This is a genomic window from Paraferrimonas sedimenticola (genome assembly GCF_002282855.1).
Classification (GTDB): domain Bacteria; phylum Pseudomonadota; class Gammaproteobacteria; order Enterobacterales; family Shewanellaceae; genus Paraferrimonas; species Paraferrimonas sedimenticola.
Genome location: NZ_NRIR01000001.1, coordinates 115344 through 173014, shown reverse-complemented (window position 1 = coordinate 173014; position 57671 = coordinate 115344). Strand labels below are relative to the sequence as shown.

The following is a 57671-nucleotide window of genomic DNA, read 5'->3' as shown; positions in this document are numbered from 1 at the left end:
CCGAAATCGACGAGCTTAATATTCTACACGCCACCATGCTGGCCATGCAGCGCGCGGTAGCTGGCTTGAGCCACACGCCTGAGTTAGTGCTCATTGACGGTAACCGAGTACCAGATTTACCCATGCCAGCCCAAGCCATCGTCGGTGGTGATGGCGCCGAAGAGTGCATCAGTGCTGCCTCAATTTTGGCCAAAGTGGCTCGCGATCAAGATATGGTCGAGCTACATCAAGCCTTTCCGCTGTACGGCTTTGATAAACACAAGGGTTACCCCACCAAGGTGCACTTGCAAGCCTTGGCAGAACATGGTGCTATTGAGCATCATCGTCGCAGTTTTGCACCGGTTAAGCGCGCACTAGGATTGAAATAACACATGAGCCAACCCCAGTTTATTCACTTACGCGTCCACTCGGATTTCTCCATGGTGGATGGGCTGTCCAAGGTAAAGCCTTTGGTCGGCGCAGTGAAAGAGTTAGGTATGCCAGCAATGGCACTAACCGACCAGACCAACTTGTGTGGTTTGGTAAAGTTTTACGAGGGGTGTCATGGCGCGGGCATTAAGCCCATTCTAGGAGCCGATTTTTATCTGCTGCATCCAGAGTTTGAAGGCGAGTTTTGTCGCGTCACCGTATTGGCGATGGACAACGCCGGCTATCAAAACCTGACGCTACTTATCAGCGAAGCCTATTTGCGCGGTCACGTAGGTGGCAAGCCCTGTATCGACCAAGCATGGCTGGCGGATAAAGCCGAGGGCCTGATTTTGCTCTCGGGCGCCAAAGACGGCGATTTGGGTAAGGCGTTACTCAAGGGCAACCTGGAGTTGGCCAACGAGATTGCCTCGTTTTATCAAACTCACTTTCCCGACCGTTATTACGTCGAGCTAGTGCGTACCGGTCGCGCCGAAGAAGAAAAGTATTTACACGCCGCAGTGGCCTTTGCCGAGCAGCAACAACTGCCCGTGGTGGCCACCAATGAAGTGGTGTTCCTAAAGCCCGAGCAATTTGAAGCTCACGAAATTCGCGTGGCCATTCACGATGGCTACACCCTGGCCGACCCGCGTCGTCCAAAGCGCTACTCAGAGCAGCAATACCTTCGCACCGAAGAAGAAATGCTGGAGCTGTTTAGCGACATTCCGGAAGCACTGCAAAACTCGGTAGAAATTGCCAAGCGCTGTAACGCCACCGTGCGTTTGCACGAGTACTTTTTGCCCAACTTTCCCACCGGTGATTTGTCCACCGAAGACTTCTTAGTCAAGGTCTCTGAAGAGGGTTTAGAAGAGCGTTTAGAGTTCTTGTTCCCCGACGAGGCCGAGCGCGCCGAGAAGCGCCCTGAGTACGACGAGCGTCTTAAAGTCGAGCTCGAAGTTATTAACCAAATGGGCTTCCCAGGCTACTTCCTGATCGTTATGGAGTTTATCCAGTGGGGTAAAGACAACAATATTCCAGTAGGCCCAGGCCGTGGTTCTGGTGCGGGCTCGCTAGTGGCCTATGCCCTTAAGATTACCGACCTAGATCCGCTGGAATTTGACTTGCTGTTCGAGCGATTCTTGAACCCAGAGCGTGTATCCATGCCCGACTTCGACGTCGACTTTTGCATGGACCGCCGCGATGAGGTAATTGATCATACCGCCGACCTGTATGGCCGCGATGCGGTATCTCAGATCATTACCTTCGGTACCATGGCGGCTAAAGCGGTAATTCGCGACGTAGGCCGTGTACTTGGCCACCCTTATGGTTTTGTTGACCGCATTTCTAAGCTAATTCCGCCAGACCCTGGCATGACGTTGGCTAAGGCTTTTGAAGTCGAGCCGGCGCTGCCAGAAATGTACGACGGCGATGAAGAGGTGAAAGACCTCATCGACATGTGTCGCACCCTAGAAGGTGTGACCCGCAACGCCGGTAAGCACGCTGGGGGCGTGGTTATCGCACCGACGACCATTACTGACTTTGCGCCCTTGTACTGTGATGACGAGGGTAAGAACCCGGTGACTCAGTTCGATAAGAACGACGTGGAAACCGCCGGTCTGGTTAAGTTTGACTTCCTGGGGCTAAGAACCCTGACCATTATTCAGTGGGCGCTGGATATGCTCAACCCTGTGCTTGAGAAGCAGGGTAAAGAGCCTATTGCGATTGAGTCGATCCCACTGGACGACAAGCCGTCATTTGACCTGCTAAAGCGCTACGAAACCACCGCGGTATTCCAGCTCGAATCCCGTGGTATGAAGGACCTGATTAAACGTCTGCAACCGGATTGTTTTGAAGACATCATCGCACTGGTAGCGCTATTCCGCCCCGGTCCGCTGCAATCGGGCATGGTAGATAACTTTATCGACCGTAAGCACGGTCGCGAAGAAGTGTCGTACCCAGATGCCGAATACCAGCACGAGTGCCTGCAAACCATCCTAGAGCCCACCTACGGCATTATTCTGTACCAAGAGCAGGTAATGCAGATCGCGCAGGAAATGTCTGGCTATACCCTAGGTGGCGCGGACATGCTGCGTCGAGCCATGGGTAAGAAAAAGCCCGAAGAGATGGAAAAGCAGCGCGGCACCTTTAAAGAGGGCGCGATCAAAAACGGCATCGACGGCGACTTGGCGATGAAGATTTTTGACCTGGTGGAGAAATTCGCCGGTTACGGCTTTAACAAATCTCACTCGGCCGCCTATGCACTGGTGTCTTATCAGACCCTGTGGCTGAAAACCCATTACCCGGCCTATTTCATGGCGGCGGTAATGTCGGCGGATATGGACAACACCGACAAGATTGTGACCCTAGTGGACGAGTGCGACCGCATGGGGATTAAGATCATTCCGCCAGACGTCAACAAGGGCATGTACCAGTTTACCGTCGACGATGAGCAAAACATTGTCTACGGCATCGGCGCTATTAAGGGCGTGGGTGAGGGCCCGGTGGAAAACATCATTGAAGCCCGTGGCGATAAGCCGTTTAGAGATTTGTTCGACTTTTGCGCTCGAGTTGATTTAAAGAAAATCAACAAGCGGGTAATTGAAAAGCTGGTACTCGGTGGCGCGCTTGATCAAATGGGGGCACACCGTGCCTCGCTAATGGCCACCTTGCCCGATGCGATTGCTGCGGCCAGTCAGCACGCCAAGGCTCAGGCCTCAGGCCAAAACGATTTGTTTGGCCTGCTTAACGACACCCCTGATGATTCCAAGCAGCAGTTCGTGCAATGCCCCATGTGGCCGGATAAAGTCTGGTTGGACGGCGAGCGCGAGAGTTTGGGCTTGTACCTCACCGGACACCCAATTAATCAATACTTGGCGGAGCTTAAGCACTATACTAGCGGTCGCTTAAAGGACATCCATCCCACTGAGCGTGGCAAAACCGTCAAGGCCTCGGGCTTAGTAGTGGCCACACGAGTCATGCTGACCAAACGCGGTTCTAAGATGGGGTTGGTGACTTTAGATGATAAGTCAGGCCGGCTAGAGGTCATGTTATTCACTGAAGCTTTTGACAAGTTTGAGGAATTGCTGCAAAAAGATAAGGTTTTGGTGGTCGAAGGAGAGGTCAGCTTTGATGATTTCTCTGGGGGTAATAGAATGACCGCCAGAAATATCGTAGACATAGGTCAGGCGCGTTGCGAATTTGCACAAGCGGTGGAAATCGACTTTGATGCACGCACGTTAGACGCGACCTTACTCGACAATTTTAGCCAGGCGCTCAGCGACCACAAAAACGGGCCGATCCCCGTGTTGGTGAACTATCGCAGTGAGCAGGCCAGTGGCCAATACCGCCTGGGACAGGACTGGACAGTGGACCCCACCGACGAATGCTTGTTAGCGCTCGAGCAGTTGGTGGGTTCTGAGCACGTAAGAATAAGATATTAAGGGCAGAGGCCCTCTACAATAGGCATTACAATGAGCTTAGATTTTCTAGAATTCGAACAACCAATTGCCGATTTGGTCGCCAAAATTAACGAACTAAAACAAGTGGCTGCCGCGAATCCCGATGTGGATCTGCAAGGCGAAATCGACAAAATGGAAGAAAAGCGTCAGTCGCTGACCAAAAAGATTTTCGACGACCTGCAATCTTGGCAGGTGTCTCAGTTGGCGCGTCACCCGCAGCGTCCGTACACCACTGACTACCTAAAACTGATGTTTGAAGAGTTCGACGAGATGTGCGGTGATCGCGCTTACGCCGACGATTACGCCATTATTGGTGGCACTGCGCGTCTGAACGGCCGCCCTGTAATGGTGATTGGCCACCAGAAAGGTCGCGACACCAAAGAGAAGATTAAGCGTAACTTCGGTATGCCGCGTCCAGAAGGTTATCGCAAAGCCCTGCGTCTGATGAAGATGGCCGAGCGCTTTAACATGCCTATCATCACTTTCATCGACACTCCGGGTGCCTACCCAGGCGTTGGCGCGGAAGAGCGTGGTCAAAGTGAAGCGATTGCCACCAACCTAAAAGAAATGGCCGGCCTTAAGGTACCTGTGATTTGTACCGTAGTGGGCGAGGGCGGTTCTGGTGGTGCACTGGCAATTGGTGTGGGCGATAGCGTCAACATGTTGCAGTACTCTACTTATTCGGTAATTTCACCTGAAGGTTGCGCCTCGATTTTGTGGAAGAGCGCTGACAAGGCCTCACAAGCGGCCGAAGCCATGGGCATTACAGCAGACCGTATTCTTGAGCTTGGCCTAATCGATAAAATTATCGAAGAGCCGTTTGGCGGAGCTCATCGGGACATGGAACAAATGGCCAAGTCGCTCAAGCAAACTCTGCTGGAGCAGTTGCAGCATCTAGACACCCTAGACAAAGATGCCTTACTTGAGCGTCGCTATGAGCGCTTGATGGGGTACGGTTACTGCTAAATGAGCAGCCCTAGCCTAGGCTACACAGCATTTGAAACGGCGTTGCAGCGAGAGCTGCAGCGCCGTTTTGGCGTTAACTGGCCTGAGCAATCTTTGAAACTGGTGTTGGGCTACTCGGGTGGGCTGGATTCCGAAGTGCTGGCGCACTTGCTGAGTCGCTTTGCGGTTAGTTGGCCGTCGTTAACTGTGTCCTTGGTGCATGTGCATCATGGATTGAGTGAAAACGCCGATGAGTGGGCGCAGCATTGTCAGACTCGAGCGGCCGAGTACGGTTTACCTATTGAAGTGCATAGGGTCAGTTTGCAAAAGCCCTCACGCACCAGCTTGGAAGCCATCGCGAGGGAAGCTCGTTATCAGGTGTTCTATGAGTGTTTAGCTGCTCCTGGTTTGTTGCTCACCGCCCATCACCTTGATGATCAGACCGAAACTCAGTTGTTGGCGCTGAAACGCGGGGGTCTTAAAGGCCTGTCTGGCGTCGCTCGCTCTCGAGAATTTGGCGATGACAGGTTTGTGTTTAGGCCCTTGTTGGATTGGACCCGCGAGCAAATTAGCGAATGTGCCAAGCGACATGGCTTGGTGAACATCGAAGATGAGAGCAATCAGGACACCCGCTTTGACCGAAACTTTCTGCGACAACGCGTATTGCCCGAGCTCAATCAACGCTGGCCGTCGTTTCGCGCCTCAGCGGCCCGCAGCGGCCAGTTGTTGGCCGAGCAGACTGAGGCCCTGAAAGTGCTGTTAGCAAGCGTGTGGCCGGACTATCAGGCGGATAATGGCGCCTTGGCTTTGAGTAAGTGGCGCGAGCAACCCGTCGTTTTGCGAAGCCAACTGCTGCGCTATTGGTTGGAGTTGCAGGGCAAAGCCATGCCAAGCGCGGCGCAAACGCAGCAGCTGCTTAGCCAGTTGGCTGAGGCCAAGGCGGATGCCAAGGTGATTGTTGAGCTGGATGGCTACAGCGTGCGTCGATTCGGCGATTGTGCGCATGTGGTTGAGCCGCCGATTATGCGGCCTATGGGCGCGATGCCAATCGAGTCTGATGGCTGGATTTTGAACGATGGACGCTTGCAATTGCGGCTGGTTTCACAAGGGGCTAGGTTACGTCGCGATATCGACATAACCAAGTTGGAGTTGGTGTTTGGCGCGCCTTCTAGCACTCGCTGCCACCCGCATTTTCGCGACCGTTCACGCAGTCTGAAAAAGCTCTGGCAAGAGCTGTCTGTGCCACCTTGGCAGCGCGACCAAGTGCCCTTGCTGTTTCTCGATGGCCAGCTGGTTTTGGCCATGGGCTACTGGGTCGATAAGTCCTGTTTAGCGCTCGATGAGCAAGCGGGTTGGCAACTTAGTTGGGCGGATTAGCCGCTTCTTTTCCTATACTTTCAGTTAATTCTGTGACGATTTAAATGGCCAACATCGATGGATTTGGGTTTGGTCGATGTCTTTGGCTGCGTTATCATATTGTTGCATTTTGACTGCCGACGCTTTCGTCATCTTTATTATTCCCGTCATCCTCAGTTTGACGTTTAACCGTCATCCCCAGCTTGACTGGGGATCCATCTGGTTGCGAGCTAGCCATTGGCTAGATTCCCGTTTCCACGGGAATGACAGCGGTTTTCCACGGGAATGACAGCGGTGTTCACGGCAATGACGCGAAGAGATGGCGGGAATGTCAGCGGTCGAAACTAAACCCAATAAATAACCCATAAGGCGCTATATGGAACATGGCTTTTTGATTCAGTTGCTCTTGATGTTGGTGGTGGCCATTGTGGCGATCGCCGTGTTTAAGCGACTGGGTCTGCCACCGATTCTTGCTTATCTGGCCACCGGGGTTATTGCCGGCCCAATGGGATTTCACTGGTTCACTCAACAACAAATGCACTCGGTAGCCGAGTTGGGCATAGTGCTTTTGATGTTCAGTCTAGGGCTGGAATTCTCCTGGCCCAGGCTATGGGCGATGCGCAAAACCGTATTTGGCGTGGGTTCGTTTCAGGTGGCGATAACTGCCGGTATTGCCAGTGCGCTGAGCTTATTCCTTGGCTTTGATGGCCCAGCGTCGGTGGTGATTGGCGGTGCGATTGCCCTGTCATCTACCGCAATTGTGCTGCAAATGCTCAACGACCAGGGTTGGCTCAACAAGCGTCACGGCGAGATGTCGGTGTCGATTCTGTTGTTCCAAGACATTGCGGTGGTGCCGCTACTGATTCTTATCCCACTACTTAGCCCCAACGCCGGTGACTTTGCGTTTGGACCTGCGATGGTTTCGGTGCTTCAAGGCAGCGCGGCGATGGTGATCATTCTGTTGGTGGGCAAGAAACTCTTGCCACTGCTGTTTGACGAAGTGGCCCGCGCTCGCACCAACGAACTGTTTGTTCTGTCAACCTTAGTGGTAGCAATTCTTACCGGCGTACTTACTCATTGGCTGGGTCTATCCATGGCACTCGGTGCCTTTGTAGCGGGTATGCTACTCGGTGAATCGCAGTACAAGGCGCAACTGGAAGCGGACATTCGACCGTTTCGCGACTTGCTGATGGGCTTGTTCTTTATGAGCATCGGTATGTTGCTCGACCTCTCGATTGTTTGGCAAAACCTAGGTTACATTTTGCTGGCTTTGGTTTTGGTGTTGCTGCTAAAAGCCCTGATTGTGCTGGCGCTGTTTAAGTTGGCCGGTGAGAGTTGGCAAGACTCCTTGAGCGCGGCTTTTTGTTTGGCGCAAGTGGGTGAGTTTAGCTTTGTGGTTATCGCATTAGCGGTTAAGGACGACCTGCTTAGCGATGAATTTAGTACCGCCTTGGTGGCGATTGCGGTGTTGTCGATGGCGCTGAGTCCCTGGTTGGTTCGAAACTCGGTTTGGTTGGCCAAGCAGATTCTGGGGAAAACTAACCGAAAGTACGACACCCACGACGATTTCGACCACGTGGCCTTGATGAACAAGCACGTGGTGATTTGTGGTTATGGCCGCGTAGGGCAGGTTATCGCCCGTTTCTTGCGCACCGAAGCGGTGGATTATGTAGCACTGGATCTCGACCCGATTCGAGTGCGAGAAACTCGTGCCGGTGGCGAGAAGGTCATTTACGGTGATGCCACCAAACGCGCCATGTTAAAGCGTGCCGGTATTCAACAAGCGCGAATGATGGTGGTGACCTTTACCGATAGCAAGGGCGTTGAAGACTTAATGGGACTGGCCCGCTCAATAGCGCCTGATCTGCACATCATGGTTCGCACTCGCGATGATGAGAATATGGACCTACTCAACGAGCGCGGTGCCGATCAGGTGGTACCGGAAACTCTAGAGGGCAGCCTGATGCTGGTGTCGCAAGTGCTGCATCAATGCGGCGTGCCCATTACGCGAATCCTCAAGCGCCTCGAGCGCGAGCGCCGCGCTCATTACCGTCATTTGCACGGTTTCTTCTCAGGGGATGCGATGGATTTGACCCTAGACCACATGCACGCGATTGCGATTACCTCAGGCTCAGAGGCGGTGGGTAAAACCCTGGCCGAACTCGAGCTAGAACGCTTTCGAGTGGAAGTGCGTGGCGTGCGTCGCGGCCGGCAAGAGCACGAAGACGTGGATAAAGAGTGGCAGTGCCAGATAGGCGACATTCTGCTTCTGGTGGGCAAGCCGCGCCGAGTGGAACGGGCGGAGAAGTTTGTTCACCTGGGTTAATTTGAAAGGCTAACCGATACGAACAGGCCGCTTAAGGGCGTTGGAAAAACGCTTTTAAGCGGCTTTTTTGTGCCAGCGCGTCGGCTTGGCCCAACTCAATCAGTTCCTGACAAAACTCAGCTTCAAACAGCATGTAGGAAATCAAACTCGAATTAGAGTCCTTACTGATCCCAAGCAGGCGCATTAACAACCTGACGCCCCACGGTAGTCGGTGAAAGTGCTTCAACGCCAACTCACCTAAATCCACACTCGGCTTAATGACTAGCGTATCAATCGGGCGCAACCCCTGAGTGGATAAGCCTTGGGGCAGTTGGTTGATGGTGTGATTGATGCGGTGCAATCGCTCTAAGTCGGAGTTGAGCGTGTCAGAGAAGATGGTATCCAACAGGTGACCGAGGATGTCGCCCATTCTCGGTGCACCATCGAATTTTGGTTTGTCCTTAGCGGCCTGACTGTCCAAGTTCACCACGATAATCTTACTGGCACCAAGGTGGATAGGGGCGCTTAGCGGCGAGACTTGGTGAATCGAACCATCGCCATGGTAGTGATCGCCAATCTTAATCGCAGGGAAAATCATGGGGATCGCGGTGCTGGCCATCAAATGGGCGTAGCGAAATTTGATGGCTTGGCCGTTGCGTCGCGCGCGCGTCCAATCTTTTGGCTCCCGTGCTTGATAGAAACTGTAAGCGTGGGAGTCGTTGTAGTTGGAGGTGTCGACGCACAAGGCTCGCAACGAGCCCCGTTCTAGGTTGTTTTCAACCCGGTTAAAGTCGATGACTTTTTCAAGTAATTCACGCAGTGGTTGATTATCGAACAGGCTTGACGGTGTGTGTTTTAGCGACTCGCTTTGGAACTTGCGCAACCACATTCGAAATAGGTGTTTGGCCAATCCAGACGCGCTGCAACGATAGATTTGGTGGGTGCGCATATTGCGCCAAATGTACTCAAGCTTGCGCACTCCCAAATGAAAACAGCTGGCATAACAGGCCAGTGACGAGGCGTTAATTGCGCCGGCCGAGGTACCGACCAGTACTTGAAAAGGCAGACCGTGATTGCGCGGGTACATTTGCGCCATGGCTTTCAGAACGCCGATTTGATACGCCGCTCGCGCACCGCCACCGCCCATCATCAAGGCTGTATTGGCCGAGGCCGGATTAATTTGTAAACGCGCTTTGTGATGCACCTTGTGCTGTTTGGCTGCTTCCATTGGCTTTCCTTAGCAGGCTTCTTTCACTCATGCCTTACTATCAACGGCTTTTTAACCATTGTGTCGCGGCTAAAGTAGCAAAATCAAGGGGCAAATATTGAACATAATGTGAACAGGAATGTGTTTAAAACAGTCTTTTTTTGTAGGATTTGTTGGTTGACGCAATATCGGCTTTGCTTCCAGTATGCGCTTGGAAGGTGGGTGATGCGCAGACGGCGGGATTTCCTCGAAGCAAAGCTAATTATGCTTGTGGTTTAGGGACTCAAATGGGTTTACACAGGAGAAGCGAATAAATGGGCAAGTCCGTGATTTAATTTGAGCCACCGGTAACCATCGGTATAGCTAGGTCTTGGATTCCTTATGAAACGATTGTCTCATTTGTTCTATGCGCTCTTTCCTAGCTTCTCTAGCCTGTTCTGGAGTATAGGGGGGCTTTGCAAGTCGTTTGTTTATTAGATCAATACGAAAGGCTTTCAGCACTCGATGCAACGCGCCTGTTTTGAATGCATTTACCAACCCTGACGGTCCGCTCGAAGCTCTCTCATCAAAAACGGAATAACTAGCTGTGTAAGTTTCTTCTCCGTCGTTGCTGTAAATTGATATTTCCAGTTGGTGGCGCTCGGTATCTGTGGAGGTAGTTGTACTGTGGTCGTTACAGATAACCCCGTTACCGTATTTGTTACACATTGTGGGACCACTGTTGTGCTGGTAGGAAGTGGTTTTCGAGCCGTTGGCACCAAGAATAATGACAGATACGGCTTCTTCCCCAAATTTAGCTCTTACGGCATTTTCTAGGATAGCACTATCGTCCTTACTAAAGGCTATTTGGGCAGGATAACTAACGTCATGGACTTTGTATCTTTCAAACACGTTGGTAAATTCTTCAATAACTTTCTTCGAAGCGTGCCTATCGTTTTGGTTGCCAGTGACAATCAAAGCTATGTTCTTCTCCAATGGCTCTTGCTTATGGACAAACGAGTCACCTGATATGTGTGTCGTGGTACAGCCAGACAATGCCAGCATTGCTACCAATGTGGTGATTAAGCGTTTCATACTACACCTTTGTAAATGTTGGTAAACAGATTTTAATGTGAGCATTTACGAGTGCTCAAGATTAACCTTGGTTATCGTGATTGCGCTCAATAATCCATTGTTTATGCTAGGAAAGTCAGAGAAGATTCAACCTTAGAGATACACTTTGTAAAGGAATAGTTATTCACCCCTCAATCTATGTATGGATACACGCTGCCGATTGTTGCGGTCGCTGGACAGCAAGAGATACAGAGCGCTGGCCTAGGGTCTATTGTTGACTACTTATAGCTAGCAAACAATAAAGCCATCCACGATGGATGGCTTCAGTCTGAGATTCTGGCGCTAATCTTTAATGCTACATTCAGCTTTCATGTTGCGAAAAAAATTTCTGCGTTGTAAGTCATAGTGTCAGCAGGTTTTTCTTCGAACATTACCACTACAATATTCGCAGTCTCGGTAATTATTCTGCTTACACTACCACCACTGTATGCAGTGTGGGAGATTGCATGTGCGTGGTTACCATACCCGTGGATATGGGGAGAGGTACTGGAAGATTGTGGTGTCGTTATAGTTTTCGTATCCACATCAGTTCCTTTTTCGGAAACCGCGAAATATTCGAATCCTTGCTCCAAAGTCAAATCTGCGCTTCGGAGCAAGGAAAGATCTTCTACTCGTTGTTTCAAGGTTATGAAGTTACCGGAATAACTAATACGCCATACATTGCTATCACGCTGAACTTCTTCAAAGCCTCCCCCAAATAAGCCCTTCTCACTTTAGGCAGTTGCACATTCTGTGAGGCCTGCGTTAGCCATGATCACCAACAACGTTAAAACTAAGTTTTTAATGTTGTTAGAGCTCTTGTTTATTGCTTTGTAACGCCGGAACGAATTGAGGCGCCTTCAAAATCCGTGTTGATAGTCGAAACAGAAGCTTGAGTCGCGCCTTGTAAAGCCCAAATATGAGTGGCAAAAACCGTTGAATCAGTACTGATGGTTTGTGAGGCAAAGAAAGTGCCATCTTTTGTAGTTTCGAAACCGCCTAAACCAGAGAATTTTTTGCTTAGCGAACCACAGCCCGAAGCGATGTATTCAATCTTGAACATGTTAATTTCGTCATACGGTTCAATGTTACCGGTGAAGGTGCAGCCGTTAGTATCAACGCCTGAGATAGTCGCATCTTCAAGCAACTCTACAAACGAATGGCTCTCGCTGTAGGTTCCCGCTCGACTCTTTAGATCAATCGTGGTGTCTGCGTTCGGTGAGCGAATGCCCATTAGATCGTAAGAGAGTGAAGAGTCTGGGAAAGTTTGCTTAGCTGTAAACTCGTTCGATGAGAATGTACCGCTTACCGAAGAAGAGTTCCACTCTCCGCATTCGCCTGCGTCACAGCTTATAACTCGTCCAGAAACCGATATCTGATTGGCCCCATTGTTGCTTCCGCTAAAGTCTCCCCAAAAGAGGCTTGCACCGTCAGTAGATGTGGTAAGAACACGTCCATCAGGAGCAACCATGATGCCTAAGGCGACGGTATAGCTACCCATCTTAGCCTCGCCTGCGTAGATACCACTTTGCGCGTTAGAAAAATTCTGAGTTGATTCTGGCTTGTAATCAGGCACATTCGTAGAGTTTTCTTTGTCGCTTCCACAAGCTGTTAAAAATAGAGCCAATGCCGATACACTCAGCAACACTTTTGTTTGTTTTAGCATAATCCTTCCTCTTAATGGTGAACTCATCCGTAACTCTACATTTGCAGCAATTTTTTAGTTACTGAATAGGAGTGGTGACATATTTTTTGTGAGACGCCGCAACTAAAGACTGTCTTAACCAGAATAAATCGATTGGGTTTTTACAAGCTGATGTCAAAAAGTGATGCTAATTACAACTTTTGTGACACTTTTATTACAGAGCGCGGTGTTTTTAGCTACTAAAGGGTGCGATTCACTCAGCTTTGCTTTCCAACGAGTGATTAATCCCCCTTGGAAGAGTTAAGTGCGACCTCAACCAGAGAGAAATAAATGGATAATGAGGCAACCGCTGGGATAAGCGCCATTGGATAACTTTGTATTTTGACGGTTCTATTCCAACTGGCGAAGTCGAGCGTTTGATTGACGATTCGTATTTGCTGGTTGTGGCCAAACTCAACAAAGTGCAGCGCCAAGCGGTGCTAGCTTTGTTGCCCGAAGCAAACCAAACACCTAGCGGCGGGTAATCCGTTGCAATTTGTCACAATTGATTGCCGCCAAATTCGCTGTTTAGCTTGGTTGGTATGATGAATATGCTAGGTTAAGAGTTTGATCATTTAATCAAGCGCTAAACTGCATGAGCCATCGTTTACAAGACTTGCTCACCCTCTGGACTGAGCTAAAAGACCAACATCAGTGGGTGCTGGCCAGCGTCATTGAGACCCAAGGTTCCTCCTACCGCAAACCCGGCGCCATGATGTTAATTAACGACATGGGACAGTACTTCGGGCTGGTTAGTGGCGGCTGTTTAGAGTCGGATGTAATGCGTCAGGCTCGACGTTGTTGGCAAGACGGTCAGGCTCGCGAAGTGGTGTACGACATGCGCGAGGAAGGCGATTTCGCTTGGGAGCTGGGCATTGGCTGTGGCGGTATGGTGCGCTTGTGGTTGCAGCCTATCAGTGCCAGCAACAACTACCTTGAGCTTGAGGAATTGTTGAAGGTGCTAAATCGTGGTGAGCCTCAGGGCTATCGAATCAAGCTAATTTCGCACCCCGTGTCCAATCAGTTACTCGCGACTTCAACTATTGCTTCAAAACGCTTAAGCGATGACGCTTTTGAGCAGGTGTTACAACCGCGTCCGCGGCTATGGATTTTAGGCGCTGGGGTGGATGCTATTCCGGTTATCCAAATGGCAGCTAATTTGGGATGGCAGGTGTTTATTAACGACCCTCGCGTCAGTCATGGCAGAGCTTCGGGCTTTGAGCAGGCCCATTGGCGTGGACAGTGCGCCATTGAAGCGCTAGCACAGGACTTTGAGTTTAATCGCGCGGATGCTGTGGTAGTGATGCATCACAATCTGCAAATGGACGCACAAGCCCTTGGGCTCTTGGTCAATCACAACGCCAAATTCGTTGGCCAATTGGGCCCCAAACACAGAACTCAGGAGCTGTTAGAACTGGCCGATATTCGCCTGAGCGACTTTACACAAGGTCTGTCTAACCCGATAGGATTGGACCTTGGCGGCGATCTTCCCGAAGCCATCGCGCTATCGATTGTGGCTGAGATTCAGGCCGTGTTGGAAGGCAAAATCGCGATTGAGCCTGCCAAACGTAGGCCGGAGTTAAGCCGTGCGGTGTGAGTGTTTTGTTCTCGCGGCAGGTAAAAGCTCGCGCTTTGGGGATGTGAAGTCCTTGGCACTGACCGCCAAGGGCGATGCCTTATTGGCTGAGGTGGCCACTACCCTCTCGAACTCACCCTTTGGTAAGCCGACTTTGGTATTGGCTCAGCCCCACATTAGTCACATCTCCAAAGCTCTTAGTGATGCTTTTACCACGCTGGATATTAGTGAGGGACTTTCGCCGGAAGCTGGGCTTGGTGACTCTATTGCGGCGACGGTTGCCTCGGTGAGAACCGACACCACTCACGCGCTCTTGGTACTTGGCGATCAAATAGGGCTCACTAACGATGACTACCGTGGATTGTGGCACGCGTTTAACGCCTCACCGGAAAAGATTCATTGCGCCATAAGCGATGCTGGCTTATCGCCGCCGGTGATATTTCCCAGAGCCTATTTTGACCAGCTTAGGCAGCTTAGTGGCGAACGTGGCGCCAAAGCGCTACTCAACCAACTCCCCGAAGCTGTACAGCCATTTGCAATGGCCAGTGCAGCTATTGATATCGACACGCCAGCTCAGCTAGCTCGCTGGAATCAACAACATTCTGTTAGTCAAAAGGAAGGCGTTAGCCATGATCAGCTTAATCATTAACCAAAAGCAGGTGACTTTGGAGGCGTCAGAAGACACTCCATTGCTGTATGCCTTACGCGACGAACTCAAACTTACGGGTACCAAGTTCGGCTGTGGCGCCGGTCAGTGCGGTGCCTGCACGGTTCATGTGGACGGCCAGCCGGTGCGCTCTTGCGTGACGCCACTAGCGTTTGCCAAAGACAAAGCCATCACCACCATTGAGGGGATCAGCGCCAACGCCGACCATGCGGTGCAAATCGCTTGGCGCGAATACAAGGTGCCTCAGTGTGGTTACTGCCAGTCGGGACAAATGATGAGCGCGGTGGCTTTACTGGCTGACAATCCCAACCCAAGCGACGAGCAAATAAACAAAGCCATGAAGGGCAATATTTGTCGCTGTGGTACCTATCATCGCATCAAGCAGGCGATTGCCCGTGCCGGTGAGCTAATCAGGGAGGAGAAAGCATGAGCTTATATCCCAACACAGCAACTAAAGTTGCTAGCGTGATTGCTCAAGTGAGCCGTCGCAGTTTTCTAAAAGGCATGGGGCTTGGTGGTAGTGCGCTGGTTCTCGGCGGCTACCTGCCAGGCTTTGCCTCACTGAGTGCCAACGCCAAAGACAATGCACTGCGTCAGCTGAATGTATTTGTCAGTATCGCCCCCTCAGGTCAAACCCAAATTGTGTGTCATCGTGCCGAAATGGGGCAGGGCATTCACACCTCAGTGCCACAAATTATTGCCGATGAACTCGAAGCCGATTGGTCGCAAGTGGTGATGTTGCAAGGCAAAGCGGACAAGAGCTATGGCAGTCAGGGCACAACCGGCTCAAGCTCGATTCGTCGTCACTTTGAAGAGTTGCGTCGTCTAGGCGCCGCCGCCAAACACATGCTGATGCAAGCCGCGTCCGAGCGTCTGGGCGTGCCGATGATCGAGTTACGCGCTAACAACCATAAAGTCATCGCCAAAGATGGGCGTGAGTTGGGCTATGGCGAGCTGGCGGTGGCGGCCTCTGAATTGGAGGCGCCCAAGGCAGAGACCTTAACGCTCAAAGCACAAAAGGACTTCAGTCTGATAGGTAAAGAGGTCAAGTTATTCGATTTGGATGACATCGTTGCTGGTAGTGCGGTCTACGCGCAAGACATCATGTTGGACAACATGCTGGTGGCCAGTATTGTTCGTCCACCTGTGGTGGGTGGTAAGCCTAAATCCGTTGATGACAGCGAGGCTATGAAAGTGGCTGGTGTCAAAGCCGTGGTGACCCTTAAATCCCGAGGGTATCCGGTTTCTACTCGTCCGCTTGGCGGTGTGGCCGTGCTGGCGACCAACACCTGGGCCGCGCTGAAAGGGCGTCAGGCGCTCAAAGTAGAGTGGGACGATGGTGATAACGCGGTTCACAACACGCAAAGCTACATGGACGAACTCAAGTCTAAGGTGAATCAAAAGGGCATCGAAATTCGCGCCAAGGGTGATGTCTACCAGCACAGTTATGATAAGGCGCGCACGGTTGAGGCTACCTATTCTGTGCCTTATCTGAACCACACCCCGATGGAGACCCCAGCAGCCACCGCTTGGGTACAGGGTGAAGGTGCTGATAAGCGTGTGCAGGTTTGGGCTGGGACTCAAAACCCTCAATGGGCCCAGAGTCAGGTGATGGCCGAGCTGGGTATCGATAAAGAAAGTCCCGAGCGTGCAGAGATTAATTTAACTCTGATGGGTGGTGCCTTTGGGCGAAAATCCAAGGCCGACTTTATTCTTGAAGCGGTGGAGTTGTCAGACAAGGTCAAACAGCCGGTCAAAGTGGTTTGGAGCCGCGAAGATGACATTCAACACGGTTTTTATCACTCGATTTCTGCAAATTACCTCAAGGCCGAATTGACCGAGAAGGGCACTGCCGATCACTGGATTCAACGAGTGGCGTACCCACCGATTGGTTGGATTTTCGATACCAAGCGTGACATGCCCAATCACGGTGATTTGTCGGTGGGCTTTGGCGACACTCCGTTTGCGCTGAACAATTTGAGCTTTGAAACGCAAAAAGTATCAAGCCACATGCGTACCGGGTGGGTGCGTTCGGTGGCCTGTATTAACAACGGTTTTGCGCTGGGCAGCTTTGTGGATGAAATGGCAGTTAAAGCTGGTATCTCTACCCGTCAAATGTGGCTGAACTTGTTGGGGCCCGATCGTTTGGTCGATCCTCGCCCAGAGGGCTTTGAATACAGCAACTACGGTATGTCATGGGAAACCAATCCAATTGATATTAAGCGCATGAAGGACTTGATTAACTGGATTGCGGATTTAGCCAAAATCGAGGAAGAGCTACCGGACAATCAGGGCTGGGGCTTGAGCTTCTTGCGCAGCTTTGGTTCCTACGTGGCGGCGGCTACCAAGGTGGAAGTCATAGACAACAAGGTCAAGGTGCTTGAAATGCACACTGCGGTAGACATTGGCGTGGCGGTGACGCCGGATCGAGTGAAGTCGCAGATGGAAGGTGCCATGGTGTTTGGTTTGTCGATAGCGCTAATGGGTGAAATTAGTGTGGTCGGTGGCAAAGTCGAGCAGTCGAATTTCCACGATGCACCGGTGACTCGCATGGACCAGGTACCGCCAATGTACGTTCACATCATGGAGTCCAATGAGGCCCCCGGTGGTGTGGGCGAGCCTGGGGTACCGCCGATTATTCCAAGTATCACTAACGCGATTTATCACGCCAGTGGGGTGCGCGTTAGGGACTTGCCGGTGAATAAAGTGATGAAGGTCTAATTCGTGAGCTCGTCATTCCCGTGGAAACGGGAATCTAGCCAGTTGCTGATTAGCGGTTGGGTGGATTCCCAATCGAGTTGGGAATGACAAGCACGCACAAAAAAGCCCGCATCAAGCGGGCTTGTTCAATTTAGCCAAAAGCTTAGCTCAGCTTAGCAATTACCTCGTCCAAGCTCATCTCAACTTTCTCGCCGTCGCGACGTGACTTGTACTCAACCACGCCTTTGTCCAGGCTGCGCTCACCGATAACGATAGTGTGCGGAATACCAATCAACTCGGCATCGTTAAACATCACACCAGGGCGCTCTTTACGGTCGTCAAACAAGACTTCAACACCAGCGTCAGTCAGCTTTTGATAAAGCTCGTTAGCGGTCTCTTGAACGCGATGCGACTTGTGCATGTTCATAGGAACGATAACCACTTTGAACGGGGCAATGGCTTCTGGCCAAATGATGCCGCGGTCGTCGTGGTTTTGCTCGATAGCGGCAGCAACGATGCGCGATACACCCACACCGTAGCAGCCCATAATAAGCGTTTGCGACTTACCGTTTTCGTCCAGCACGTTGGCGTTCATGGCTTCTGAGTACTTGGTACCCAATTGGAAGATGTGGCCAACTTCGATACCGCGTGCAAGCGCAATCTTGCCATTGCCATCTGGCGAGATTTCGCCTTCTAGGATGTTGCGCAAATCCATGGTTTCTGGAGTAGCAACATCGCGCTCCCAGTTGATGCCAAAGTAGTGTTTGCCGTCGATATTCGCACCAGCGCCAAAATCAGACATGACCGCTACAGCGTGATCGGCAATCACAGGAATCGACAGGTTCACAGGACCTAGCGAGCCTGCACCAGCGCCTATGGTGTCTTTGATTTGCTCGTCAGTGGCGAACTCTAGCGGAGCCGCAACTAGTGGGTGCTTTTCCGCTTTCACTTCGTTGAGCTCGTGGTCACCGCGAACTAGCAGGGCAACGAACTCAGCGCCAGCGTCGTCGGCCGCTTTAACGATAAGAGTCTTAACGGTTTGCTCAATACCCAACTCAAACTGCTCAACCAACTGCTCGATGGTTTTCGCATTTGGGGTATCAACCAACTCCATTTCACGAGTTGCTGCAGCGCGCTCAGAAGTAGGCATCGGTGCTTCGGCGCGCTCGATGTTCGCGGCGTACTCGCCACCGTCGGCGTAAGCAATCAAGTCTTCGCCGCTTTGTGCCAACACGTGGAACTCGTGAGACAAGCTACCGCCAATTGAGCCACTGTCGGCCAATACTGGGCGGAATTCCAAGTCCATGCGCTTGAAGATGTTGCAATAAGCATCAAACATCAGCTGGTAGGTGTCGTTCATACAGTCTTGGCTGATGTGGAACGAGTAGGCGTCCTTCATTAGGAATTCGCGGGCGCGCATCACACCAAAGCGAGGACGAACTTCGTCGCGGAACTTGGTTTGAATCTGGTATAGGTTCACCGGTAATTGCTTGTAAGAAGAAATTTCCTTTGAAACCATTTCGGTGATCACTTCTTCGTGGGTTGGACCCAGCACGAAGTCACGGTGATGACGGTCTTTGATACGCAGCAGCTCGGGGCCAAACTGATCCCAACGCTGAGTTTGTTGCCACAAATCTCCTGGCTGAACCATTGGCATCAGGGTTTCAACCGCGCCAGCTTTGTTCATTTCTTCGCGAACAATGTTCTCAACTTTGCGCAGCACGCGCAGGCCGCTTGGCAGCCAGGTGTACAAACCTGAGGCCAGTTTGCGGATCATTCCGGCGCGCAACATCAGCTGGTGGCTGACGATCTCGGCGTCGGATGGAGTTTCTTTTTGGGTAGATAGTAGGTATTGGCTGGTGCGCATGGCCACATCCGTAAGACTATGAAATTCGAAAGAGCGATATTGTAGCAGTATGCCCAGTAGCGCGGTAGCCTCGAAAGCGGCAAATTAGCTCATGTTTTAACAAGTGGATTTAATTAGCGGCTTTTCTTAAGCCCAGCCTTGGGCTTATCGCGCCGATCGCCGATTTGAAGGGCAGGGTTGCCCGCCATAATCGCATACTCCGGTACATCTTTGGTCACCACGGCGTTCATACCGATGACCGCGTGGTTACCAATGCTCACTCCATCGACAATTCCAACGCGTGCCCCGATCCAGACATCCTCGCCGATGCGAATGCCTTGACTGCTGATGGGCTGCTGATACACCTCGTCATCCGGCGCCATGCCATGGTTAAACGCCACTATCGAGCAACCGTGAGCGATACGAGAGTTATTGCCAATGCGAATGCCGGCGCGGCTACCGTCTAGATGACAACCGTGGTTAATCGCAACCGCGTCACCCAGCTCGATGGGGCCATGAAATACACAATCCGCCGCTACAAAGCTTTGCTCGCCAATGCGTATATCGCGCCCAGGCTCGGCAAACAGCTGCGCGCCTTCTGCTATAAAGGCCGATGGGGCAATTTGCACAGTTTCAAGGGTCATCCAGTGTTGGTGGAGCTCGGCTTGCCAAGGCTTCGCCCAAGCCAGCAATTTAGGCTTGAGGCGAAAGTACAGCCAAGGCATGTAGTTGAAACGTTGTTTGTGTTGGGCTTGGTAATCCGGTGCCATTAGTTGTTAGCGATTAAAAGTGGTATCCCACTTTTAGTCCAATCGAATCGTAGGAGACTTCGTTGTACAAATTGGTTTCGTCGTAGCGGTGTTTATAGCGTCCTGCTTCAACACCGGCGTACCACTGTTGGTTGAAATCATAACGGAAACGGCCGCCTAAGTAATGATGACGATTGTTTTGCCAACGGGCGTATCGACCTTCCGCTGCCAATGAAATTTGCGGTGTGATGCGGTAGCCAAGAGTGCCACCCACTGCCGGCATAATTCGATTTTGAACCACTTCCGATAAACGACCTCCATCGTAGATGTCCATCGCCAAGCGTTGATGCTGGAAGGTCAAACCCGCACGAGCACGAACAATGAAATTAGTGTCCGGTAGCAAACGCAGCTGATAGTCGGTATCAAGTTGCCACAAGTGAGAGGAGAACACGGTGCGCTCGCCAGCCGAGTACATTTGTCCGTTAAACTTCACATCCCTTAATAACACTGAGTCATCAACGCGATTGTAAGGGACAAAGGTCACGTGCACGTCGGAGTATTTATTGATAGCGTAAGCAAAGTTGAGAGCCGAGAAGGTATCCGGATCCTCGTTTAAGTTCAGCTCTCGAGAATCAATTGGCCCGTCATCACCGGTCGCAAATACGTTGTAATTGGGTTTGGCACTACCAAAGCTCAATTGAAAGCGCCAGCGATAGTCTTTGGGTTTGCTGGTGGCCTGACTGGTCGAAGCTGATGCTAGAGCTAAACCCGGGACGTAGGAGAAATTCATCGCCATTCCGTCTTTGGTTGGGGTGGGCTGTATTACCAAGTCGCTCTCATAGGGTTCGGTGAAATACAGTGAGCTTAATACACCAAACGAAGCGCCCACGACCACATCATCGACGAAGTGCTTGTTAGCGACAAGACGGCTATAACCGGTGAGCGCGGCACCCGTGTAGGCCACTACGCCAACCGTATTACCGTATCTATGGTGTAAGTAAGCCGCACCCGAGAAAGCAGCAGAGGTGTGACCGGAAGGAAACGAGTTGTTGGCCGAGGCATCGGGTCGCAGCTTTTTGAAGCCCGCCTTAAAGGTATGCGTCGCGGCGGCGGTTGCAGCGACAGTCTTAGTCGCCATCCAGGCACCTTCGGTATCGCCCCAAGCCCAGCTGCCCACAATCGCGGTGCCGGGCAGTAGGATTTGCAGCCAATCGCCGGCTTTTACTAGGTTATTGCGTTCGCCCTGAATCAGTTCCGATTTGGCGTCAACGGGAGATGTGAATAAAGCCGCTACCACGGCGGCTGAAACTAAGGTCACAGAGGCTTTCATAGGCGTCCTTTCGGTTGCAGTAAATTCGAGGGACGAGCAACCGTTGAAATCTGTGGCCGATACTGCTGGCTAATTGTTCAACGGGGCAACACTTTCTACTTTGGCACAGCCGTCATTGAAGTGCCAACTAATATCTAAATCAAATAGTTGCATGGTATAGCGCTTGTCATCTTGACGCTTGGCTTTGTAGGCGGGTCTGGGGTCTTGTTGCAGCACTTCAACGATTATTTGCTGCAAATTTGGGTACTTACTCACCGGCAGTTGTTGTATGAGTTGTAGTGCAGCCTTGGCAAACTCAACGCTAATGGTTTGCGGCGCCTTCTGCGCCATACCACCGCGGGCCTTAGGTATTGAATCGGCGTATGGAATGTAAGGCTTAATGTCGATAATTGGTGTGCCGTCGAGTAGATCCATGCCGCGAATGATGACTCTTGGCGGGCGACTGTCGATGTCTACAGCTTCTATTTCAACCACGGACTGGCCAAGCCCGTTGGGTCTGAAGGTCGAGCGAGAGGCCAGTACGCCAATCCGGGCATTTCCACCAAGGCGAGGCGGGCGTATGGTCGGGCGCCAGCCTTGTTCTAGATTTTGATGGAATAAAAAGGTCAGCCAGATATGCGAGTATTGCTCGAGACCGCGTAACAGATCCGGATTATCGAATCCGGGGGCCATTTCGATAATACCCTGTGCCGCCGGAACTAAACCCGGCTGGCGAGGGATGGCGAATTTTTGCGCGTATGGCGTGCGACACACCCCAATAGGCTCAATCGAATAGCTATTGCTCATTGAACTCGCTGTAGATGGCTTGGCCGTAACAAATGTACTCGGCCACGCAAATATTGGAGGTTTCTTTGATGCACTGTTGGAATATCACTCCATTGGCGCCGAGATCAGCCGCTTCTCTGCGCGCTTGAGTGCGAGCTTCAGCCTCGTTTGGCGGCGGTGCATCTTGGGTTTCCTGGCAGCTACTGCCTTCGACTAGGCCCATGTTTAGGTGTTGCTCTGGCGCATCGGCTTCGGACTCATAAATTTCAACTTCGCTGGCTTTGTAATACTCTTTGAAGTTATCTGCGTCTAAATTGGTCTTAAACTCCATATTTGCGCAGCCAGAGATCAGCGCTGTTGCTGTCATTAAACCGAGTATTTGAACCTTCATTTGGGATACCTTCTAATCCTTGAAGAGACGATTGTAGCAGGCCAGTTAAGATCACTGAATGCCTTTGTGCATTTTGTTGTCATTAATCTGATTGGCGTACAAAACATAATCCGGCCTTTTTCGACCTAATTTAATAGGGCTCATGTACTTCGAATGATTTGAATAAAAAAGCCCAGCGCTAGGCTGGGCTAAATAGGTCTGATAGATATTCGGTTAGATTAAGAAATCGTCTAGCGACTTGCCATCTTCTTTAATGGCTTCCTTGAATACGTTTGGCGTGCGGCCTTGGCCGGTCCAAGTAATGCGTTCACCATTGACTTCGATGGCGTATTTAGGCGGGCGCGGTGCGCGTTTTTTCGGAGCGGCTTTTGCACTTGGGCCTTCTAGGTCTTCAACCGATAAACCCATTTCTTCCATTTGTTTACGCAGTGCTTCAATTTGTTGCAGACGTTCTTTCTGCGCTTCTGCAGCAGCGGCTTCTTCAACTTCTCTATCGGCGATAACTTTTTCAAGTTTACCGGCGACTTCGCGCAATTCATCAATGCTTAAATCTTTTACAGCAGCTTTAAAACGGCGACCATGGGTCAAGATATCAGTGAAATCAGACATAATATTTGTTTTAACCTTTAGTTAGATTAACGAGCAGCGTTAATGTGAGATATTTATTATCTGGCTGTATATTAGAACCAGTTTTGATAATGATCAATTATTTTGTCTTTATTCAGATTAAATTAGTTGTTCGCCATTCTTTATATTATTCAAATAATAAAATTTGAATTAAGTATATTCGCGGCGCGGTTTGCATGAAAAAGCGTCAATCAAAGCGGGCTTGGGGTTAGTTGACGTAAAGGTAAACCCTAGGTAGAGTGAGCCATGCATAATAATTACTCGCAGCATATAACAAGGAATCTGCATGAAAGTCTTAGTTCCGGTTAAGCGCGTTGTCGATGCCAACGTGAAAGTTCGGGTTAACGCCGAACAATCAGCGGTTGATACGGCCAACCTGAAAATGGCCATTAACCCCTTCTGTGAAATTGCGGTCGAAGAAGCGGTACGCTTGAAAGAAGCCGGCAAAGCCAGTGAAGTAGTCGTAGTTAGCATTGGCGTGAAGAACGCTCAAGAGCAATTGCGCACCGCCATGGCCCTAGGTGCGGATCGCGGTATTCTAGTGGAAACCGACCAAGAGCTGTCGCCGCTGTCGGTGGCCAAAGTCCTAAAAGCCATCAACGACAAAGAACAAGCCGACCTAGTAATACTGGGTAAGCAATCCATCGATGGCGACAACAATCAAACCGGTCAAATGCTCGCTGCCCTAAGCGGCATGCCTCAGGCGACTTTCGCCTCTGTGGTTGAGCTAGAAGACGGTGCCTTGACTGTGACTCGCGAAGTAGACGCGGGTAGCCAAACCATCAAAATGAACTTGCCAGCGGTTGTGACTGCTGACTTGCGTCTTAACGAGCCGCGTTATGCCTCGCTGCCAAACATCATGAAAGCCAAGCGCAAACCCCTTGAGACCATGGCATTGGCCGATCTTGAGCTGCCGCTAAAAGAACACCAAAAAGTATTGGCGGTTAAAGCGCCAAGCGAGCGTCAAGCGGGCATCATGGTAGAAACTGTGGCCGAGCTAGTGGACAAATTACGCAATGAAGCGAAGGTGATTTCATGAAGACCCTAATTGTAGCTGAGCACAGCAATCAAACTCTAAAGGCCGATACCGCCAAAGCCGTTAGCGCAGCAGCCCAATTGTCGGGTGAAGTCCACGTGCTGGTCGCCGGTCACCAAGTGGGTGGCGTGGCAGAGCAAGCCGCTGCGATTGCCGGTGTGGATCAAGTGATTACTCTGGACAACGAAGCCGCAGCCCACAGCCTAGTAGAGTCGCTGACCGATTCTGTGGTGGCTTTGGCCAAAGACTACAGCCACGTATTGGCCATGTCTTCGTCGTTTGGCAAAGACTTGATGCCTCGTGTTGCTGCACTGCTAGACGTGGCTCAGGTGTCTGACGTTATCGCGATTGAGTCTGACGACACTTTTATTCACCCAATCTATGCGGGTAACGCGCTAGAGACGGTTCAGTCGTTTGACGACATCAAGGTACTGACATTGCGTGCCAGTGCGTTTGACGCGGCGGGTGAGGGCGGCAGTGCTGCGGTGGTCGCTGGCGATTTTGTTGCACCAAGCGTGCAAACAGAGTTCGTAGGCGAAGAGCTGAGCGTGAGCGAGCGTCCTGATCTTGGCAACGCCGATATCGTAGTTTCTGGCGGTCGTGGTCTGGGAAGTGCTGAGAACTTTGCAATTCTAGAGCAATTGGCCGACAAACTGGGTGCCGCCATGGGTGCTTCACGCGCTGCGGTTGACGCCGGTTTTGTTGCCAACGATTTGCAAGTGGGTCAAACCGGTAAGATTGTTGCGCCATCACTGTACATTGCGGTGGGAATCTCAGGAGCGATTCAGCACTTGGCGGGCATGAAAGACTCGAAAGTGATCGTTGCAATTAACAAGGATCCTGAAGCGCCTATCTTCCAGGTGGCAGACTATGGTTTGGCGGCGGATTTGTTTGAAGCCTTGCCAGAGCTTACTGAACTGTTGAACTAATCGCCTAATTCGCTAAATTAGGTGATCTGGATCATGTAAAGCGCCATTTGGATTAGCCTCCAAATTGGCGCTTGTGTTTATATAGCGGCCTCGCTTTTTTGCGAGTTAAGTAGAGGTCGCGTTGGCTATCAGTCATTAGCGTTAGGGTGAGACCTATGAGCGCTAATAAAAGGAGTCAACGCCGAAACATCAGTCGGCTCAACCACTGGTGTTGGGGCTGTCACCGAATAGGGACAGCACTGCCATAGTCGGGCATTACGCCATTAACCACTATGGAGCGCTACTTGAAACGGCTTATTTCTATCTCAAGCTTGCCGATTTCAAAGCCCTCCGAACGCAAGTAATTAAGTAAAGATAGAATTTATGAGCCTAACCAGTTATGCCGACTCGGCGCTGTCACTAATTCCACCCCTTCTAGCCATATCAATGGCAGTTGTCACTCGAAAAGTTTTGCCGTCCCTTGGGGTAGGTATTCTCGCCGGTATCCTAATGTTGACTCAGTTCGACTTGGGTGCAGCGGCCACCCATCTCGCTCAAACCGTTTCCGGCCTGTTTGTCGAAGATGGCGGTGCTAATTGGGGCAACTTGTACATATTGCTGTTCTTGGTCATTTTGGGCGCGACCACAGCGCTAATTAGCGCGTCAGGCTCGGCTCGTGCCTTTGCCGATTGGGCACGCCAACGCATTCGCACCAAGCGCGACGCTAAACTTCTGACCATGGCTCTCGGAGTTGTGGTATTTATCGACGATTACTTTAATTCGCTGGTGGTGGGCAGTGTGTCGCGTCCGATCACTGACCGTTACTACGTCAGTCGCGCCAAACTGGCTTACATACTGGATTCCACCGCAGCTCCTGTGTGTGTGATTTCTCCGGTATCGAGCTGGGGTGCGTATATCATCGCGCTTATCGGTGGTTTGTTAGCGGCTCGCGGCTATGACGGTGGCGGTCAACTGGCCACCTTTGTGCAAATGATCCCAATGAACTTCTACGCCATATTCGCGTTGATTCTGCTGTTTGCTGTGGTGTGGTTCGGCTTGGACGTGGGCCCTATGCTGCGCCACGAAATCAAAGCCCAAAAAGGCGAGCTATACGACCCTGAGCGCGGCAATCCGCCGGGCACCAACGCTGAGCTTGAAGAAGCCAATAACGGCTCGGTGGCGGGTTTGTTTGGGCCAATCATTACGCTTGTGGTCGCTACCGCCAGCTTCATGGTTGCCAGTGGTGCGGCAGAGCTTGCCGACGCCGGTCAGGCCTTCAGTATTTTGGGTGCGTTTGAAAACACCAATGTGGGCTACTCATTGTTCAATGGCTCTGTGGCCGGTTTGGCCGTGACTTTGGTGTTCGCATTCAAACAACGCCTTGAAGGTCAGTTGATTGTTCAAGCGGTCATCGCCGGCGCTCGCTCCATGCTACCCGCGGCTTACATTCTGCTATTCGCCTGGGCTATCGGCGGCATTATCGGTGAAGTGGAAACCGGAAAGTATCTAGTGAGCCAGCTTGAAGGCGCGATTGCGCCTGAGTACATGCCTATGGTGTTGTTTTTGCTAGCGGGTTTTACCGCCTTCTCTACCGGCACCAGCTGGGGTACTTTTGGCATTATGCTGCCAATCGCCGCGGACATGGCGATGGGCACCGACACTACACTGATGCTACCTATGCTATCTGCGGTATTGGCCGGCGCGGTATTTGGCGATCACTGTTCGCCAATTTCTGATACCACCATTTTGTCGTCCACTGGTGCGGGCTGTCACCACATCGACCACGTGACCACTCAGTTGCCATACGCCTTGATGGTGGCGGGTATCAGCTTGGTAGGTTATCTGGTGCTGGGTATGACTCACTCGCTGATTACTGCATTGCTGGTATGTAGCGTTTTGGTCACCTTGGTTATCGCACTGCTAAAATTTAAGCAGTCACGCTACTAGGCTCACGCTTAGCAAGGGAAAGAGGCCTTTTCGGGCCTCTTTTTTGTTAGACTCATGCGCACACGCGTTTAAGGAGAAAAGCCAGTGGCTCAGTTGTACTTTTATTACGCGGCAATGAATGCCGGTAAATCCACCTCGCTGTTGCAGTCGGCCTATAACTACCGCGAGCGAGGCATGCGCCCCCTGGTTATTACCGCAAGCATCGACGACCGCTATGGCGTTGGCAAAATCACCTCTCGAATTGGTATCGAGTCCGATGCCTTGATGTTCGGCAGTGCTGACAATTTGATGCAGCTTATCAATCAGCAGCACCAACAAGAGAACTTGCATTGCGTACTGGTGGACGAGGCTCAGTTCCTGTCAAAAGAGCAGGTCACTCAGCTGGCAGAAGTGGTAGATATGTTGGGCATCCCAGTGCTTTGTTATGGCCTGCGCACCGATTTTCAGGGCGAGCTGTTCCCCGGTAGCCAGTACTTGTTGGCCTGGGCCGACAAGCTAGTAGAGCTTAAAACCATTTGTCACTGTGGTCGTAAAGCCATCATGGTGGTGCGCATGAACGAAGAGGGGCATGCCATTCGCGAAGGCGAGCAGGTGCAGATTGGCGGTAACGACCGCTACGTGTCCATGTGCCGTCGTCACTATCGCGATTTGGTATGGGACACTCAGTAGTCCGCCATGTATAAGCGCCGCATCAACTTCGAATGGCTCGATGACAAAGGCCATGTAAAGCCGCCCATGTGGCTTTACTTGTTCTTAGCATGGGCCATGAAAGCGTATTTGGTGTGGATTGCCAGTCTGACCTATCGGGAAGACACCAGCTTGTTGATTGGGCTTGCGTATCCGTCTCATTCGGATTGGCAAATGGCGCTAGCCAGCGGCGCCGGTGGGGTGTTGTTGTTTGGACTGGTGTTAGCCGAGCGCCGGCGCAGTCCGGAATGGCTAATTGGCTTGTTTAGAAACAGTCGCTGGATACTGGCTGCCTTGTGGCTTGGGTTTGCAGCGCTGTGGCTGCAAGCGGTGGACAATCGCGATGGTCAGTTTCACTGGTCATTGGGGCTAGATGGCATCGTTTTGCTGTGGAGTTTGTTGTATGGCTTGCGCTCACGCCACCTGCAAGTTTATTTTAGCGATTGGTCAAAAGCCGATTAACTCACGCTGCGCGCAAGGAGCTTAAGTTGTCTACTGCAAAGAGTATCTCAATTATCAGCTGTGGCTGGTTTGGTCGCGCCTTGGGCGCGCACTTGAGCCAAAAGGGCTGGCAAGTGAAAGGGGCTAAGCGCGAGCTTGAAGCCGCTCAAGAACTGGCAGAGCAGGGCATTGAAGGCTATCAACTGAGCCTTGAGCCCAAGTTGATTTGCTCAAATATCGACGAGCTGCTGGATTCGGATTATTGCGTAGTGAATTTACCGCCGCGCCTGCGTGCGGGCGATAGCGATTATTTAGAAAAGCTAGACAATCTGTTAGCGGCAATGGCTAACAAGAGTTATCAGCGAGTAGTGTATATCAGCTCAACTGGGGTTTATTCGGACTCGCTTGAAGTGGCGACAGAGGCTGATGCCAGCGCGCACAGCGAATCTGCCCGAGTCATGTTAGAAGCTGAGCAGTGCTTTCAACAGGCGCACAATGCGGTGGTGATTCGCTTCGCCGGGTTAATTGGAGCTGGCCGTCAACCGGGCCGTTTTTTGGCGGGACGCAAGGATATGGCTAAGCCATTGGCACCGGTCAACTTGGTTCACTTACGCGATTGTGTGGCCGCTTGTGAGCATATACTCACGCTGGAGCAGGTGCAACCTGCCTACAATTTGGCAGCACCGGATCATCCGACTCGACGAGCGTTTTATCAGGCCGCTGCCGAGTCAATGGGGCTAGAGGCTCCACAGTTTATTGACGATCAACAAGCGGGTAAGCGGGTGGAATCGAGCGCGATTGTCCAGTCGGGTTACCGTTTTCAAGTCACTGACTTAATGGCTTGTTTGTCCGATCCAAATTCATGGAAGTGATTCAAAAAAATAAGGAGAGGAAAATGTTGTTAAGGGTTCTATTGCTCAGTTTGCTAACCAGTTGGTCGGTAATGGCCATGCCCACTCGCTTTGTCGAAGGGCAGGACTACCAAGTGGTGGCGTCGAAAACCACTGAACAAGCGAAAGAACTGAGAGTCTTTTTCTCATACAACTGTCCTCACTGTTACCGCCATCAGAGCGTGATTGAGGCGACTATGCCCAAACTTAGCGAGCCTTTACCACTGGTATGGAATCCTGTGGGCGTTGGCCGCAAAACCTGGGCATTGAGTCAATTGGCTCACCTGATAGCGGAGCGCTATAACAAGCGCGCCATCATGCAAATGGAGTTGTTTGAGCGAATACACGAGCGTGGGATGCCGCTACAGAGCCGCAATGACGTTGCCGCTTTCTTGGCACCCTTTGGGATCGATAAACAAGAGGTACTCAAAGTATCCAAAGATCCGCAACTGGCTCGACAAATGGAACAACTGGACCGCCGAGCTTTTAACGCCGAGATTTCTGGCGTACCAAGCTTACTGGTCAATGGGCGCTATTTGGTTAGCGCGAAGATCAACGACGCTGAAGTACTGGCGGACTTGATCGATTATTTGAGCGAATTGAATTAGCCAATCGCCAACAAAACCTCGTGTAACGAGGCAAATTATAAAACGAGTTAGCAATCAATGAATTTAATATTAAAACTGATTAGCGGTATTGCCGCCGGTATGCTGGTAGGCCTGTATGGCCCAGACTTTTTAGTACGTCTGCTGTTAACCGGACAAACCTTAATTGGGCAATTGATCGGTTTCACCATTCCACTGATCATTTTCTTCTTTATCGGTAGCGGTATCGCTTCCATGTCCTCGCAAGGCTCAGGCCTGTTGGGCAAAACCGTCGGCGTGGCTTACGGCTCAACCTTGCTGGCAGGTCTAATTGCCTTTGGCGTGGCCAGTCTGGTAGTACCTAGCCTGACCACAGAGTTGGCGGCGGTTGACGAAGAAGCACGAGTACTTAAGAGCTTTATCGAACTGGATATTCCGCCTATTTTTGGGGTGATGACCGCACTGGCGTTGGCCTTTGTATTTGGTATGGGAGCGAGCAAGCTACAGCGTCAAAACCTAATTGGCGGCTTAGAAGCCGGTCGTGATGTCATCGATTTGCTGCTGCGCTCGGTGATCATTCCTCTACTGCCTTTCTACATCGCCGGTGTGTTCGCCGACATGGCTGCCGCAGGCACTGTATTCGACACGCTGCAAACCTTCGGCGTGGTGCTGTTAGTCGCGCTGGTGATGCATTGGGGTTATATCAGCGTACTGTACGTGGTTACCGGTTTGGCCAATGGCAAACCGCCGCTGGGGTTGCTTAAGACCATGTTGCCAGCTTATGTGACGGCATTGGGTACCATGTCGTCAGCGGCGACCATTCCTGTGAGTTTGCGTCAGGTAAAAGAGAATGGCGTGACTCCTGAAGTGGCTAACGTGACTGTGCCTTTGTGCGCATCGATTCACTTGGCCGGATCGACCATTACTATCGTTACCTGCGCGATGGCGGTGATGCATCTATCACCCGAGTTGGGATTGCCAAGTCTAGGCGAAGCACTGCCATTTATCATGATGCTGGGCGTGGTGATGATTGCAGCCCCTGGTGCGCCGGGCGGTGCTGTGATGGCGGCTCTTGGTTTGCTCACCGGCATGATGGGCTTTAACGAAGCGGCAGTGGGTCTGATGATTGCCCTGTATCTAGCACAAGACAGCTTTGGTACCGCTTGTAACGTGACTTGTGACGGTGCTTTGTCTGTCTGGGTAGACCGCTGGAGTGGTAAGCAGTCCTAACTCACAACAACGCCAAGCCGTTTAACGCTTGTAGGCCGTTAGACTTAAGTCTAACGGCCTTTTTGTTGTCTATCGCGCCAGTCTATCCGTAACCTGTTGTTTTATATGGTTTTATGGCTAACTCAGCCATCAACTAATAAGCAACACTAGACTAAAGTCTTGCTTATTAGTTGGTCACATATTGCTAACTTATCCCTGATTATTAGAAAAACCATCATGGGGATCGATCAAATGGCATTCGAAAGCGATGACAAAGCCAAAGCCTACTGGAGCGAGAACATTCGCCTAGTACTTGGCCTATTGGCAATCTGGTTTAGCGTGTCGTTTCTATTCGGCATTGTGCTTGTAGAACCACTCAACGAAATTCGTTTCTTTGGCTTTAAGCTGGGCTTCTGGTTTGCTCAGCAGGGCTCCATCTACGTGTTTGTGGCACTCATCTTCGTCTACGTGGCCAAGATGAACGCTATCGACCGCAAATACGACGTACATGAGGACTAAGCCATGGATTTGCAATTACTGACTTTTATCATCGTTGGTGCAACCTTTGCGTTGTACATCGGTATCGCCATCTGGGCGCGTGCCGGTTCCACTAACGACTTCTACGTGGCTGGTGGTGGCGTACACCCAGTAGCCAACGGTATGGCAACCGCCGCCGACTGGATGTCAGCTGCCTCGTTTATTTCGATGGCCGGTCTGATTTCATTCATGGGCTATGACGGTGGCGTATACCTGATGGGCTGGACCGGTGGTTACGTGCTACTGGCTCTGTGTTTGGCGCCTTATCTACGTAAGTTTGGTAAGTTCACCGTGCCAGACTTCATCGGCGACCGTTATTACTCTAACACCGCGCGTACCGTTGCGGTTATCTGTGCCATCTTCATCTGTTTCACCTACTGCGCCGGTCAAATGCGCGGTGTTGGTGTGGTGTTCTCGCGCTTCTTAGAAGTTGATGTGACCACAGGTGTGATCATCGGTATGGGTATCGTGTTCTTCTACGCCGTACTTGGTGGTATGAAAGGTATTACCTACACCCAGGTGGCTCAGTACTGTGTATTGATTTGTGCCTACTTGGTACCAGCGGTATTTATCTCTATTCTGATGACCAACAACCCGATCCCTCAGTTGGGCTTTGGTAGTACAGTGGCCGACGGGACCTATCTGCTCGATAAACTCGACGGCTTATCCACGGAATTGGGCTTTAACGCTTATACCGACGGCACTAAGTCCACCATCGACGTATTCTTTATTACTGCAGCCTTGATGGTTGGTACTGCTGGTCTGCCACACGTGATTGTGCGCTTCTTCACCGTACCTAAGGTATCGGATGCGCGCCTGTCTGCCGGTTGGGCATTGGTATTTATTTCACTGCTTTACACCACTGCACCTGCGGTTGCTTCATTCGCTCGTGTAAACATGATTGAGACCATTAACGGTCAAGACATGCAGGGTGTGGAATACGCGCAAGCGCCTCAGTGGATTAAGAACTGGGAAGAAACCGGTCTTATCACCTTTGAAGATAAGAACGGCGACGGCAAGATGTTCTACTCGGGCGATGAGCGCAACGAGATGAAGATTGACCGTGACATCATGGTATTGGCCAACCCTGAAATTGCGAACCTACCTGCTTGGGTAATCGCTTTGGTGGCGGCCGGTGGTGTGGCTGCAGCACTGTCGACATCGGCGGGTCTGCTGCTGGTGATCTCAACCTCAGTGTCGCACGATTTGCTCAAACGAAACTTGATGCCGGATATTACCGACAAACAAGAGCTGATGTACGCGCGGATCGCGGCTGCGGTGGCGATTATGATTGCCGGTTACCTCGGGATTAATCCGCCCGGCTTTGTGGCGCAGGTGGTCGCCTTTGCCTTCGGCCTCGCGGCGAGCTCCTTCTTCCCAGCGATTATCATGGGTATCTTCATGAAGTCGATGAACAAAGAAGGTGCGATTTACGGCATGATCAGCGGTATCTTGTTCACCGCCGCTTACATCATTTACTTCAAGTTCGTAAACCCTGCGGCCAACACGCCTGACAACTGGTGGTTCGGTATCTCGCCAGAAGGTATTGGTACTCTGGGTATGCTGCTTAACTTCATCGTGGCGATTGTGGTGTCTAAAGTGACTCAGAACACGCCAGAAGAAGTGCAAGACATGGTTGAGAGTATTCGCTACCCGAAAGGTGCTGGCGGTGCGGTTGACCATTAGAGATTGATTGTCTCTCTGCTTTGAAAGGTGGCCTTTGGGTCACCTTTTTTTTGCCTGCGTGCTTTTTACCTGCGCTTTTGGCGTTGCTAGCGGCTACTCAGGGGTCACATGCTGGTTTGTGTTGTTGCAGTTACAAACGCTCGAAATATTGCTTTAGTGCGTCGAGCAGCACCTTAACTTTGTTGGGCAGTTTTCTGTCTACGGTTAGTGCGTAGATGGGGCGCGGCTCAATTGTCCAGTCGGGTAGCACTCGCGTTAGTCCACCGCGATGGGACAGGGCGTTGACTTCCATTTCGGGCAGAGCGCATAGCCCGAGCCCCGCAAGTGTTTGGCCAATTAGTGTATTCAAATCGTTTGACTTAACTCGGTAGCTAGGTTGCACCAAGCGAGTTTTCCCTTTGCTATCCGATAGCAATACATCGGATAAGGGATTGAGATTGTCCTTTTCGGCGCTTTCGTTGTGACCAATCCAATGATGATTGTTTAAATCGTCAGGGATTTTGGGTACGCCATATGTCTCTAGGTAGCTTGGGCTGGCATACAAGCCAATCCCCATGGTGCCTAACCTATGGTAAATGTAATCGGATTTTTGCGGCTGCCCGACACCAATGGCGATATCGATTTGCTGCATGATCAAATCGCAGCCTGCGTCGGTGGCGGTGATGTTGAACTTTAATTGTGGGTGCTCATCGAGACAGGCGCGCAATAAGTCCCCTAGTACCCAGGCTGCAATACCCACAAAAGCTGAGATCCTAATTTCACCTTCAATGGAGTCTTTGGCTGAAACGATTTCGTCGTTGGCGCACTCGGCGGCATTCATCATGCGCTTGCCGTGTTGGTAATAGCGCTTGCCGGCTTCGGACAAACTGATTTTTCGAGTTGAGCGATAGATCAGTGAGATCCCTAGGTCTTCCTCAAGCTGGGTCACCTGCTGACTGATGGCCGAGGCACTCATACCGAGTTGTTGCGCGGCGCCGGTCAGGCTACCCGCATCAACCACGTGGCAAAAAACCGCCATTTGTTTCAATCTATTTATCGTGTTTCTCGGCATAGTGTCTATTATTGTTAAGCCAGGCTTAACAATGTAGTTAGTTTAGTCAGGATAATCAAAGGATAACGAAACCAGTAAACTGCTTTGTGAACTTGTATAACCCATGTGGAGTTAAGATATGAATTCTGGAAATAAATCAGGGCAGTGCCCCGTCATGCACGGCTCAAATGCGGAAGTCGGGAACACCCCAATGAAGTGGTGGCCCGAGGCATTAAATCTCGACATTCTTCACCAACACGACAGCAAGCCCAGCCCCTTTGATGCAGAGTTTAATTACGCAGAAGCCTTTAAACGTCTTGACTTAAATCAGCTAAAAGAGGACCTGAAACAACTCATGTCTGATAGCCAAGCTTGGTGGCCTGCCGATTGGGGCCATTACGGTGGCTTGATGATCCGCATGGCTTGGCACGCAGCAGGTAGCTATCGAATGGCGGATGGGCGCGGTGGTGCCGGAACCGGTAACCTGCGTTTGGCACCGCTAAATAGCTGGCCGGATAACGCCAATTTGGACAAAGCCCGCCGTTTGTTGTGGCCTATCAAGAAGAAGTATGGCAACCAAATATCCTGGGCCGATTTGATGATTTTGGCGGGTAACATGGCTTACGAGTCAATGGGGCTGAAAACTTTTGGCTTCGCCGGTGGACGCGAGGATATTTGGCATCCCGAGTACGATATTGATTGGGGAGTTGAAGACGAGTGGTTGGGTAAAAGCGAGCAGCGAGTAAACCCGAATAGCGGTGATATGCAAGACAATCCGTTAGCCGCGGTTCACATGGGCTTGATATACGTGAATCCCGAAGGTGTAGATGGCAATCCAGACCCTCTAAAAACGGCAAAGGATGTCAGAGAGACCTTTGCCCGAATGGGTATGAATGACGAGGAAACGGTTGCGCTGACAGCCGGCGGTCACACGGTCGGTAAAGCGCATGGTAATGGTTCGGCTGACAAGGTAGGGCCTGAGCCTGAAGCTGAAGCGCCAGAGCAACAAGGTTTGGGCTGGATCGGCAGCAATGGTAGCGGGATTGGGGCGGATACCGTGACCAGTGGCCTTGAAGGAGCCTGGACCACCAACCCAACACAGTGGGATAACGGCTACTTTTACTTGCTGTTTAACTACGACTGGGAGTTGACCAAGAGCCCTGCCGGTGCTTGGCAGTGGGAACCGGTTGATATCAAAGAAGAAGACAAGCCGGTTGATGCGTTTGACGAGAGCACCCGTCGCAACCCTATGATGACTGATGCCGATATGGCGATGATAAAAGACCCGATTTATCGCCAGATTTCCGAGCGTTTTTACCAAGACCCAGAGTATTTTGCCGATACCTTTGCTCGAGCTTGGTTTAAGTTAACCCACAGAGATATGGGACCTAAATCTCGCTACCTTGGCGATGATGTCCCTAGCGAAGATTTGATTTGGCAAGACCCGATCCCCACTCAGCCTCATGTTCTTACAGCTGAAGACATCGACAAGCTCAAAGCGAGTATTCTAAGCTCAGATTTGAGCGCATCCGAGTTGATTGCCACCGCGTGGGATAGCGCCAGAACTTATCGCCAATCGGACCATAGAGGGGGCGCCAACGGTGCGCGTATTCGCCTGGCGCCGATGAATCAGTGGGACGCTAACGAACCGCAACGTTTGAGTAAAGTGCTCACTGGATTGTCTGCCATTAAGAACGAGCTTGGCTCAGATATTAGTATGGCGGACTTGATTGTGCTGGCGGGCTCTGTGGCGGTCGAGCAGGCTGCGAAAAAGGCCGGGTTTGAGATAGAGGTTCCCTTTACTCAAGGTCGAGGCGATGCGCTAGAGAAGCAAACCGACCCAGCATCGTTAGCCGTGTTACAGCCGCTGCATGACGGTTTTCGCAATTACCTGCAGTCCAATTTCGATGTGACGCCAGAGAAGTTGTTGCTCGACCGAGCTCAGTTAATGGGTCTGTCAGCACCTGAAATGACAGTGCTAATCGGTGGCATGCGTGTGCTGGATACCAATTTTGACGGCACGGATTATGGGGTATTGACCGACAACAAAGGCGCTTTAACCAACGACTTTTTCGTCAATCTCACCGATATGAACTACCGCTGGGAGCCGACTGGGCGCAACAGTTATGCGATTGTTGACCGTCAAACTCAAGCAACCAAGTGGACTGCCACTCGCGTTGATTTGGTGTTTGGCTCTAACTCAGTGTTGCGCGCTTATGCCGAGTTGTACGCGCAAGATGACAACCAACACAAGTTCATCAAGGACTTTGTTGCTGCTTGGGTGAAAGTCATGAATGCCGACAGGTTTGATCTAGCTTGACCCTTGGTGGGGCAATAGCACGAACCAAATAGGGCGACTGCCTGCCTTCACATATAAGGAGTAGTCGATTCGGAGCGTGTTGGAGCAAGCCTAATAAATTAAAAGGTGACCCTAGGGTCACCTTTTTTGCACTTAGCGCCTTTAGCGCGAGTATTTTGGAGGGATTACAAGCTCAAAAAAGAGAGAATCCTCTTGTTTTGACGGCCGAGCCACAAAGCCCAGCTTCTCTAATAACCCAATTGAGGCAGTATTGGATTTGGCCACTCCGCCAATCAGCTTTTGCCAGTGCCCCTGTTGCGACACCGTATGAATAAACCCCTGCAGTAACTCGCTGGCAAGCCCCTGACCCCAGTAGTCTTTTGCCAACAGATAACCTATGTGCGCTTCTGGCTGGGTACTTTTTGCGACGAACAGAAACCCGATCAATTGGCCTTGGCGTGTGCTAACAGTGAGCAGATGACTTTCCTCGAGCATGGCACTAAGCCACAGCGTCGCCTGTTGAGGCGTGTTTATCTGCTGAAAATAGGGCGGTAGGTCTTTTACCACGTCGAAGATAAGTATTTCAGGAATACGCTCAATCAGCGCTGTATGCTCGACTGGTTTGAGCGATTCTTCTAGCTCGAGCACCACAAGGCGAGGAGTTTCAAATGAGAGAGTCATGGGTCTTGGACTTTGAGAATCTAGAAGACAAAGTTATCGCCTCAACCAGGTGTTTATCTAAAGACTAGTTCACAACGCCTAATACTTGGCTAAGGCGTTGCTCCATCTCGGCGGTTTGGCTGAATCCTAATGCCAAGGGGTAGGCGCGATGTTTCTCGTCAATGTAAAACAGTGCTGGAAAGCCGCTAACTTGCAGCTGACGGGCAATATCAAGCTGCTGCTGCAACCTTTGCTGGGTTTGTGCTGAGTGCAGCGTCTTTTCAAATTGCGCTTCATCGATACCTATGCCGCTAGCACAGGCCGTCAAAGTCGTTTCGAGTGAAGGATTTTTTGCCTCTTGGTAGTAGGCCGCTTGAATGGCTTTGGCCATCGCTTGTGCGCTATTCGCTTGTATTGTCTCAGCGGCAATTACCGCACGACAAGCCGGATAAGTGGAGCGATAAGGCGTGTTGAGGGTCCAAAATTCGTGGTTAAAGCTGACTTGGGACTTGGCTTCTATTTGATGCCAGTAGCTGGCGATGGTTTGTCTAAGCTGCTCGTCCATTGGAGTTTGGCTATCCGGGGCCAAACCGCCCATTATCCAATCCACTTGGGCATTGGGATACTTGGCCAACAAGGCTTCTAGCTCGGGCTGAAAGCCGTAGCACCAGCCACACATGGGATCCATTACATACAAGAGTCGCATTCTCGCCTCACTTATTCTTCGGCAAAAACTAAGGGCCAAAAATAATCAGATTGGCAATTCGAACCAGGATCCCGATAAACAAAAACAGCACACCCATGCGGAATAGCTTGAACTCGCCAATCGCCATATCATTGAGTTTGTTGACGAAGACCTGCCAAACGGCATTATAATTTTTAGTTCTTGCGATGTATTTGACTAAAGCCGTAATGACGAGCAAAACGCCGCCGAGTAATAATAGGGCTTGTAGGTGGGGAAGGTATTCCATGACGCTCCTCGGGAACAAATGACTTGGGACTATTAAAGCGATGGATGGTGTTGAATTACAAGAGGTAATGGCATTTTTTCGCGAAACTTTGCCATTTAGTCAGCTAACCGAATCCGAGCAGCGCTTGGCGCTTCGAGATCTCAAAATTCAATACTTTGCTAAAGCTCAGGGAGAAGTCCCTATGAGTCAGCAAGACCCTAAGTTGTACTTGGTGTCTAGCGGCGCATTTGAGATACGAACGCCAAGCGGTGAGCTGGTGGACCGACTCAGTCGCGGTGGTGTATTTGGCTATCCCACTCTGCTAACCGGTGAGGCGGTGGTCAATCGAGCGATAGTGCTTGAAGACGGCCTACTAATGAGTATCGATGCCGAGTGTTTTAACACCCTGCGTCAACAAAATCGCAAGTTCGACCGCTTCTTCAACAAGGCCCACGCCAAGCGAGTGCGTCTGCAAACCCGCTATTCCACCAAAACCGATTCTTCCGTATCGAGAGTCGATTCGCTGATGTCTCGCAATTTGGTCAGTGTTGGACTCAATGACACTGTGCAAGATTGCGCTCGTTTGATGCGAGATAGACGAGTGTCCTCCGTGCTGGTGGAACACATGGGGGAACTCAAAGGAATTGTTACCGACAAAGACCTACGCAACCGAGTGTTGGCGGTGGGTTTAAGCGCTGATGCCCCCATGTCACAAGTGATGACTGCCAATCCCATGAGTATTTCCGAAAAGTCGACGCTGTTTGAAGCCAATCTTGTGATGAGCGATCACCACATTCACCATTTGCCGGTAGTGCGCGATGGTCAAGCGGTGGGAGTGTTGACCAGTACCGATATTCTGCGCAATCAAAGCTCCCAGCCTTTGTTTTTAATCAACCGAGTGAATCGCTGCGTCAGTGTGGCCGATGTGGTAGAAGTCAGTGGTCAAATCCCTACCTTACTGCAGGCGATGATAAGCGCCGATGCGCGGGCACAAGAGATTGGCCGAGTGCTCACTTTGGTGACCGACGCGCTGACTAAGCGTTTGATTCAATTAGCAGAAGATCAGTTAGGTGCACCGCCCATGCCGTACGCCTGGTTGGCGTTTGGCAGCCAGGGTCGCCAAGACCAAATGGCTAAATCTGACCAAGACAACGGACTGCTGCTGGCCCATGAGCCCAGTACTGAAGAGCGCGCATACTTTCAGCATTTGGCCAACTTGGTGTGCGATGGATTAAATGAATGCGGTTTTGTTCATTGTCCCGGTGACATCATGGCCAAAAATCCCAAGTGGTGTCGTAGCCTAGATGGTTGGCGACAAGTGTTTTTTGACTGGATCGACACGCCATCGCCTAAGGCACTGATGCACGCTTCAATCTTCTTTGATATTCGCGCGGTTTACGGCGCCAAAAGCCTGGTAGACGAGCTACAAAACCAAATTCTCGAGCGCACTCAGGGCAACTCAATTTTTCTGGCAGCCCTTAGTGCCAATGCCCTAAATGCCAAACCACCGCTAGGCTTTTTCAAGAAGTTTGCGCTAGAGCGCGATGGCAAAGAAGTGAAGGGCATCGACCTTAAGCACAAGGGCAACGCGCTTATTACCGACATCATGCGTATTTACGCCTTGGCCGAAGGCGTGCGTGAGGTCAATACTTTTGAACGTATTCGCGCCCTGACTCAGTCCAAGCTCATTAGCAATAAAGACCTGCTTAATTTGGCAGACGCGCAGGAGTTCATTGGTCATACTCGTCTGTCCAATCAGGGGCAGCAATTTGCCAAAGGATTGGAAGTCAGCAATTACTTGCTGCCACAAACCGTATCCTCGTTCGTCCGCCATCAGCTCAGAGACGCCTTTCAGGTGGTTCACAGAGGTCAGCAGGGTCTTGCGCTTAAGTTCGCCAGAGGCATGGCCTAATGCCGCCTTGGGTTTGGCGCTGGCGCGAGTGGCGCGCTAAGCACGACTGGCAGCGCGCCTTGCTGGGAGGTGTACGCGAGCAGTGGCGCACACCGGTTAATCAAGCACGGCTGATGGTGTTTGATTTAGAGATGACCGGCCTAGATGCTCAGCAAGACCAGTTGTTAGCCATTGGCATGGTGCCGATTATCGACGGCTGTATTTTGCCAGGCCGTGGTAAGCACGTTTATGTGCAAATTGACGGCAGCGTGGGGCAGAGCGCGGTGATTCACAAAATTCACGACAATCAGCTAGAGCAGGCGCTGAGCCCAGAGCAAGCCTTTGACTGGTGGTGCAAGCAAATGGCTGGGTTTGTGCCGGTGGCGCACCACGGAGGCTTGGACTTTGGCTTTCTGCGAGTTACGGCCCAGCGCCAAACTGGGCAAGATTTTAAGATGCCTTGGGTGGATACGCTGGTGTTGGAGCAGCGCCGACTCACCATGCGCGAACAAACCATCAAGCCTGGCGATCTCACTCTGTCTGCTTGTCGACAGCGCTATCGCTTGCCCCAATATCAGGCCCACCACGCCCTAAGCGATGCTTTTGCTACCGCTGAGTTATTGTTAGCTCAGTTGGCACAAATGGGCGGTAGCGACAAAATAGAAGTGGGTAGTTTGCTGTAGTTTTTGTGGACTAGGGCCAACTTTTGCGGGTCCGCGCTTTCGATTCCCCGTATGGTTGTTAATATGACAACCTGACTTACTTCAGTAGGCTCTAAATCTTTGAGTCGACCCTCGGAGTTGTTGTGGTTTTAAACGCTCAAACTCATTCTGCATTACTGGATATTGCGCTGGATCTATCCGCTGCAATGCCTAGCCAGCGCCGCTATCAGCGCCTAATTGAAACCGTTGCCAGTGTCTTTCCTTGCGATGCCGCGGCATTGCTCATTGTTCAAAATCGTGCGCTAGTACCGGTTGCTTTACACGGGATTGCCCCTGAATTGATTGGCCAGGCCTTTGAGCCGAGCGCACATCCCAGACTTGAACGCATCATGTCCAGCCAAGAACCGGTGCGCTTTGAATACGACAGTGATTTGCCAGACCCGTTTGATGGGCATTTGGCAGTGGATATTGAGCGCAGCCTAGACGTGCACGCTTGTATCGGTTGTAGCTTGTACGCCGAGGGCGAGTTAGTGGGTGTGCTTACGGTTGATGCACTGGCCCAAGGGGCGTTTGACCAACTGAGCGACGAGCTACTGGCCACCTTTTCGGCACTAGCGGCGGTGGCGCTTAAGAACGCCAATTTGGTCGATGCGCTGCAGCGCATGGGCCAACAGCAACAAGCGGTCGCTCGTGAGCTGGTGCAAGAGGCGCGTTTACGCGAAGGCGAAATTGTCGGCGATAGCGCCCCTATTCAACAACTAAAAGACAACATAGCGCGCGTTGCGGCCAGTCAATTGTCTGTGTTGATCACTGGTGAAACCGGCACTGGTAAAGAGCTGGTGGCGCGTACCCTGCACGCCCAATCGAGCCGTGCTCAAGCGGCATTGGTGCACGTAAACTGCGCCGCTTTGCCCGAGTCTGTGGCTGAGAGCGAGCTGTTTGGGCACGTTAAAGGCGCGTTTACTGGCGCTAACCAAGCCCGTATGGGCAAGTTCGAACTGGCCAATGGCGGCACCTTATTCCTTGATGAAGTCGGCGAGTTGTCACTGGCCATTCAAGCCAAACTGTTACGCGCGTTGCAGCAAGGGGAAGTTCAGCGGGTAGGAGCAGATGCCAATGTCACGGTTAACGTGCGCATTATTGCGGCCACTAATCGAGACTTACAAGAAGAGGTTCGTCAGGGCCGGTTTCGCGCCGACCTATACCACAGGCTGTGCGTCTACCCGGTAAAAGTGCCTGCGCTAAAAGAGCATATTGAAGATATTCCGCTGCTGGCGGGGCACTTTTTACAACAAGCTCAACACAAGCTTGGCATTGAGCAGATTGTGCTACATCCCAACGCGCTTAAAGCCATGCAAGAATACGATTGGCCCGGTAATGTGCGCGAGCTTGAGCATCTGATGCTAAGAGCTGGATTGAAAGCTCGACAGGGGGCTAATGGCCGAGTGCGGATTGACCTTGAGCATCTGGAAATTGCAGTGGGTTCAACAACGCCAGAGCAAGCGCCTTTAAGTAATGAGAATGCTGTCGCGCCGATAGCGGCAAACGGATTGCGCGATGCGGTGGACCAGTTTCAGTGTCAGATTATCGCTAATACTTTGTCAAAGAATCAGGGCAACTGGGCGCAAACCGCCAGAGACTTGCAACTGGATAGGGGCAATTTATTTCGATTGGCCAAGCGCTTAGGGCTGAAAGACTAAAATCACTCAGACACAAAAAAGCCGAGCACTTAGTTAACCTAAGGCTCGGCTTTTTGCGTTTAGGCTAGCTTACCAAACGAAACGGGCGCCAAGGGCGTAGCGAGCTTCGTTTTGCTGCGAGCGTAGCATCTGCTCGGCGTAGCGGCCGTGGATGCGTTGCTTAGAGCCAAGGATGTTAATGCCTTCGGCTTGCAGGCTGATTTGCTCGGTGATGGCATAGCTTAGGCTGAAGTCCAACTGGCCGTAGGCTTCGGTGAACTGAGGTGCAGGACCGCCAGATTCCGCTTGACCCATGGCTGATAGGAACTTGTCACGCCAGTTGTAGGCCAGACGACCGGTGAAGTCGTACTTGTCGTAGAAAATCGAGAAGTTAGCGGTATCGCTCAAACCAGGTAGGGCGAACTGCTCGTCGGTTTTCTCAACGTCGTAGTGAGTGTCACCTTTGGTGTAGGTGTAGTTCAGACCGGCACCGAAACCAGTTTCACCAAACCAGTGTTGCGCTGCGAACTCCATACCGTAGATGTTCAGATCTTCAACGTTGTTCGGACGAATGATCTGCCACTCCGCCAATGGGTCACCATCAGCTTGCTGAATGTTGCCATTCTCATCGCCATAGCCGTTGGCAATCAACCAGTTAAACACTTCGTAGTCGGTTGGGGTGCCGCCAGCATTGATGATTTCTTCGCGAGCTTGGTTGGCCGCATCGCTGATGAAGGGGTCTTTGATGTGGTCAAAGAACACGTACTCAGTGGTGTTAACCTGGAAGTTTTCTACGTCCTTGTTAAAGAAGCCCAAAGACACATAGCTGGCATCGCCGTAGTAGTACTCAAGTGACAGGTCGATGTTGTCAGACAGGTAAGGCTTTAACTGGGTGTTACCGGCAAAACCAGTACGACCGCCCACTTTTGGTTGAGCTGTTAGTGAGGTGGTAGCGCGCATTGCACCTAGATTGGCGCGAGTCATGGTCTTGCTATACGAGAAGCGAGCTAACAAGTTGTCTTGGATTTCCAGCTTAACGTCTAGGTTTGGCAGGAAGTAACGGTAGTCGTTCTTCTCGTCGGTCGGGGTCCAGTCGTCTGAGTAGTTAGTGCCCCATTCGGTTGGTGTCATCCAGAAGATGCTTTCTGCCTGGCGCTGCAAGCTCGACGCTTCAACGTCGGTTTGCTCGTAGCGAAGGCCGGCAACCACATAGATAGGCATGTTGTTAAACTCGCCTTCAACGTTGAACTGAACAAAGGCCGACGTGGTCTTTTCTTTGATCTTGTGATCATCGCTAAAGCCATCTAGACCGTAAGTTACGTCGTACTCATTCTCAGCCCACGCCATCAACTCGTTTTGGTCGTAGGTGTAGTAGTAAGGGATCAGCATATCGCTGCCACCACCTGAGAAACCGTCCAGGAAGTTACCACTAAGACCCACATAGCTCATGAAATCAGCCACTTGACCTTTATTGCCGTACCAGCCCGCGCTGTGCTGCGAGTAGCCCGATTGCGCGTGGGTGTCCATTTCGGTGTAGGCCAAACCAAAGTCAATTGAGGTCAGCGAATCCATGCTGGCGTTTTCCCAGGTACCGTCGAATTGGTACTGAGCCACATTGGTTTCGTTGCGACCACCAAGCACTCCTGCGAAAAGGGTGGCGTAGTCTTCAGGCTGTAGGTGTGGTTCACCCGCTGGATTTAGAGTGCCGTAGCTGGCGCCCAATAGCGGAATTTCAGTGCTGCTGGCATCGTAGAATTTGTCGGCAATGTTTAGTGCGCCGGCAATAAAGAAGCGGCTGGTGATGCTATCGCCCAAGTCGCCGTCAGAGGTCGCTGATGAGTTGTGCGCGTCAAAGCGCAGAGTCAGGTTGTCGCTAACGTTCCACTTGGCGTTAAAGCCCAGAGATTTGTTTTCGTTCTCAGTGGCAGCCTGGTGCATGGTGCCTGAGTAGTCACCACCTTGCTCGGTCACTTTTACAAAGGTGCCATTTTCATCGATAACCGCATCGGTAGCACTGCCTGGACCGTCAAACCACAGACCCCATGTGTCGCGATTCGAAATGTCGTTTAGCTTGGAGTAGGTGTAGTCGGCGGTCAGCTCTAGCGTATCAACTGGAGCGAACTGCAACACCAATTGGGCGTTGGTACGCTTGCGCTCAATGTCTTCGCTGGCAAAACCAATGTTACGAGCGTAGAAGTAGTTGTCGTAAGGGTTTTGGTTGTTATCTTCAACATTAGCGTTAGGGTTCAGGCCACCGGCGTACAAGTCGGCACCTTTGAACTGACGCCAACCGTCAACGGTTGCGGCTTTGATGTTGGAGTTACGCACAGTGTGCGATGCTGACAAACCGATACCAAAGCGGTCGTCCATCAGAGTCTGACTCAAGATACCGGATAGCTCAGGGGTCACTTTATCGCCAGTAACAACACCAGTGTCGTGATGACCTTTGATCCCAAAGCTGGCTTTGGTGCCTGGATTGTCAAACGGACGAGCAGTGCGAATATTGATGGTAGAGCCGATACCACCAGAGGCCAGATTGGCTTGTCCTGTCTTGTACACTTCAACAGCGCTGACGCTATCGGATGACAAGTTAGCAAACTCAAACGAGCGAGTAGACTCACCGCTGGCTTGAGCGGTAGGCATGATGCGATCGTTTAGTGTAACCAAGTTAAATTCAGGACCGAAACCACGAACCGTCACTTTAGAACCTTCGCCATTCACACGGTCAATTGCCACACCAGTAATACGTTGCAGTGACTCAGCAAGGTTAGTGTCGGGGAACTTGCCTATGTCTTCTGCGGTGATGGCATCGACAACGCCGTTGGCGTCGCGCTTGGTGTTCAGTGACTTTTGCAAGCTACCGCGAATACCTTTGACCTGAATGACTTCGATGTCTTCAGCTCCGGTCGCAGTTTCTGCCTGAACAGTTGAAATGCCAGCAATACCTAAGGCAAGGCATAGGCTGGTGGCAATTCGAGTTTTACTAAAAAGGCCCTTGTTCATCTAGATGGTCTCCGTGTACTAGATCTCTGGTTTTTTATTTTTATGAGCGTTGGCAGGATGGTTATTTTAATTCTTGCCAGCCGCGCCCCACTCATTTGTTAATTTAAAATGTAAGCGCTTTCACGGAGGTTAAGTTTCTGTAGTGAGGAGTTCAATGAAATGTCTAAAAAGTGCAATCTATCGCTCACTTTTAATGCAACTGAGTGAGAACTGGGTCACGCGGCAGCTTGCTTGTGTACAGCTTGTGTCTCATTTGTGAATGATTTGTTACTAACAATAAAAAAGGATGGCGAATTGCCATCCTTTTGAGTCGCTGAGGTAAATGATTAACGGTACTGCAATTGCGAGCTGTCGTCCTGACGAGTTCCGCGTATCGGATAGTTGTTGTCCGGATCTCGAATCCAACGCAGTCCGTTCACCAGCGACTGCAACTCTGGTCGCACGAATGGGTTGTTAGAAATATCCACTACATGCAAATTGCCTTCTTCATTCACCACAAATAATCCTGGCTCGGCAAAGTTGTGGTCAGTCTCTTGAGGCGAGCGCGGCAACGACACGTACACACCCAGCGCGTCCATTTGCGCTTGCGTCAATCCGTAGGCCAGCGGAAAACCCACCTCCAGCTTGGTTTTGTGCTCTGCTAGCTGTTCTTTAGAATCCGCTGAGACTGCGATGATATCCACACCGGTTTGTAACAGCTCTTCTCTGAACTGCTCCAGTTGATTGAGGTAGCGGGTGCACAAAGGGCAATGACGGCCTCGATAGACCACTACCATTTGCCAGTTGGCACCGGAATCGGCGCGGGGTGTACCCAATTGAACTTGTTGGCCGTCAAAGGTGGTCACGGTGAGTTGTGGGAAAGCCGCACCGGCGGCCAGTTTGTGCTGAGACATTGAAAACTCCTAAGCGGTTAGTGGACTCGGTGGTTTACAGGACTTGATTCAAGTGCTGTTGGTAGCGAATCAGGTCGTTCTCGGTATCCGGATTCTTCATCACATCAAAGCTAGCAAAGGTCGGTAGGCCTGTCATGCCGAAGAAGCGGAAGTTCATATGCATTGGGAAGAAAAGGTCATCCACGCTCTTGCCTTCAAACAGGTACTGTTTTTCGTCATCAAAGGCTTCACCCGGGGCATTAAAGGTCAGGGACATAAGGTAACGAGTGTTGTTGAGCTTGCCGCCTCTGCCGTATTGCGCGCCGGCGTCTTCGTGACTGCGCCCATCACCTTCGCACAAAGCACCCATCATGCCGGCAGTGTAGACCTCGTCCATGTACTTTTTAAACGACCAAGGTACGCCCATCCAATTCACTGGAATTTGCAAAATGACCAAGTCAGCCCAAAGGTGTTTCTCAATTTCGGCTTCCACTTGGTAATCGTCGCTCATGGCGGTGGTTTGCACTTGGTGGCCTTTGCCCTTGGCGACTTCACTCGCTAAGTCCACCATGGCCTGGCTGAGTTTGCCTTCGGAAAACGGATAGGCTTGGTGAGTGTTGATAACTAGCACGTTCATGGGTGTTGCTCCTGAGTATTAATTGGCCGTCTGGCCTGTTGCTGAGCATTCTGCTACCATTGGTTACCAATATCAACCAGTATACTTTTGGTAACCTGTATTCAATATTCTAATTGGGTGCCACAAAGGCGGAGAAACTCAAATGGCAGAAGTGATGGCTAAGGTACAAACCAAAGCCAATGGTCAAAAAGAAGCGATACAGCCTTGTTTGGAGCCATGTCCCATTGAGCGCGGTATGCGCATCATTGGCGGTAAGTGGAAAGGCTCAATCCTATGGCACTTAAAAGACGAGCCGGTACGCTTTAACGATCTGGCACGCATGCTCGGCGGTGCCAGCAAAAAGATGGTCAACCAACGCTTAAAAGAAATGGAAGAGCAGGGGTTAATTGAGCGAGAGGTGCTAAGTGACCGACCGATTGCTGTGGCCTATAGTATTACCCCCTTTGGGCGCTCGAGTTTGAACATACTTGAGCAACTGAAAGACTGGGCCGAGGAGCATCAAATCTAACACCACTCAGGATGTCAAAATGACATCCTGATGTCTTTTCTACAACGAAATCGCTGTTGTCAAAAGCACATCAGGCTTCGCTGGTACTTATCTAAATCATTAATAAATATAGTTTTTTAATGTTGGCACAGGCTCTGCAATGTTCTAAGCAGACAATTGATATCGCCAATTCGTGCAGCACTGTATTCGATGAGTCTCACACGCTGCACCATGACAACAAGTAGGAAGACTATATGTTCTGTATTCAATGCGAGCACACCATTCAAACTCCAGTGGCTAAAGGCTGCGCTTACTCACAAGGCATGTGTGGTAAGACGTCAGAGATTTCAGACCTGCAAGACGTGCTGGTTTATTTGCTGCAAGGGGTGTCTAGTTATGCGAATCTGGCTCGCCAATACGATATCGTTGAACCACAAATCGACGCTTATGTTGCTAAGGCATTCTTCTCAACCCTGACCAATGTGAACTTCGATGAAGAACGTATTATCGACTTCATCGCTAACGCCAAAAATCACAGAGACCGTTTAAAGCAGCTAGTGGAAAATGCCGCTATGCTGGCTGGTGACGCGCTACAACCCCTAGGCGGTGCCGCTGACTTTGATATCAGCATCGAAAAAGCCGCGCTTTTGCAAGCTGCACCAAATGCAGCGGTTAACCGTGGACTGGCGGAAATCAACGAAGATATCCTAGGTTTGCGCCTATTGTGCCTGTATGGCCTAAAGGGTGTCGCGGCCTACATCGAGCACGCTCGCGTTCTGGAGCAAACCGACGCTCAAGTGTTTGCTGAATTCCACCGCATCATGGCGCTTTTGGGCCAAGACCCCACTGAAATGGACCCGCTACTTGAAACTGCAATGGCGATTGGCCATTTGAACTACCAAGTGATGGAAATGCTGGATCGCGGTGAGACCAGCAAGTTTGGTCACCCAGCGCCGGCCAAGGTCAACATGAAGCCAGTGGCGGGTAAAGCCATTCTGGTCTCTGGTCACGACCTGTGCGATTTAGAGCAAATCTTGATTCAAACCCAAGGCAAGGGCATTAATGTTTATACCAACGGCGAGATGCTGCCTGCCCACGGTTACCCAGAGCTAAACAAATACGAGCACTTGGTGGGTAACTATGGCTCTGCTTGGCAAAACCAGCAGACTGAATTTGCGAACTTCCCTGGCGCCATTGTCATGACCTCGAACTGCCTGATTGACCCGAATGTGGGTCAGTACGCCGATCGTCTGTTCACTCGTAGCATTGTTGGCTGGCCGGGTGTGACTCACTTGGAAGGTGACGACTTTAGTTCTGTGATTGATAAAGCCCTTGAGCTAGATGGCTTCCAATACGACGAGATCCCGCACTACACCACCACAGGTTTTGCTCGCAACGCGCTAATGGCAGCCGCACCAGCGGTTATCGAACAAGTGAAGGCTGGCAACATTAAGCACTTCTTCTTGGTAGGCGGTTGTGATGGTGACAAGGCCGAGCGCAGCTACTACACCGAGCTGGCCAAAGCCATCCCTCAAGACAGCCTTTTGCTGACCTTGGCCTGCGGTAAGTTCAAGTTTAACGATCTTGAGTTTGGCGACATCAACGGCATTCCACGCTTCTTGGACGTTGGCCAGTGTAACGATGCTTACTCTGCCATTCAGTTGGCGCTAGCCTTGGCGGATGCGTTTGAGTGCGATGTAAACCAACTGCCTCTGTCACTGATTTTGTCTTGGTTTGAGCAAAAAGCGATTGCGATTTTGCTGACCTTGCTAGCACTGGGTATCAAGGACATTCGAGTAGGGCCGACGGCTCCTGCTTTCTTGACCGACAACCTGCTGACCGCGCTTAACGAAATGACTGGCCTGAAGCTAATCACCACTGTTGAGCAAGACTTGGCAGACTGCCTGGCCGTTCACTAAATCCAGCGATTTTCGTTGGTACTCCATTTGGGCGCTAGTGAACCCTAGCGCCTCTTTTTTTTGAGTGAGCAAGTATGACTGACATGAGTTTACCCAAACGAGTTTGCCGCAAACGAGTCGCGCAAACTGCAGATACCGTGACATTTGAGTTCGACCGTCAGGGAATGGACTACCTGCCGGGCCAATTTGTTTTACTAGAAGCCGAGGTCAATGGTCAGGCTTTGCAAAGGGCCTATAGCCTGTCATCGTCGCCGAGTCAGACGGATGTGTTAGCACTGACTATCAAGCGAGTGGAAGGCGGGCAAATGTCGAATCATCTCATCGACAAGCTGCAGCCGGGGATGGCCATCGGTATGAGCCATGCCACCGGTGAGTTTAGTTTAAACGCTGATACTCAGGCACCTAACTACCTACTGATTAGCGCTGGCAGTGGGGTTACGCCGGTAATGTCCATGGCTCGTGAGCTTGTTAGCCAAGGTTCAACTGCCCCGATTCGCTTTGTCCACTTTGCTCGCAGTGTTGAGGATTGGATATTTGCTAGTGAGATCCAAGCCTTAGCTGAACAACACTCAAATTTACAATTGGAGCTGGTGTTGTCTGAGGTCGCGGATCCAGCCCATCACTTTGGTCTGTTAAACCAAGCCTTGTTTGATGCTTTGATTGATGACTTAGCCGACACTGCGGTGTTCACCTGTGGGCCGGAGCCCTTTATGGCGATTCTTGAGGATTGCTTGGCGACCCGCGGGTTTGACATGGCTCGCTTTTACAAAGAGAGCTTCACTCCGGTAGTCGCAGATACTTTAAGCCAAGACGCTTCAAGCCAAATTCAGGTGAGCGCGCCGGCGTTTGGCAAAGCCACCGAGTTGGCTAAAAACGCTAGCGTGCTGGAGGCGGCGGAAGACATGCAGCTGCCTATCATTGCCGCCTGCCGTTCGGGGATTTGCGGTAGCTGCAAATGCAAAGTAACCGAAGGGGAGTTTACTCGAACCAGTCAAACTGGCCTGAGTGAGCAAGAGCTTGCCGAGGGCTATGTGCTGGCTTGCTCGAGCACCTTACAATCGGATGCTGTGATTGAATTAGGCTAGAGCCTAAAAAATAGAGAACAGCATTGAACAAGCCGACAGCGAGTGTCGGCTTTTTTACGGTCTGTTTTTGAAAATGATTCTCACTAACATGGGCGAGTTAGTGTTATGCTTAGTCCCAATGCTTTGACTTCAATACAGTAAGGGATTCAAATTGAAAGCAAAATCCACTGCGCAAACTCTACTCGACAAGTTTTCTATCGGCGCTTCGGGACTGTGCGCATTGCACTGTTTGCTGACGCCTGTGCTGTTGGCCACCGTACCATCGTTTGCCGCTATCATGGGCGATGAGCACGTCTTCCACATGCTACTGCTTTGGTTGATTTTGCCTTGCAGCGCTATCGCGGCGTTTCTGGGCTGCACACGTCACAAGGACGCCAAAGTGATGTTGGGCATCCTTGCTGGGATAGGTTTGCTGGCAGGAACTGCGCTATTTGGCCACGACTTGGTGGGCGAGCTGGGCGAGAAGTTGTTCACCATGGCCGGAGCTAGCGTACTGGCCTTTGCCCATTGGCGAAACTATAAGCTATGCCAAGCACAAAGTTGCGACCACTAACCGAGGTGGCTAGTTATCGAAACGCCGACGAATCGCCGGCCTTTCTTATTAGCTAATTTTCGCCGCCGCCAGCATCGCATTGGTCAGCTTAGATAAGTCATCAGGCTCAATCACGTAGGGAGGCATGATGTAGATTTGTTTGCCAAACGGACGGATCCACACGCCACGTTCGACAAACAGGGCCTGAAGCTTCGCCATATCCACATCATTTTTCAGCTGTATTACACCAATGCTGCCTAGCACGCGCACATCCACAACCGAATCATAGTCGCGGGCAGGCGCCAGCTCTCGAGTCAACTGAACTTGAATCGCGTTGACCTTTTCTTGCCACTGATTGCGTTGCAGGATTTCAAGGCTTTTATTGGCCACCGCACAGGCTAAGGGGTTGCCCATGTAGGTTGGACCGTGCATAAACACACCGGCTTCAGAGGCGCACACACCATCGGCGATTTCATTCGAGCACAAAGTGGCGGCGAGCGTAATATAGCCGCCGGTCAGGGTTTTGCCCAGAGTCATGATGTCCGGCGTGATACCGGCGTGATCCACGCCAAACCAGGTGCCGGTGCGTCCAAGGCCGGTGGCGATTTCATCGGCAATCAAGAGCACATCGTGCTCTTTACACAAGGCTGCTGCTGCCTTGAGGTAGTCGGCGCTATAGATGCGCATACCGCCAGCCCCTTGCACAATAGGCTCGACAATTAGCGCAGCGATGCTGTCTTTGTGGGTCGATAAAATCTCGGCGAGGGAGTCAATATCACCTTCGCGCAATGGCTCGCCGTATGGGGTTTGTGGCGCCTCGGCAAACCATTGTTTAGGCAGGGCATCGGCGAACAGGGAATGCATACCTGTGTGAGGATCGCAAACGCTCATGGCTCCCATGGTGTCGCCGTGGTAGCCGCGAGCTAGGCTAACGAACTTCTGTTTTTTTGGCTTACCGCGGCCGGCCCAGTATTGAATGGCCATCTTCATCGCCACTTCCACCGCCACCGAGCCCGAGTCGCTTAAAAACACCTTAGTCATTGGATCTGGGCTGATTTCAACCAAGCGTTGGCAGAGCTCAATGGCTGGGGCGTGAGTCAAGCCGCCAAACATAACATGAGACATTTTCTTGCTCTGCTCGACAAGCGCCTGATTTAGCTCCGGATGGTTGTAGCCGTGCAGCACAGACCACCAACTGCTCATCCCATCGATTAAACGCTGACCGCCCTCTAGCTCAATGTGTACACCATCGGCACTGGCGACTGGGTATACCGGCAGTGGGTTGGTGGTGGAGGTATAAGGGTGCCAAATGTGTTGGCGATCAAAATCAAGATTCATTGGTTAATTTTTAATCGTTAGTAAACTTGTGCTGGGTGGTCAGCGTTGACAGTGACCTTGCTGACGGTATCCTAGCTAACATTCAGCCTAAGTGCTAGCACTCTGATTTAGGGTTTCATCAAGAAATCCATCGAGCGCTAGGCTAAGCCCTATTTGACGCGATAAAAACGCAATAAAACGCCATAAAAATTAAAGAGACTCAAACCCTATGTCCCAATTATCACTGCGCCACGACTGGAGCGTTGCGGAAGTTCAAGCCCTATTTGCCAAGCCGATGAATGACCTGTTGTTCGAAGCTCAAAGTACCCACCGCCGTGTGTTTGACCCCAATCAGGTGCAAGTGAGTCGCTTGTTATCGATCAAGACAGGTGCCTGCCCAGAAGACTGCAAGTACTGTCCGCAAAGCGCGCGCTACAACACGGGTCTTGAGAAAGAGCGCTTGATGGAAGTGGAGCGAGTGCTCGAAGAGGCGGAGAAAGCCAAAAACGCTGGTGCTAGCCGTTTTTGCATGGGTGCCGCTTGGCGCAACCCTAATCAAAGAGACATGCCTTACATTTTGCAAATGATCAAAGGCGTGAAAGACCTAGGCATGGAAACTTGCATGACCCTAGGCATGCTCACCGCCGATCAAGCCGCCGAGCTGGCGGACGCCGGTCTGGATTACTACAACCACAACTTGGATACCGGCCCTGAGTTTTACGGCGATATTATCACTACTCGTACCTACGAAGATCGCTTAGATACTCTGTCTCACGTTCGCGATGCGGGCATGAAAGTCTGCTCCGGCGGTATTGTTGGCATGGGCGAGCAGCCCAAAGATCGCGCCGGCTTGTTAGTGGCGCTGGCTAATATGGAAAAACACCCGGACAGCGTGCCAATTAACATGTTGGTGAAAGTAGCGGGTACACCGTTATCTGATTTGGACGACCTAGACCCGCTTGAGTTTGTGCGCACTATTGCGGTGGCGCGGATCATGATGCCAGAATCGCGTATTCGCTTGTCTGCCGGTCGCGAGAAAATGTCCGACGAGCTACAGTCCATGTGTTTCTTCGCCGGTGCCAATTCCATTTTCTACGGCTGTAAACTCTTGACCACAGCCAACCCTGAAGAGTCGGACGACCATCAGCTATTCAATCGTTTGGGTTTAACCCCATCCGCCGGTGATCCTGTGGCATACGAGCAAGTACTAGAAACTCAAGCGCAATTAAGCGCTAAGGCCAGCAACCAGTTTTACGATGCCGCAGCCAACTAACACGGACGCACGCGCTCGATTAAGCGAGCGCCTACAAGCTCAGCAACAAGCAGGACTTAAGCGCCAGCGTCGCTTGACGCTAGCCCCGCTTGAGGACAGTGGCTCGCAGGCGTTCATGAACTTTGCCAGCAACGATTACCTAGGTCTTGCCCACTCCAAAGTGATGGCGCAAGCCCTGGCCGATGCCGCCCTTGAGTTAGGCAGCGGCAGTGGTGCCTCTCCGTTAGTGAGCGGCTATCACCCGGCCCACCGGGACTTGGAACGTGCCCTGTGTCAGTTGACTGGCTACTCTCAGGCCATTTTGTTTTGCAGTGGCTTTGCTGCCAATCAGTGTCTGATGAGCGCGCTAGGCGACTCGCTCGATTACTTTGTGGCGGACAAGTTGGTACACGCCTCAATCATTGATGGTATGCGCGCCACCAAAGCCAAACTCAAACGATTTGCCCACAACGACCTGTTGCACGCGCGTAAGTTAGCCGAGGGACTTGAGGGGCAGGGTGCTGTGGTGTGCGAGAGTCTGTATTCGATGGACGGTGACACTGCCCCCTTGGCGGAGTTGCAACAATTGGCACACAGCCGTGGTGACTTGTTCATCGTAGACGATGCCCACGGTTTTGGTGTGTTAGGTGCCACCGGCTTTGGTGCCAGCGAACTTTGCCGTCCCGATTGCCTGGTGGTGACCTTTGGTAAGGCCATGGGCTGTCAGGGAGCTGCGATATTGGCTGACGGTCCGCTTATCGACTACTTGCAAAACTTTGGTCGTCACTATGTCTACAGCACCGCGCTGTCACCGGCGATGGCGCAAGCGGCGATTACAGCTCTTGAGCAAATCGAAATGGGACGTCGCCGTGAACAACTGCTCGCCAATCTCGAATTGTTTAAACGCAACGCCAAAGCTCTGAACTTGCCCTTGATGGACAGTGACTCACCAATCCAACCCTTGCTATGCGGTGAGTCGGATAAAGCATTACAACTGGCGACAAAGCTGCGCGAGCGCGGGATTTTGGTAGGAGCGATTCGGCCTCCCACGGTTCCGGCCGGCAGTGCGCGTTTACGGATTACCATTGGCGCACGTCACAGCGCCGAGCAAATTCAAAGCTTGACCGACGCATTGGCGGAGGTGCTCGATGAGTTACGATAAGTCCGCCGTTGCTCAGGCCTTTGATTCGGCCGCCAGTACTTATGCCTGTCATAGTCAATTGCAGACGCGAGTGGCACGCCATCTGCTACTGGGCGCCAATTTAACGGGTCGAGTGCTGGATCTGGGCTGCGGGCCTGGCACACAAATCGACTCGGCGCTCAAGACCCAAGGCCAGTGGATAGGCCTAGATTTATCTCACGCCATGCTGCAACAAGCCCGCCCTAATAAGGCCTATGTGGTGCAAGGCGACGCCGAGTCGTTGCCACTGCAATCACAGAGTCTCGATGCTTTAGTGTCTAGCATGGCGCTGCAGTGGTGCGATGTGGAGCGCAGTTGTTCTGAGCTTGGCCGTGTGGTGAGCTCCGGCGGTCGACTATATTTAGCTGTAGTGGTGCAAGGCAGCCTGAGTGAACTTCAATCGTCAGATTGCCAGAGCGGGTTTAGTGTGAATCGCTTTGCTCCGGCAAAAGCTTGGCTGAGTCAACTGACGCAAGCGGGCTTTGAGGTCAATTTGGAGAGCCGCGCCGAAACCGCCCATTTCGATTCGGTGAAAACCTTGCTCAACAGTTTGCGCGGGGTCGGGGCGAATCACAGTCAGCAACGCTCACCTGGGCTTAGAGGTAAAACCTGGTGGCGCGAGGTGCAAGCGCACCTTGAAGCCCAGCGCTGTGAACACGGTCTGCCTTTGACCTATCAGATAGCCTACTTCAGAGGATTAAAACTGTGACTCTATTTATCACAGGAACCGATACGGATTCCGGAAAGACCCTGATTAGCGCGGCACTGTTGACCTTAGCTAAGGGCAAAACCGCGGGCTTTAAACCGATTGCGTCAGGGTGCGATAACACTGAAGCCGGGCTTCGCAACGCCGACGCGCAAGCGCTAATGGCGGCGGCCAACACCGAATTGGAGTACGCCACGGTCAACCCTCTGTCGTTTGAACCGGCGATTGCACCGCATATTGCGGCGGCTGAGCAAAACGTGTCGCTTTGCTGCGAGCTGTTAAACCAGGTGATGGATTTTGACGCGCTTAAAGACTTAGATTTTGCTCTGGTGGAAGGGGCTGGTGGCTGGTTGTTGCCTTTTAATCAAAGCGAAACTATGGCGGATTGGGTTGAGCAACAAGGCTGGCCTGTGTTGCTGGTGGTTGGGGTTAAGCTTGGCTGCTTAAATCACGCCATGCTCACGGTGGCGGATCTCAAGGCTCGCGGTGTGACCTTGGCAGGTTGGGTCGCCAATCAAGTGGAGCCGGATATGGATTATTTTCAGGACAACGTGGATTATCTGACCCAGGCTATCGATGCCCCTTGCTTTGGGGTCGTGCCTTACTTGCAACGGGTGAGCGTCGAAGCGGCTGCCGAGTATCTGCACTTTCCAGATAGCTTTCAAACTAGCTAATTAACTGGCAGGCCCGACAGCCTCAAATTCGACCAATTAAAGCAGTTCGGACAAGTCACTGCCCGCCGGGATAGTGACTTTTTGCTTTTCGCCGTGGAATAAATAGCCTGGCTTGTCACCGAGCAGCGTCAAAGTTTTATCCTGCAATCGCAACGCGCTACCTTCTTGGATGCCTACCACTGGCGTGTCCGGGTTCAAACAACAAAACTCCAGTAAGCGTTCGGCGCGGGTTTCACCATTGTGCCCTGGTGGCTGGTAGTCGGTGTAATGAGGATTGAGCTGAAACGGCAACAACGCCAAGGCGTTAAAGCTCGGTGGCTCAACAATCGGCATGTCGTTGGTAGTGCGTATGCTGGCACCTGTGATATTTGAGCCAGCACTCCAGCCAATGTAGGGCATACCCTCAGCCAAACGCGCTTTTAGTGGCTCCAATAAGTCGTTTTGGTAGAGTCGACTAAGCAGAGCAAAGGTGTTGCCACCACCCACCATAATACCGGCAGCGTTGGCAATCGATTCGGCAGGATTGTCGCATTGATGCACGCCTTTTAGGCTCACGCCAATAGGAGAAAGTGCCTGATTGACCTTATCCAAGTAGTCATCAAAGCTAAAGCTCACCCCCGCGTAGGGCACAAATAGCCATTCGCCAGGACTGGCTTGGGTCAGTGGCTCGATGAAAGACAGCGCATGTGCGAGATATGGGGTGTCGTCGACTCGAGATGCAGACAGCATTAATGCATTAAAAGCCATAATAGTTCCTTGCTAGTGGTCGGGTAGGCAAGTACCAAAGCACAAGCCTGAAGCATATGAAAATAGAGCGGTTTTACGCCGGTGAGTTACACTTATTGGGGCGCTAATAGGGGGCCTACTTGGCTCTAAAACTCAGCTAGCCTGTCATCGGTCATGCACTATGTCAAATGGGCTCTGTACACCTAGTACGGCGTGTTGCACCAAAGTTACCAAAAGGTTGGTTTTATAAATTTTTACAATCCGTTCAGCTAGCAGGCCTTGAAATCTGTTTTTTCGGACATATTATGTCTTTCAGATAACGAACAAACTCAAATTGAGGATTCTGAATGAAACGCGTGCTGTTATTTCTCGCGACTAACATGGCGATTCTGGTAGTTGCCAGTATCGTAATGAGCATCTTAGGTGTGAACACTTCGACCATGTCCGGTCTGCTAGTGTTCTGTGCCATCTTTGGTTTTGGTGGCTCGTTTATCAGCCTACTGATCAGCAAGTGGATGGCCAAAAAGAGCACAGGTGCTCAGGTGATTCACCAAGCTCGCGACGCCGATGAGCAGTGGCTGTTAGACACTGTCGCTCGCCAGGCGCAACAAGCGGGCATCAAAATGCCCGAGGTAGCGATTTATCACGCTCCTGAGATGAATGCTTTTGCAACTGGGCCAAGCCGCGACAATTCTCTGGTGGCGGTAAGCTCGGGCCTGCTTTACGGCATGACCCGTGACGAGGTGGAAGCGGTACTGGCTCACGAAGTCAGCCACGTAGCCAACGGCGACATGGTGACCCTGACCCTGATTCAAGGCGTTTTGAACACCTTTGTCATGTTCCTAGCCCGTTTGGCAGCTGGTGCGGTTAACACTGTAGTAGCCAGCAACGACGAAGAGGGCGAAGGCATGGGCTTTCTTGCACACATGGCGGTGGTCATCGTGATGGAGCTACTGCTGGGTATTTTGGCATCGATCATTGTGGCTTACTTCTCGCGCATTCGTGAGTATCGCGCTGACGAGGGCGGTGCTCGATTGTCATCCCGTGAAAAGATGGCTGCAGCGCTTGAGCGCTTGAAAGGC

Annotated in this window: 51 protein-coding genes, 1 pseudogene and 1 riboswitch (2 of these 53 cut by a window edge); of the genes and pseudogenes, 33 read left to right on the top strand and 19 right to left on the bottom strand. The window is 51.5% G+C overall.

All coding sequences use genetic code 11. The features are described from left to right. From rnhB to CLC93_RS00730, 5 genes are all read left to right on the top strand, one after another. On the top strand, positions 1-368 hold the 3' portion of the coding sequence (rnhB, locus tag CLC93_RS00750; protein ID WP_095504027.1) for a ribonuclease HII. 202 nt of this gene lie to the left of the window's left edge; the window shows 368 of its 570 coding nt (coding positions 203-570); its start codon lies beyond the left edge, outside the window; its stop codon occupies positions 366-368. Positions 369-371: 3 nt separating this feature from the next. Beyond that, the gene (gene dnaE / locus CLC93_RS00745) at positions 372-3845 is read left to right on the top strand and encodes a DNA polymerase III subunit alpha (RefSeq protein ID WP_095504026.1); all 3474 of its coding nucleotides are present in this window, start codon (positions 372-374) and stop codon (positions 3843-3845) included. Between the two features lie 30 nt (positions 3846-3875). Next, a complete protein-coding gene (gene accA, locus CLC93_RS00740) occupies positions 3876-4829 on the top strand; it encodes an acetyl-CoA carboxylase carboxyl transferase subunit alpha (RefSeq protein ID WP_095504025.1) in 954 nt (317 codons plus the stop codon). Further along, the gene (gene tilS, locus CLC93_RS00735; RefSeq protein ID WP_095504024.1) at positions 4830-6185 is read left to right on the top strand and encodes a tRNA lysidine(34) synthetase TilS; all 1356 of its coding nucleotides are present in this window, start codon (positions 4830-4832) and stop codon (positions 6183-6185) included. Positions 6186-6540: 355 nt separating this feature from the next. Next, a complete protein-coding gene (locus CLC93_RS00730) occupies positions 6541-8490 on the top strand; it encodes a monovalent cation:proton antiporter family protein (protein ID WP_095504023.1) in 1950 nt (649 codons plus the stop codon). 31 nt (positions 8491-8521) lie between these two features. On the opposite strand, the gene CLC93_RS00725 is transcribed toward CLC93_RS00730, so the two are convergent. The 4 genes and pseudogenes from CLC93_RS00725 to CLC93_RS00715 all read right to left on the bottom strand — a co-directional run bounded on the left by CLC93_RS00725 (position 8522) and on the right by CLC93_RS00715 (position 12434). Further along, positions 8522-9619 (bottom strand): patatin-like phospholipase family protein, encoded by a 1098-nt coding sequence (locus CLC93_RS00725; protein ID WP_245837058.1) that lies wholly within the window; start codon positions 9617-9619, stop codon positions 8522-8524. Positions 9620-10039: 420 nt separating this feature from the next. Next, entirely contained in the window at positions 10040-10750 is a 711-nt protein-coding gene (locus CLC93_RS00720) for a membrane lipoprotein lipid attachment site-containing protein (protein ID WP_095504021.1), read from the bottom strand. Positions 10751-11097: 347 nt separating this feature from the next. Continuing rightward, positions 11098-11472, bottom strand: a pseudogene (locus CLC93_RS17940) (CC0125/CC1285 family lipoprotein); the annotation flags it as partial. A gap of 119 nt (positions 11473-11591) precedes the next feature. After that, complete coding sequence (locus CLC93_RS00715) at positions 11592-12434, bottom strand: hypothetical protein (RefSeq protein ID WP_095504020.1); 843 nt, start codon at positions 12432-12434, stop codon at positions 11592-11594. A gap of 353 nt (positions 12435-12787) precedes the next feature. On the opposite strand from CLC93_RS00715, the gene CLC93_RS17670 reads away from it, so the two are divergent. The 5 genes from CLC93_RS17670 to CLC93_RS00695 all read left to right on the top strand — a co-directional run bounded on the left by CLC93_RS17670 (position 12788) and on the right by CLC93_RS00695 (position 17416). After that, positions 12788-12937: an MmcQ/YjbR family DNA-binding protein gene (locus tag CLC93_RS17670; protein ID WP_169902742.1), complete on the top strand. Its 150-nt coding sequence runs from the start codon at positions 12788-12790 to the stop codon at positions 12935-12937. Positions 12938-13047: 110 nt separating this feature from the next. Further along, on the top strand, positions 13048-14049 hold the full coding sequence (locus CLC93_RS00710; RefSeq protein ID WP_095504019.1) for an XdhC family protein: 1002 nt from the start codon (positions 13048-13050) through the stop codon (positions 14047-14049). Beyond that, on the top strand, positions 14039-14677 hold the full coding sequence (locus CLC93_RS00705) for a nucleotidyltransferase family protein (protein WP_095504018.1): 639 nt from the start codon (positions 14039-14041) through the stop codon (positions 14675-14677). Before CLC93_RS00710 ends, CLC93_RS00705 begins: the two co-directional genes overlap by 11 nt. Beyond that, a complete protein-coding gene (locus tag CLC93_RS00700) occupies positions 14658-15125 on the top strand; it encodes a (2Fe-2S)-binding protein (protein WP_095504017.1) in 468 nt (155 codons plus the stop codon). The genes CLC93_RS00705 and CLC93_RS00700 overlap by 20 nt, the downstream gene beginning before the upstream one ends. After that, on the top strand, positions 15122-17416 hold the full coding sequence (locus CLC93_RS00695) for a xanthine dehydrogenase family protein molybdopterin-binding subunit (RefSeq protein ID WP_095504016.1): 2295 nt from the start codon (positions 15122-15124) through the stop codon (positions 17414-17416). Before CLC93_RS00700 ends, CLC93_RS00695 begins: the two co-directional genes overlap by 4 nt. A 142-nt stretch (positions 17417-17558) precedes the next feature. Here CLC93_RS00695 and CLC93_RS00690 read toward each other — a convergent pair whose 3' ends face one another. From CLC93_RS00690 to CLC93_RS00665, 6 genes are all read right to left on the bottom strand, one after another. Then, complete coding sequence (locus tag CLC93_RS00690) at positions 17559-19262, bottom strand: proline--tRNA ligase (RefSeq protein ID WP_095504015.1); 1704 nt, start codon at positions 19260-19262, stop codon at positions 17559-17561. A 113-nt stretch (positions 19263-19375) separates the two neighbouring features. Next, positions 19376-20011, bottom strand: a complete 636-nt coding sequence (locus CLC93_RS00685) for an acyltransferase (RefSeq protein WP_095504014.1) — start codon at positions 20009-20011, stop codon at positions 19376-19378. Positions 20012-20024: 13 nt separating this feature from the next. Beyond that, complete coding sequence (locus CLC93_RS00680) at positions 20025-21320, bottom strand: phosphatase PAP2 family protein (RefSeq protein WP_095504013.1); 1296 nt, start codon at positions 21318-21320, stop codon at positions 20025-20027. A 69-nt stretch (positions 21321-21389) separates the two neighbouring features. Then, positions 21390-22106 carry a tRNA (N6-threonylcarbamoyladenosine(37)-N6)-methyltransferase TrmO gene (tsaA, locus tag CLC93_RS00675; RefSeq protein WP_095504012.1) on the bottom strand — a complete coding sequence of 239 codons (717 nt, stop codon included), beginning with the start codon at positions 22104-22106 and terminating at the stop codon, positions 21390-21392. After that, positions 22096-22476, bottom strand: coding sequence for an Rcs stress response system protein RcsF (gene rcsF, locus CLC93_RS00670; protein ID WP_211286772.1), 381 nt, complete (start codon positions 22474-22476; stop codon positions 22096-22098). The genes tsaA and rcsF overlap by 11 nt, the downstream gene beginning before the upstream one ends. A 213-nt stretch (positions 22477-22689) precedes the next feature. After that, positions 22690-23085, bottom strand: coding sequence for an H-NS histone family protein (locus CLC93_RS00665; protein WP_095504011.1), 396 nt, complete (start codon positions 23083-23085; stop codon positions 22690-22692). Positions 23086-23389: 304 nt separating this feature from the next. Between CLC93_RS00665 and CLC93_RS00660 the strand changes: the two genes are divergently transcribed. From CLC93_RS00660 to CLC93_RS00615, 10 genes are all read left to right on the top strand, one after another. Continuing rightward, entirely contained in the window at positions 23390-24142 is a 753-nt protein-coding gene (locus CLC93_RS00660) for an electron transfer flavoprotein subunit beta/FixA family protein (protein ID WP_095504010.1), read from the top strand. Beyond that, a complete protein-coding gene (locus CLC93_RS00655; RefSeq protein WP_095504009.1) occupies positions 24139-25068 on the top strand; it encodes an electron transfer flavoprotein subunit alpha/FixB family protein in 930 nt (309 codons plus the stop codon). Before CLC93_RS00660 ends, CLC93_RS00655 begins: the two co-directional genes overlap by 4 nt. A gap of 102 nt (positions 25069-25170) precedes the next feature. Next, positions 25171-25359, top strand: a riboswitch (Lysine riboswitch). 72 nt (positions 25360-25431) lie between these two features. Beyond that, a complete protein-coding gene (locus CLC93_RS00650) occupies positions 25432-26994 on the top strand; it encodes a Na+/H+ antiporter NhaC family protein (protein ID WP_095504008.1) in 1563 nt (520 codons plus the stop codon). An 84-nt stretch (positions 26995-27078) separates the two neighbouring features. Beyond that, a complete protein-coding gene (locus tag CLC93_RS00645) occupies positions 27079-27663 on the top strand; it encodes a thymidine kinase (RefSeq protein ID WP_095504007.1) in 585 nt (194 codons plus the stop codon). Positions 27664-27669: 6 nt separating this feature from the next. After that, positions 27670-28143 (top strand): DUF2919 domain-containing protein, encoded by a 474-nt coding sequence (locus CLC93_RS00640; RefSeq protein ID WP_095504006.1) that lies wholly within the window; start codon positions 27670-27672, stop codon positions 28141-28143. 26 nt (positions 28144-28169) lie between these two features. Next, a complete protein-coding gene (locus CLC93_RS00635) occupies positions 28170-28994 on the top strand; it encodes an SDR family oxidoreductase (RefSeq protein ID WP_095504005.1) in 825 nt (274 codons plus the stop codon). Positions 28995-29017: 23 nt separating this feature from the next. After that, the gene (locus CLC93_RS00630; RefSeq protein ID WP_169902741.1) at positions 29018-29620 is read left to right on the top strand and encodes a thiol:disulfide interchange protein DsbA/DsbL; all 603 of its coding nucleotides are present in this window, start codon (positions 29018-29020) and stop codon (positions 29618-29620) included. Positions 29621-29677: 57 nt separating this feature from the next. Then, on the top strand, positions 29678-30826 hold the full coding sequence (locus tag CLC93_RS00625) for a dicarboxylate/amino acid:cation symporter (protein WP_095504003.1): 1149 nt from the start codon (positions 29678-29680) through the stop codon (positions 30824-30826). Between the two features lie 231 nt (positions 30827-31057). After that, on the top strand, positions 31058-31324 hold the full coding sequence (locus tag CLC93_RS00620) for a DUF4212 domain-containing protein (RefSeq protein WP_095504519.1): 267 nt from the start codon (positions 31058-31060) through the stop codon (positions 31322-31324). Between the two features lie 3 nt (positions 31325-31327). Beyond that, positions 31328-33028, top strand: a complete 1701-nt coding sequence (locus CLC93_RS00615) for a sodium:solute symporter family protein (protein ID WP_095504002.1) — start codon at positions 31328-31330, stop codon at positions 33026-33028. 130 nt (positions 33029-33158) lie between these two features. On the opposite strand, the gene CLC93_RS00610 is transcribed toward CLC93_RS00615, so the two are convergent. Continuing rightward, positions 33159-34046, bottom strand: coding sequence for a LysR substrate-binding domain-containing protein (locus CLC93_RS00610; protein ID WP_169902739.1), 888 nt, complete (start codon positions 34044-34046; stop codon positions 33159-33161). 151 nt (positions 34047-34197) lie between these two features. Between CLC93_RS00610 and katG the strand changes: the two genes are divergently transcribed. Continuing rightward, positions 34198-36378, top strand: coding sequence for a catalase/peroxidase HPI (gene katG, locus CLC93_RS00605; protein WP_095504000.1), 2181 nt, complete (start codon positions 34198-34200; stop codon positions 36376-36378). Between the two features lie 141 nt (positions 36379-36519). Here the strand turns inward: katG and CLC93_RS00600 are convergent, their stop codons facing one another. The 3 genes from CLC93_RS00600 to CLC93_RS00590 form a co-directional block, all read right to left on the bottom strand. Beyond that, positions 36520-37038 (bottom strand): GNAT family N-acetyltransferase, encoded by a 519-nt coding sequence (locus CLC93_RS00600; protein ID WP_095503999.1) that lies wholly within the window; start codon positions 37036-37038, stop codon positions 36520-36522. A gap of 64 nt (positions 37039-37102) precedes the next feature. Continuing rightward, positions 37103-37723, bottom strand: a complete 621-nt coding sequence (locus tag CLC93_RS00595; RefSeq protein WP_095503998.1) for a DsbA family protein — start codon at positions 37721-37723, stop codon at positions 37103-37105. A gap of 28 nt (positions 37724-37751) precedes the next feature. Further along, positions 37752-37988 carry a hypothetical protein gene (locus CLC93_RS00590; protein ID WP_095503997.1) on the bottom strand — a complete coding sequence of 79 codons (237 nt, stop codon included), beginning with the start codon at positions 37986-37988 and terminating at the stop codon, positions 37752-37754. 40 nt (positions 37989-38028) lie between these two features. Between CLC93_RS00590 and CLC93_RS00585 the strand changes: the two genes are divergently transcribed. The 3 genes from CLC93_RS00585 (at position 38029) to norR (ending at position 42220) form a co-directional block, all read left to right on the top strand. Next, entirely contained in the window at positions 38029-39879 is a 1851-nt protein-coding gene (locus CLC93_RS00585) for a DUF294 nucleotidyltransferase-like domain-containing protein (protein ID WP_095503996.1), read from the top strand. Next, entirely contained in the window at positions 39879-40541 is a 663-nt protein-coding gene (locus CLC93_RS00580; protein ID WP_095503995.1) for a 3'-5' exonuclease, read from the top strand. The genes CLC93_RS00585 and CLC93_RS00580 overlap by 1 nt, the downstream gene beginning before the upstream one ends. Positions 40542-40663: 122 nt before the next feature. Further along, positions 40664-42220, top strand: a complete 1557-nt coding sequence (norR, locus tag CLC93_RS00575; RefSeq protein WP_281254647.1) for a nitric oxide reductase transcriptional regulator NorR — start codon at positions 40664-40666, stop codon at positions 42218-42220. Positions 42221-42289: 69 nt separating this feature from the next. Here norR and CLC93_RS00570 read toward each other — a convergent pair whose 3' ends face one another. The 3 genes from CLC93_RS00570 to CLC93_RS00560 form a co-directional block, all read right to left on the bottom strand. Next, positions 42290-45202 carry a TonB-dependent receptor gene (locus CLC93_RS00570; RefSeq protein ID WP_095503994.1) on the bottom strand — a complete coding sequence of 971 codons (2913 nt, stop codon included), beginning with the start codon at positions 45200-45202 and terminating at the stop codon, positions 42290-42292. Between the two features lie 326 nt (positions 45203-45528). Then, a complete protein-coding gene (locus tag CLC93_RS00565) occupies positions 45529-46095 on the bottom strand; it encodes a peroxiredoxin family protein (RefSeq protein ID WP_095503993.1) in 567 nt (188 codons plus the stop codon). 34 nt (positions 46096-46129) lie between these two features. Continuing rightward, positions 46130-46711, bottom strand: a complete 582-nt coding sequence (locus CLC93_RS00560; RefSeq protein ID WP_095503992.1) for an NAD(P)H-dependent oxidoreductase — start codon at positions 46709-46711, stop codon at positions 46130-46132. 142 nt (positions 46712-46853) lie between these two features. Here CLC93_RS00560 and CLC93_RS00555 point away from each other — a divergent pair, with 142 nt between their 5' ends. The 4 genes from CLC93_RS00555 (at position 46854) to CLC93_RS00540 (ending at position 50755) form a co-directional block, all read left to right on the top strand. After that, on the top strand, positions 46854-47219 hold the full coding sequence (locus CLC93_RS00555) for a winged helix-turn-helix transcriptional regulator (protein ID WP_425439831.1): 366 nt from the start codon (positions 46854-46856) through the stop codon (positions 47217-47219). Between the two features lie 233 nt (positions 47220-47452). Then, positions 47453-49117, top strand: coding sequence for a hydroxylamine reductase (gene hcp / locus CLC93_RS00550; RefSeq protein WP_095503991.1), 1665 nt, complete (start codon positions 47453-47455; stop codon positions 49115-49117). 74 nt (positions 49118-49191) lie between these two features. Next, positions 49192-50202: an FAD-binding oxidoreductase gene (locus CLC93_RS00545; protein WP_095503990.1), complete on the top strand. Its 1011-nt coding sequence runs from the start codon at positions 49192-49194 to the stop codon at positions 50200-50202. A 151-nt stretch (positions 50203-50353) separates the two neighbouring features. After that, positions 50354-50755, top strand: a complete 402-nt coding sequence (locus CLC93_RS00540) for a MerC domain-containing protein (RefSeq protein ID WP_095503989.1) — start codon at positions 50354-50356, stop codon at positions 50753-50755. A 48-nt stretch (positions 50756-50803) separates the two neighbouring features. Here CLC93_RS00540 and bioA read toward each other — a convergent pair whose 3' ends face one another. Continuing rightward, the gene (gene bioA, locus CLC93_RS00535; protein ID WP_095503988.1) at positions 50804-52072 is read right to left on the bottom strand and encodes an adenosylmethionine--8-amino-7-oxononanoate transaminase; all 1269 of its coding nucleotides are present in this window, start codon (positions 52070-52072) and stop codon (positions 50804-50806) included. Positions 52073-52280: 208 nt separating this feature from the next. On the opposite strand from bioA, the gene bioB reads away from it, so the two are divergent. Genes bioB through bioD form a run of 4 tightly spaced genes read left to right on the top strand, consistent with a single transcriptional unit; the run spans position 52281 to position 55863 of the window. After that, complete coding sequence (gene bioB / locus CLC93_RS00530) at positions 52281-53324, top strand: biotin synthase BioB (RefSeq protein ID WP_095503987.1); 1044 nt, start codon at positions 52281-52283, stop codon at positions 53322-53324. Then, complete coding sequence (locus tag CLC93_RS00525) at positions 53308-54465, top strand: aminotransferase class I/II-fold pyridoxal phosphate-dependent enzyme (RefSeq protein ID WP_095503986.1); 1158 nt, start codon at positions 53308-53310, stop codon at positions 54463-54465. The genes bioB and CLC93_RS00525 overlap by 17 nt, the downstream gene beginning before the upstream one ends. Next, complete coding sequence (locus tag CLC93_RS00520) at positions 54452-55192, top strand: methyltransferase domain-containing protein (RefSeq protein WP_095503985.1); 741 nt, start codon at positions 54452-54454, stop codon at positions 55190-55192. Before CLC93_RS00525 ends, CLC93_RS00520 begins: the two co-directional genes overlap by 14 nt. Further along, positions 55189-55863 carry a dethiobiotin synthase gene (bioD, locus tag CLC93_RS00515; protein WP_095503984.1) on the top strand — a complete coding sequence of 225 codons (675 nt, stop codon included), beginning with the start codon at positions 55189-55191 and terminating at the stop codon, positions 55861-55863. Before CLC93_RS00520 ends, bioD begins: the two co-directional genes overlap by 4 nt. Before the next feature lie 36 nt (positions 55864-55899). Here the strand turns inward: bioD and pepE are convergent, their stop codons facing one another. Then, positions 55900-56610, bottom strand: coding sequence for a dipeptidase PepE (pepE, locus tag CLC93_RS00510; RefSeq protein WP_095503983.1), 711 nt, complete (start codon positions 56608-56610; stop codon positions 55900-55902). A gap of 326 nt (positions 56611-56936) precedes the next feature. Here pepE and htpX point away from each other — a divergent pair, with 326 nt between their 5' ends. Continuing rightward, positions 56937-57671, top strand: the 5' portion of a protein-coding gene (htpX, locus tag CLC93_RS00505) for a protease HtpX (protein ID WP_095503982.1). The gene runs 126 nt beyond the window's last position; 735 of the gene's 861 nt are visible here — the first part of the coding sequence; the start codon lies at positions 56937-56939; its stop codon lies beyond the right edge, outside the window.

Excerpts from the sequence above, each read along its gene's own strand:
- dnaE (WP_095504026.1), top strand. The coding sequence starts at position 372 with ATGAGCCAACCCCAGTTTATTCACTTACGCGTCCACTCGGATTTCTCC.
- accA (WP_095504025.1), top strand. The coding sequence starts at position 3,876 with ATGAGCTTAGATTTTCTAGAATTCGAACAACCAATTGCCGATTTGGTC.
- tilS (WP_095504024.1), top strand. The coding sequence starts at position 4,830 with ATGAGCAGCCCTAGCCTAGGCTACACAGCATTTGAAACGGCGTTGCAG.
- CLC93_RS00730 (WP_095504023.1), top strand. The coding sequence starts at position 6,541 with ATGGAACATGGCTTTTTGATTCAGTTGCTCTTGATGTTGGTGGTGGCC.
- CLC93_RS00725 (WP_245837058.1), bottom strand. The coding sequence starts at position 9,619 with ATGATGGGCGGTGGCGGTGCGCGAGCGGCGTATCAAATCGGCGTTCTG.
- CLC93_RS00720 (WP_095504021.1), bottom strand. The coding sequence starts at position 10,750 with ATGAAACGCTTAATCACCACATTGGTAGCAATGCTGGCATTGTCTGGC.
- CLC93_RS00715 (WP_095504020.1), bottom strand. The coding sequence starts at position 12,434 with ATGCTAAAACAAACAAAAGTGTTGCTGAGTGTATCGGCATTGGCTCTA.
- CLC93_RS00710 (WP_095504019.1), top strand. The coding sequence starts at position 13,048 with ATGAGCCATCGTTTACAAGACTTGCTCACCCTCTGGACTGAGCTAAAA.
- CLC93_RS00700 (WP_095504017.1), top strand. The coding sequence starts at position 14,658 with ATGATCAGCTTAATCATTAACCAAAAGCAGGTGACTTTGGAGGCGTCA.
- CLC93_RS00695 (WP_095504016.1), top strand. The coding sequence starts at position 15,122 with ATGAGCTTATATCCCAACACAGCAACTAAAGTTGCTAGCGTGATTGCT.
- CLC93_RS00690 (WP_095504015.1), bottom strand. The coding sequence starts at position 19,262 with ATGCGCACCAGCCAATACCTACTATCTACCCAAAAAGAAACTCCATCC.
- CLC93_RS00685 (WP_095504014.1), bottom strand. The coding sequence starts at position 20,011 with ATGGCACCGGATTACCAAGCCCAACACAAACAACGTTTCAACTACATG.
- CLC93_RS00680 (WP_095504013.1), bottom strand. The coding sequence starts at position 21,320 with ATGAAAGCCTCTGTGACCTTAGTTTCAGCCGCCGTGGTAGCGGCTTTA.
- tsaA (WP_095504012.1), bottom strand. The coding sequence starts at position 22,106 with ATGAGCAATAGCTATTCGATTGAGCCTATTGGGGTGTGTCGCACGCCA.
- rcsF (WP_211286772.1), bottom strand. The coding sequence starts at position 22,476 with ATGAAGGTTCAAATACTCGGTTTAATGACAGCAACAGCGCTGATCTCT.
- CLC93_RS00665 (WP_095504011.1), bottom strand. The coding sequence starts at position 23,085 with ATGTCTGATTTCACTGATATCTTGACCCATGGTCGCCGTTTTAAAGCT.
- CLC93_RS00660 (WP_095504010.1), top strand. The coding sequence starts at position 23,390 with ATGAAAGTCTTAGTTCCGGTTAAGCGCGTTGTCGATGCCAACGTGAAA.
- CLC93_RS00655 (WP_095504009.1), top strand. The coding sequence starts at position 24,139 with ATGAAGACCCTAATTGTAGCTGAGCACAGCAATCAAACTCTAAAGGCC.
- CLC93_RS00650 (WP_095504008.1), top strand. The coding sequence starts at position 25,432 with ATGAGCCTAACCAGTTATGCCGACTCGGCGCTGTCACTAATTCCACCC.
- CLC93_RS00640 (WP_095504006.1), top strand. The coding sequence starts at position 27,670 with ATGTATAAGCGCCGCATCAACTTCGAATGGCTCGATGACAAAGGCCAT.
- CLC93_RS00630 (WP_169902741.1), top strand. The coding sequence starts at position 29,018 with ATGTTGTTAAGGGTTCTATTGCTCAGTTTGCTAACCAGTTGGTCGGTA.
- CLC93_RS00625 (WP_095504003.1), top strand. The coding sequence starts at position 29,678 with ATGAATTTAATATTAAAACTGATTAGCGGTATTGCCGCCGGTATGCTG.
- CLC93_RS00620 (WP_095504519.1), top strand. The coding sequence starts at position 31,058 with ATGGCATTCGAAAGCGATGACAAAGCCAAAGCCTACTGGAGCGAGAAC.
- CLC93_RS00615 (WP_095504002.1), top strand. The coding sequence starts at position 31,328 with ATGGATTTGCAATTACTGACTTTTATCATCGTTGGTGCAACCTTTGCG.
- CLC93_RS00610 (WP_169902739.1), bottom strand. The coding sequence starts at position 34,046 with ATGGCGGTTTTTTGCCACGTGGTTGATGCGGGTAGCCTGACCGGCGCC.
- katG (WP_095504000.1), top strand. The coding sequence starts at position 34,198 with ATGAATTCTGGAAATAAATCAGGGCAGTGCCCCGTCATGCACGGCTCA.
- CLC93_RS00600 (WP_095503999.1), bottom strand. The coding sequence starts at position 37,038 with ATGACTCTCTCATTTGAAACTCCTCGCCTTGTGGTGCTCGAGCTAGAA.
- CLC93_RS00595 (WP_095503998.1), bottom strand. The coding sequence starts at position 37,723 with ATGCGACTCTTGTATGTAATGGATCCCATGTGTGGCTGGTGCTACGGC.
- CLC93_RS00590 (WP_095503997.1), bottom strand. The coding sequence starts at position 37,988 with ATGGAATACCTTCCCCACCTACAAGCCCTATTATTACTCGGCGGCGTT.
- CLC93_RS00585 (WP_095503996.1), top strand. The coding sequence starts at position 38,029 with ATGGATGGTGTTGAATTACAAGAGGTAATGGCATTTTTTCGCGAAACT.
- CLC93_RS00580 (WP_095503995.1), top strand. The coding sequence starts at position 39,879 with ATGCCGCCTTGGGTTTGGCGCTGGCGCGAGTGGCGCGCTAAGCACGAC.
- CLC93_RS00570 (WP_095503994.1), bottom strand. The coding sequence starts at position 45,202 with ATGAACAAGGGCCTTTTTAGTAAAACTCGAATTGCCACCAGCCTATGC.
- CLC93_RS00565 (WP_095503993.1), bottom strand. The coding sequence starts at position 46,095 with ATGTCTCAGCACAAACTGGCCGCCGGTGCGGCTTTCCCACAACTCACC.
- CLC93_RS00560 (WP_095503992.1), bottom strand. The coding sequence starts at position 46,711 with ATGAACGTGCTAGTTATCAACACTCACCAAGCCTATCCGTTTTCCGAA.
- CLC93_RS00555 (WP_425439831.1), top strand. The coding sequence starts at position 46,854 with ATGGCAGAAGTGATGGCTAAGGTACAAACCAAAGCCAATGGTCAAAAA.
- hcp (WP_095503991.1), top strand. The coding sequence starts at position 47,453 with ATGTTCTGTATTCAATGCGAGCACACCATTCAAACTCCAGTGGCTAAA.
- CLC93_RS00545 (WP_095503990.1), top strand. The coding sequence starts at position 49,192 with ATGACTGACATGAGTTTACCCAAACGAGTTTGCCGCAAACGAGTCGCG.
- bioA (WP_095503988.1), bottom strand. The coding sequence starts at position 52,072 with ATGAATCTTGATTTTGATCGCCAACACATTTGGCACCCTTATACCTCC.
- bioB (WP_095503987.1), top strand. The coding sequence starts at position 52,281 with ATGTCCCAATTATCACTGCGCCACGACTGGAGCGTTGCGGAAGTTCAA.
- CLC93_RS00525 (WP_095503986.1), top strand. The coding sequence starts at position 53,308 with ATGCCGCAGCCAACTAACACGGACGCACGCGCTCGATTAAGCGAGCGC.
- CLC93_RS00520 (WP_095503985.1), top strand. The coding sequence starts at position 54,452 with ATGAGTTACGATAAGTCCGCCGTTGCTCAGGCCTTTGATTCGGCCGCC.
- pepE (WP_095503983.1), bottom strand. The coding sequence starts at position 56,610 with ATGGCTTTTAATGCATTAATGCTGTCTGCATCTCGAGTCGACGACACC.